This window comes from Alphaproteobacteria bacterium, assembly GCA_033344895.1.
Lineage (GTDB): Bacteria > Pseudomonadota > Alphaproteobacteria > UBA8366 > Aestuariispiraceae > Pacificispira.
In genome coordinates this window covers 1,985,533-2,041,804 of record JAWPMN010000001.1, presented here as the reverse complement: position 1 = coordinate 2,041,804, position 56,272 = coordinate 1,985,533, and the positions used below count along the sequence as shown (strand labels likewise).

The 56,272-nt window shown below is 62.9% G+C and carries 55 protein-coding genes and 4 tRNA genes (2 of these 59 running past the window's edge); 15 read left to right on the top strand and 44 right to left on the bottom strand.

The window, feature by feature from the left end; genetic code table 11:
* The 21 genes from rplF to rpsL all read right to left on the bottom strand — a co-directional run.
* Window positions 1-517: the 5' portion of a 50S ribosomal protein L6 gene (gene rplF, locus R8L07_10000; protein MDW3205865.1), read on the bottom strand. It extends 23 nt beyond the left edge of the window; 517 of the gene's 540 nt are visible here — the first part of the coding sequence; it begins with the start codon at window positions 515-517; its stop codon lies off the left edge, out of view.
* A 16-nt stretch (window positions 518-533) separates the two neighbouring features.
* Window positions 534-932, bottom strand: a complete 399-nt coding sequence (rpsH, locus tag R8L07_09995) for a 30S ribosomal protein S8 (protein ID MDW3205864.1) — start codon at window positions 930-932, stop codon at window positions 534-536.
* A gap of 13 nt (window positions 933-945) precedes the next feature.
* The gene (gene rpsN / locus R8L07_09990) at window positions 946-1,251 is read right to left on the bottom strand and encodes a 30S ribosomal protein S14 (GenBank protein MDW3205863.1); all 306 of its coding nucleotides are present in this window, start codon (window positions 1,249-1,251) and stop codon (window positions 946-948) included.
* Between the two features lie 19 nt (window positions 1,252-1,270).
* Window positions 1,271-1,828, bottom strand: a complete 558-nt coding sequence (rplE, locus tag R8L07_09985) for a 50S ribosomal protein L5 (GenBank protein MDW3205862.1) — start codon at window positions 1,826-1,828, stop codon at window positions 1,271-1,273.
* Window positions 1,829-1,865: 37 nt separating this feature from the next.
* Window positions 1,866-2,186 (bottom strand): 50S ribosomal protein L24, encoded by a 321-nt coding sequence (gene rplX / locus R8L07_09980; GenBank protein MDW3205861.1) that lies wholly within the window; start codon window positions 2,184-2,186, stop codon window positions 1,866-1,868.
* Window positions 2,186-2,554 (bottom strand): 50S ribosomal protein L14, encoded by a 369-nt coding sequence (gene rplN, locus R8L07_09975; GenBank protein ID MDW3205860.1) that lies wholly within the window; start codon window positions 2,552-2,554, stop codon window positions 2,186-2,188. Before rplN ends, rplX begins: the two co-directional genes overlap by 1 nt.
* Before the next feature lie 29 nt (window positions 2,555-2,583).
* Window positions 2,584-2,823 carry a 30S ribosomal protein S17 gene (gene rpsQ / locus R8L07_09970; protein ID MDW3205859.1) on the bottom strand — a complete coding sequence of 80 codons (240 nt, stop codon included), beginning with the start codon at window positions 2,821-2,823 and terminating at the stop codon, window positions 2,584-2,586.
* 28 nt (window positions 2,824-2,851) lie between these two features.
* Window positions 2,852-3,064 carry a 50S ribosomal protein L29 gene (gene rpmC, locus R8L07_09965; protein ID MDW3205858.1) on the bottom strand — a complete coding sequence of 71 codons (213 nt, stop codon included), beginning with the start codon at window positions 3,062-3,064 and terminating at the stop codon, window positions 2,852-2,854.
* Between the two features lie 12 nt (window positions 3,065-3,076).
* Window positions 3,077-3,490 carry a 50S ribosomal protein L16 gene (gene rplP, locus R8L07_09960; protein ID MDW3205857.1) on the bottom strand — a complete coding sequence of 138 codons (414 nt, stop codon included), beginning with the start codon at window positions 3,488-3,490 and terminating at the stop codon, window positions 3,077-3,079.
* Window positions 3,491-3,562: 72 nt separating this feature from the next.
* Entirely contained in the window at window positions 3,563-4,276 is a 714-nt protein-coding gene (gene rpsC / locus R8L07_09955; GenBank protein ID MDW3205856.1) for a 30S ribosomal protein S3, read from the bottom strand.
* The gene (rplV, locus tag R8L07_09950; protein MDW3205855.1) at window positions 4,276-4,656 is read right to left on the bottom strand and encodes a 50S ribosomal protein L22; all 381 of its coding nucleotides are present in this window, start codon (window positions 4,654-4,656) and stop codon (window positions 4,276-4,278) included. The genes rpsC and rplV overlap by 1 nt, the downstream gene beginning before the upstream one ends.
* A 2-nt stretch (window positions 4,657-4,658) precedes the next feature.
* The gene (rpsS, locus tag R8L07_09945; GenBank protein ID MDW3205854.1) at window positions 4,659-4,937 is read right to left on the bottom strand and encodes a 30S ribosomal protein S19; all 279 of its coding nucleotides are present in this window, start codon (window positions 4,935-4,937) and stop codon (window positions 4,659-4,661) included.
* A 12-nt stretch (window positions 4,938-4,949) separates the two neighbouring features.
* Complete coding sequence (gene rplB / locus R8L07_09940) at window positions 4,950-5,780, bottom strand: 50S ribosomal protein L2 (protein ID MDW3205853.1); 831 nt, start codon at window positions 5,778-5,780, stop codon at window positions 4,950-4,952.
* A 42-nt stretch (window positions 5,781-5,822) separates the two neighbouring features.
* Complete coding sequence (locus R8L07_09935) at window positions 5,823-6,131, bottom strand: 50S ribosomal protein L23 (GenBank protein ID MDW3205852.1); 309 nt, start codon at window positions 6,129-6,131, stop codon at window positions 5,823-5,825.
* Window positions 6,132-6,142: 11 nt separating this feature from the next.
* Window positions 6,143-6,763, bottom strand: coding sequence for a 50S ribosomal protein L4 (gene rplD / locus R8L07_09930; GenBank protein ID MDW3205851.1), 621 nt, complete (start codon window positions 6,761-6,763; stop codon window positions 6,143-6,145).
* 13 nt (window positions 6,764-6,776) lie between these two features.
* Complete coding sequence (rplC, locus tag R8L07_09925) at window positions 6,777-7,538, bottom strand: 50S ribosomal protein L3 (GenBank protein MDW3205850.1); 762 nt, start codon at window positions 7,536-7,538, stop codon at window positions 6,777-6,779.
* A gap of 16 nt (window positions 7,539-7,554) precedes the next feature.
* Entirely contained in the window at window positions 7,555-7,863 is a 309-nt protein-coding gene (rpsJ, locus tag R8L07_09920) for a 30S ribosomal protein S10 (protein ID MDW3205849.1), read from the bottom strand.
* A 107-nt stretch (window positions 7,864-7,970) separates the two neighbouring features.
* Window positions 7,971-9,161: an elongation factor Tu gene (tuf, locus tag R8L07_09915; protein MDW3205848.1), complete on the bottom strand. Its 1,191-nt coding sequence runs from the start codon at window positions 9,159-9,161 to the stop codon at window positions 7,971-7,973.
* 63 nt (window positions 9,162-9,224) lie between these two features.
* A complete protein-coding gene (fusA, locus tag R8L07_09910) occupies window positions 9,225-11,303 on the bottom strand; it encodes an elongation factor G (protein ID MDW3205847.1) in 2,079 nt (692 codons plus the stop codon).
* 12 nt (window positions 11,304-11,315) lie between these two features.
* Window positions 11,316-11,786, bottom strand: coding sequence for a 30S ribosomal protein S7 (gene rpsG / locus R8L07_09905; GenBank protein MDW3205846.1), 471 nt, complete (start codon window positions 11,784-11,786; stop codon window positions 11,316-11,318).
* 17 nt (window positions 11,787-11,803) lie between these two features.
* Window positions 11,804-12,175 carry a 30S ribosomal protein S12 gene (gene rpsL / locus R8L07_09900; protein ID MDW3205845.1) on the bottom strand — a complete coding sequence of 124 codons (372 nt, stop codon included), beginning with the start codon at window positions 12,173-12,175 and terminating at the stop codon, window positions 11,804-11,806.
* A 702-nt stretch (window positions 12,176-12,877) separates the two neighbouring features.
* Here rpsL and R8L07_09895 point away from each other — a divergent pair.
* The gene (locus tag R8L07_09895; GenBank protein MDW3205844.1) at window positions 12,878-14,014 is read left to right on the top strand and encodes an ABC transporter substrate-binding protein; all 1,137 of its coding nucleotides are present in this window, start codon (window positions 12,878-12,880) and stop codon (window positions 14,012-14,014) included.
* Between the two features lie 79 nt (window positions 14,015-14,093).
* Window positions 14,094-14,552 (top strand): GNAT family N-acetyltransferase, encoded by a 459-nt coding sequence (locus tag R8L07_09890; GenBank protein ID MDW3205843.1) that lies wholly within the window; start codon window positions 14,094-14,096, stop codon window positions 14,550-14,552.
* Between the two features lie 69 nt (window positions 14,553-14,621).
* Here the strand turns inward: R8L07_09890 and rpoC are convergent, their stop codons facing one another.
* The 12 genes from rpoC to R8L07_09830 form a co-directional block, all read right to left on the bottom strand.
* Window positions 14,622-18,977, bottom strand: coding sequence for a DNA-directed RNA polymerase subunit beta' (gene rpoC, locus R8L07_09885; GenBank protein MDW3205842.1), 4,356 nt, complete (start codon window positions 18,975-18,977; stop codon window positions 14,622-14,624).
* An 81-nt stretch (window positions 18,978-19,058) separates the two neighbouring features.
* A complete protein-coding gene (gene rpoB / locus R8L07_09880) occupies window positions 19,059-23,237 on the bottom strand; it encodes a DNA-directed RNA polymerase subunit beta (GenBank protein ID MDW3205841.1) in 4,179 nt (1,392 codons plus the stop codon).
* Between the two features lie 276 nt (window positions 23,238-23,513).
* Window positions 23,514-23,897 (bottom strand): 50S ribosomal protein L7/L12, encoded by a 384-nt coding sequence (rplL, locus tag R8L07_09875; GenBank protein ID MDW3205840.1) that lies wholly within the window; start codon window positions 23,895-23,897, stop codon window positions 23,514-23,516.
* A 57-nt stretch (window positions 23,898-23,954) separates the two neighbouring features.
* Window positions 23,955-24,464, bottom strand: a complete 510-nt coding sequence (gene rplJ, locus R8L07_09870; GenBank protein ID MDW3205839.1) for a 50S ribosomal protein L10 — start codon at window positions 24,462-24,464, stop codon at window positions 23,955-23,957.
* Window positions 24,465-24,801: 337 nt separating this feature from the next.
* Window positions 24,802-25,500, bottom strand: a complete 699-nt coding sequence (rplA, locus tag R8L07_09865; protein ID MDW3205838.1) for a 50S ribosomal protein L1 — start codon at window positions 25,498-25,500, stop codon at window positions 24,802-24,804.
* 5 nt (window positions 25,501-25,505) lie between these two features.
* Entirely contained in the window at window positions 25,506-25,937 is a 432-nt protein-coding gene (rplK, locus tag R8L07_09860) for a 50S ribosomal protein L11 (protein ID MDW3205837.1), read from the bottom strand.
* Between the two features lie 156 nt (window positions 25,938-26,093).
* On the bottom strand, window positions 26,094-26,624 hold the full coding sequence (nusG, locus tag R8L07_09855) for a transcription termination/antitermination protein NusG (protein ID MDW3205836.1): 531 nt from the start codon (window positions 26,622-26,624) through the stop codon (window positions 26,094-26,096).
* 60 nt (window positions 26,625-26,684) lie between these two features.
* Window positions 26,685-26,876 (bottom strand): preprotein translocase subunit SecE, encoded by a 192-nt coding sequence (gene secE / locus R8L07_09850; GenBank protein ID MDW3205835.1) that lies wholly within the window; start codon window positions 26,874-26,876, stop codon window positions 26,685-26,687.
* Between the two features lie 380 nt (window positions 26,877-27,256).
* A tRNA-Trp gene (locus R8L07_09845) sits at window positions 27,257-27,332 on the bottom strand.
* A gap of 65 nt (window positions 27,333-27,397) precedes the next feature.
* Window positions 27,398-28,588: an elongation factor Tu gene (gene tuf / locus R8L07_09840; GenBank protein ID MDW3205834.1), complete on the bottom strand. Its 1,191-nt coding sequence runs from the start codon at window positions 28,586-28,588 to the stop codon at window positions 27,398-27,400.
* 136 nt (window positions 28,589-28,724) lie between these two features.
* Window positions 28,725-28,798, bottom strand: a tRNA-Gly gene (locus R8L07_09835).
* Window positions 28,799-28,885: 87 nt separating this feature from the next.
* A tRNA-Tyr gene (locus tag R8L07_09830) sits at window positions 28,886-28,970 on the bottom strand.
* Window positions 28,971-29,131: 161 nt separating this feature from the next.
* On the opposite strand from R8L07_09830, the gene rlmB reads away from it, so the two are divergent.
* A complete protein-coding gene (gene rlmB, locus R8L07_09825) occupies window positions 29,132-29,965 on the top strand; it encodes a 23S rRNA (guanosine(2251)-2'-O)-methyltransferase RlmB (protein MDW3205833.1) in 834 nt (277 codons plus the stop codon).
* Window positions 29,966-29,995: 30 nt separating this feature from the next.
* Here the strand turns inward: rlmB and R8L07_09820 are convergent, their stop codons facing one another.
* Both R8L07_09820 and R8L07_09815 read right to left on the bottom strand, forming a co-directional pair.
* Entirely contained in the window at window positions 29,996-31,513 is a 1,518-nt protein-coding gene (locus tag R8L07_09820) for a hypothetical protein (GenBank protein ID MDW3205832.1), read from the bottom strand.
* 122 nt (window positions 31,514-31,635) lie between these two features.
* Window positions 31,636-33,054: a hypothetical protein gene (locus tag R8L07_09815; GenBank protein MDW3205831.1), complete on the bottom strand. Its 1,419-nt coding sequence runs from the start codon at window positions 33,052-33,054 to the stop codon at window positions 31,636-31,638.
* A gap of 266 nt (window positions 33,055-33,320) precedes the next feature.
* Between R8L07_09815 and R8L07_09810 the strand changes: the two genes are divergently transcribed.
* A tRNA-Thr gene (locus R8L07_09810) sits at window positions 33,321-33,396 on the top strand.
* A gap of 39 nt (window positions 33,397-33,435) precedes the next feature.
* Here the strand turns inward: R8L07_09810 and arsJ are convergent.
* From arsJ to R8L07_09795, 3 genes are read right to left on the bottom strand one after another with little or no spacing between them, the layout of a single operon-like run.
* Window positions 33,436-34,644, bottom strand: coding sequence for an organoarsenical effux MFS transporter ArsJ (gene arsJ / locus R8L07_09805; GenBank protein MDW3205830.1), 1,209 nt, complete (start codon window positions 34,642-34,644; stop codon window positions 33,436-33,438).
* 7 nt (window positions 34,645-34,651) lie between these two features.
* Window positions 34,652-35,695: an ArsJ-associated glyceraldehyde-3-phosphate dehydrogenase gene (locus R8L07_09800; GenBank protein MDW3205829.1), complete on the bottom strand. Its 1,044-nt coding sequence runs from the start codon at window positions 35,693-35,695 to the stop codon at window positions 34,652-34,654.
* A 13-nt stretch (window positions 35,696-35,708) separates the two neighbouring features.
* Window positions 35,709-36,557 carry a metalloregulator ArsR/SmtB family transcription factor gene (locus R8L07_09795; GenBank protein ID MDW3205828.1) on the bottom strand — a complete coding sequence of 283 codons (849 nt, stop codon included), beginning with the start codon at window positions 36,555-36,557 and terminating at the stop codon, window positions 35,709-35,711.
* A 337-nt stretch (window positions 36,558-36,894) separates the two neighbouring features.
* On the opposite strand from R8L07_09795, the gene R8L07_09790 reads away from it, so the two are divergent.
* Window positions 36,895-37,980, top strand: coding sequence for an efflux RND transporter periplasmic adaptor subunit (locus tag R8L07_09790; protein MDW3205827.1), 1,086 nt, complete (start codon window positions 36,895-36,897; stop codon window positions 37,978-37,980).
* A complete protein-coding gene (locus tag R8L07_09785) occupies window positions 37,977-41,093 on the top strand; it encodes an efflux RND transporter permease subunit (protein ID MDW3205826.1) in 3,117 nt (1,038 codons plus the stop codon). Before R8L07_09790 ends, R8L07_09785 begins: the two co-directional genes overlap by 4 nt.
* A gap of 7 nt (window positions 41,094-41,100) precedes the next feature.
* On the opposite strand, the gene R8L07_09780 is transcribed toward R8L07_09785, so the two are convergent.
* Together R8L07_09780 and R8L07_09775 are read right to left on the bottom strand one after the other, a co-directional pair.
* Complete coding sequence (locus R8L07_09780; GenBank protein MDW3205825.1) at window positions 41,101-41,853, bottom strand: YdcF family protein; 753 nt, start codon at window positions 41,851-41,853, stop codon at window positions 41,101-41,103.
* Entirely contained in the window at window positions 41,850-42,881 is a 1,032-nt protein-coding gene (locus R8L07_09775; protein MDW3205824.1) for a tetratricopeptide repeat protein, read from the bottom strand. The genes R8L07_09780 and R8L07_09775 overlap by 4 nt, the downstream gene beginning before the upstream one ends.
* A 118-nt stretch (window positions 42,882-42,999) precedes the next feature.
* On the opposite strand from R8L07_09775, the gene fliN reads away from it, so the two are divergent.
* Complete coding sequence (gene fliN, locus R8L07_09770; protein ID MDW3205823.1) at window positions 43,000-43,311, top strand: flagellar motor switch protein FliN; 312 nt, start codon at window positions 43,000-43,002, stop codon at window positions 43,309-43,311.
* Between the two features lie 15 nt (window positions 43,312-43,326).
* Here the strand turns inward: fliN and R8L07_09765 are convergent, their stop codons facing one another.
* Window positions 43,327-43,551, bottom strand: a complete 225-nt coding sequence (locus tag R8L07_09765) for a sulfurtransferase TusA family protein (protein ID MDW3205822.1) — start codon at window positions 43,549-43,551, stop codon at window positions 43,327-43,329.
* 216 nt (window positions 43,552-43,767) lie between these two features.
* On the opposite strand from R8L07_09765, the gene R8L07_09760 reads away from it, so the two are divergent.
* From R8L07_09760 to R8L07_09740, 5 genes are read left to right on the top strand one after another with little or no spacing between them, the layout of a single operon-like run.
* Complete coding sequence (locus R8L07_09760) at window positions 43,768-44,703, top strand: sulfite exporter TauE/SafE family protein (protein ID MDW3205821.1); 936 nt, start codon at window positions 43,768-43,770, stop codon at window positions 44,701-44,703.
* Complete coding sequence (locus R8L07_09755; protein ID MDW3205820.1) at window positions 44,700-45,458, top strand: TIGR02186 family protein; 759 nt, start codon at window positions 44,700-44,702, stop codon at window positions 45,456-45,458. The genes R8L07_09760 and R8L07_09755 overlap by 4 nt, the downstream gene beginning before the upstream one ends.
* A 22-nt stretch (window positions 45,459-45,480) precedes the next feature.
* Window positions 45,481-48,474 (top strand): molybdopterin oxidoreductase family protein, encoded by a 2,994-nt coding sequence (locus R8L07_09750; protein ID MDW3205819.1) that lies wholly within the window; start codon window positions 45,481-45,483, stop codon window positions 48,472-48,474.
* Window positions 48,471-49,217, top strand: a complete 747-nt coding sequence (locus R8L07_09745) for a 4Fe-4S dicluster domain-containing protein (GenBank protein MDW3205818.1) — start codon at window positions 48,471-48,473, stop codon at window positions 49,215-49,217. The genes R8L07_09750 and R8L07_09745 overlap by 4 nt, the downstream gene beginning before the upstream one ends.
* Before the next feature lie 6 nt (window positions 49,218-49,223).
* Window positions 49,224-50,174, top strand: coding sequence for a DmsC/YnfH family molybdoenzyme membrane anchor subunit (locus R8L07_09740; protein MDW3205817.1), 951 nt, complete (start codon window positions 49,224-49,226; stop codon window positions 50,172-50,174).
* Here R8L07_09740 and R8L07_09735 read toward each other — a convergent pair.
* Together R8L07_09735 and R8L07_09730 are read right to left on the bottom strand one after the other, a co-directional pair.
* The gene (locus R8L07_09735; GenBank protein MDW3205816.1) at window positions 50,171-50,800 is read right to left on the bottom strand and encodes a LysE family transporter; all 630 of its coding nucleotides are present in this window, start codon (window positions 50,798-50,800) and stop codon (window positions 50,171-50,173) included. The genes R8L07_09740 and R8L07_09735 overlap by 4 nt on opposite strands.
* A 9-nt stretch (window positions 50,801-50,809) precedes the next feature.
* Window positions 50,810-52,078 carry a glycerate kinase gene (locus R8L07_09730; protein ID MDW3205815.1) on the bottom strand — a complete coding sequence of 423 codons (1,269 nt, stop codon included), beginning with the start codon at window positions 52,076-52,078 and terminating at the stop codon, window positions 50,810-50,812.
* Between the two features lie 107 nt (window positions 52,079-52,185).
* Here R8L07_09730 and R8L07_09725 point away from each other — a divergent pair, with 107 nt between their 5' ends.
* Window positions 52,186-53,103: a pseudouridine-5'-phosphate glycosidase gene (locus R8L07_09725; GenBank protein MDW3205814.1), complete on the top strand. Its 918-nt coding sequence runs from the start codon at window positions 52,186-52,188 to the stop codon at window positions 53,101-53,103.
* A complete protein-coding gene (locus tag R8L07_09720; GenBank protein ID MDW3205813.1) occupies window positions 53,100-53,522 on the top strand; it encodes an HIT family protein in 423 nt (140 codons plus the stop codon). Before R8L07_09725 ends, R8L07_09720 begins: the two co-directional genes overlap by 4 nt.
* A 100-nt stretch (window positions 53,523-53,622) precedes the next feature.
* Here R8L07_09720 and R8L07_09715 read toward each other — a convergent pair whose 3' ends face one another.
* Complete coding sequence (locus tag R8L07_09715) at window positions 53,623-53,889, bottom strand: hypothetical protein (protein MDW3205812.1); 267 nt, start codon at window positions 53,887-53,889, stop codon at window positions 53,623-53,625.
* 219 nt (window positions 53,890-54,108) lie between these two features.
* Between R8L07_09715 and R8L07_09710 the strand changes: the two genes are divergently transcribed.
* Window positions 54,109-56,272, top strand: the 5' portion of a protein-coding gene (locus tag R8L07_09710) for a ligase-associated DNA damage response DEXH box helicase (protein MDW3205811.1). Its footprint extends 284 nt past the window's final position; the window shows 2,164 of its 2,448 coding nt (coding positions 1-2,164); it begins with the start codon at window positions 54,109-54,111; its stop codon lies beyond the right edge, outside the window.

Below are 56,272 nucleotides of genomic sequence, written 5' to 3'. Positions count from 1 at the left end.
GGAGGATGGTCTCCTCCGCGTATTTCACACCCTTGCCCTTGTAGGGCTCCGGCGGACGGAAAGCGCGAATTTCGCTCGCGATCTGGCCGACACGCTGCTTCGAAGCGCCGGAAATCGCGATGATGTTGTTACGGTCGCCTTCGATCGCGATGTTCAGATCCGACGGGATCGGATAGTTCACGTCGTGGCTGAAACCGAGCGACAGCTTCAGGGTCGACCCCTGAACCTGGGCACGATAGCCGACGCCGTTCACTTCCAGCCGGCGGGTGAACCCCTCACCGGCACCGTGGACCGCATTCGCGATCAGGGCGCGGGTCGTACCCCACGCCTGACGGGCGCGCTTGGTCAGTTTGACCGGCGTGACCTTGACCGCGTTGTCCTCGATCGAGACTTCGACGTTCTCCAGGACCTTAACGACCTGTTCGCCGTTCTTGCCCTTGGCCGTCACCACGCCGTCGGCAATCGAGACTTCGACGCCGTTCGGGATCGCGACGGGATAGACACCTACTCGTGACATCGTTCGACCCTCCCGATTAGAAGACGCGGCACAGGATCTCGCCGCCGACATTCGCTTCGCGGGCTTCGGCATCAGACATCACACCCTGCGGGGTGCTGAGAATCTGAATGCCCAGGCCGTTGTAGAAACGGGGCAGATCCTTGATTTTCGAATAGACGCGGCGGCCCGGCTTCGAGACGCGCATCATTTCACGGATGGCAGGTTCGCCATCGTGGTACTTCAGTTCGACGGACAGCTCGCGGACGCCCGGACGGAGTTCCGTCTCGGAGTAGCCGCGGATGAACCCTTCGCGCTGCAGCACATCCAGGACACGCGCACGCATCTTGGACGCCGGCACCGGCACGACCGCCTTGCGGGCGTGTTGGCCGTTGCGAATACGGGTCAGCATATCGCCGAGCGGATCGCTCATCGCCATGATTGGATCCTCCTCACCAGCTCGACTTGACCACGCCCGGGACCAGGCCAAGCGAGGCCATGTCACGGAGCGCGATACGGGAGATACGGAACTTCCGGTAGAACGCACGCGGGCGCCCGGTAATTTCGCAACGGTTGCGCACGCGGATCGGGCTGGCGTTCTTCGGCAGAGCATCCAGCTTCATCACCGCAGAGAAGCGGTCTTCCGGCGGCAGTTCACGGTCGTGAATCAGCGCTTTCAGGGCCGCACGCTTCTTAGCGTAGCGCTTGGCCAGCTTCCGGCGGTGTTCGTTCTTTTCGATGGCGCTTTTCTTAGCCATGTCTCGTCACTCCTCCGCCTTAGGCCTGGAACGGCATGTTGAACTTGGCGAGCAGGCTCTTGGCCTCCTCGTTCGTTCCAGCCGTCGTGCAGATCACGATATCCATGCCGCGCAGTTCATCGATCTGATCGTATTCGATCTCGGGGAAGACGATCTGTTCCTTCAGACCCATGGCATAGTTGCCATTCCCGTCGAAGCTCTTGCCGTTGACGCCGCGGAAGTCGCGAACGCGCGGCAGCGCGATATTGATCAGACGATCCAGGAATTCCCACATGCGCTCACGACGCAGGGTCACCTTGCAGCCGATTGCCATGTTGTCGCGGATCTTGAAGCCGGCAACCGACTTCTTCGCCTTCGTTGCCACCGGCTTTTGCCCGGTGATCTGCGCCAGTTCAGCCATGGCGTTGGTCAGTTTCTTGCGGTCTGCAACCGCTTCGCCGACGCCCATGTTGATGACGATCTTGTCCAGCCGCGGCACCTGCAGCGGGTTGTCATACCCGAATTCCTGCAGCAATTCGCTCTTGACCTTGTCGTCGTAGAGCTTCTTGAGCCGCGGGACGTAACGATCTTCAGCCATCGCTCGTATCCCTTACCTTCTTAAACCGTCGCCCACATCAGGCGTCGATGATTTCGCCGGACCGCTTGGCGACACGCACCTTGCGACCGTCCTCGAGAACCTTGAACCCGACGCGGGTCGGCTGACCGTTCTTCGGATCCTTGATCGCGATGTTCGACAGCGCGATCGATGCTTCCTTGTCGACGATGCCGCCGGTGGAAGCCTGCGTCGGACGCGTATGGCGCTTGACCATGTTCACGCCCTGGACCAGTGCGCGGCCTTCCTTCGGGAGGACCTTCAGCACTTCGCCTTCTTTGCCCTTGTCGCGGCCGGTGAGGACCACAACGGTGTCGCCCTTTTTGATCTTCGCAGCCATGATCAGATCACCTCCGGCGCCAAAGACACGATTTTCATGAACTGCTTCGCACGCAGCTCACGCACGACCGGACCGAAGATACGGGTGCCGATCGGCTCTTTCTGCTTGTTGATCAGCACGGCGGCGTTCGTGTCGAACTTAATCGTCGAACCGTCCGGACGGGCGATCTCCTTCGCGGTCCGCACGATGACGGCACGATGAACGGCCCCCTTCTTCACGCGGCCACGCGGAATGGCTTCCTTGACGGAGACGACGATGATGTCGCCCACCGACGCGAACCGGCGCTTGGAACCGCCGAGAACCTTGATGCACTGGACTTTCCGGGCCCCGGAATTGTCCGCGACATCGAGGGTGGTTTGCATCTGGATCATTGCACCTACTCCCGATCAGGCTGTTTCGGTCAAGCGTCCGCGCCGGAGACCAATTCCCAAGACTTACGCTTGGAAATCGGACGGCACTCGCGAATGCGGACGGTATCGCCGACTTGCGCCGAGTTGTTTTCGTCATGCGCCATGAATTTCTTCGACAGGCGCACGAACTTCCCGAAGACCGGATGTTTTACCCGGCGTTCGACCCTGACCACAATGGTCTTGTCAGTCGTGTTGGAGACAACCGTCCCCTGCAGAATGCGTTTCGGCATTATCCGAACCTCCTAATGCGCGGCCGGATCAGGCCGTGGCCGCCGAGGCAGCGCCCCGACGATCGTTCAACAGCGTCTTGATGCGCGCGATGTCGCGACGCACCGTGCGGACGCGCGCGGTATCTTCCAACTGCCCGGACGCCGCCTGGAAGCGCAGATTGAACTGCTCCTTCTGCAGCTCGGCGAGCTGGTCCTTCAATTCGTCGTCCGTCTTCGGACGCAGATCGGCGATCTTAGTCATTGCTTCGCTTCCTTACGCACCAATGCGGGTGACGATCTTGCACTTGATCGGCATTTTGGCGGCCGCCAGCTCGAAAGCCTCGGTCGCGACGTCGTTCGGCACACCGTCCATTTCAAACATCATCCGGCCCGGCTTCACACGGCAGGCCCAGAATTCCGGAGAACCCTTACCCTTACCCATGCGAACTTCCGCCGGTTTGGCGGAGACCGGAACATCCGGGAAAATCCGGATCCAGACTTTGCCCTGACGCCGGATGCGACGCACCAGCGCACGGCGGGCCGCTTCGATCTGGCGAGCCGTGACCCGGCCCGGTTCCAAGGCCTTGAGGCCGATGGAGCCGAAGTTCAGCGCCGTGCCGCCCTTGGCATTGCCATGGATCCGGCCCTTGTGCTGCTTGCGGAATTTCGTGCGCTTCGGTGACAGCATCGTTCTAACCCGTTTTCTCTTGGTTTGCGGCGATCACCGCCGCGTAAACCCTTCGTTCCTTACAAACCCGCCTTAGCGGTTCCCACCGCCGGAGTTGCCACCCGACGAGGACGCGCTGCCCTGCTGGTCGGCGGTCCGCTTGTCCTGGGCATAGGGGTCGTGGGCCATGATCTCACCTTTGAAGATCCAGACCTTGACGCCACAGATGCCGTAGGTGGTCTCGGCTTCGGCAGTCCCGTAATCGATATCGGCACGCAGCGTATGCAGCGGCACGCGGCCTTCGCGGTACCATTCCGTGCGCGCGATTTCCGCGCCGCCCAGGCGGCCGCCGCAGTTGATCCGGATGCCTTCGGCGCCCATGCGCATGGCGTTCTGGACCGCGCGCTTCATGGCACGGCGGAACGCAACGCGGCGCTCCAGCTGCTGCGCGATGTTTTCGGCAACCAGCTTGGCATCCAGTTCCGGCTTGCGGATCTCGACGATGTTCAGGGCAACATCACCACCGAACTTGGTCGAAAGATCGCGGCGCAGCTTTTCGATGTCCTGACCCTTGCGGCCGATCACCACGCCCGGACGTGCGGTGTGGATCGTGACGCGGGCGCGGCCGGCGGGACGCTCGATGACCACGCGGCTGATGCCGGCGGCTTTCAGGCGATCCTGCAGATATTCGCGCATGGCGACATCTTTGTGCAGCAGATCGGCGTAGTTCTTACCGGCGAACCAGCGGGAATCCCACGTCCGGTTGATGCCGACGCGCAGGCCGATCGGATTGATTTTCTGGCCCATTATTCGGTCTCCTCGCGCTCACGGACGACGATGGTCAGGTTCGAGAACGGCTTCTGGATCTTGCCGACGCGGCCACGGGCACGCGGACGGAAACGCTTCATGACGAAGGCCTTTCCGACATAGGCTTCCTTGACGTAGAGCCGGTCAACGTCGAGCTGATGATTGTTTTCAGCATTGGCCACCGCCGATTCCAGCGCCTTCTTGACCGTGTCGGAAATCCGACGACGGCTGAAGGTCAGGTCGTTCAGCGCAGAACCGACATCCTTGCCGCGGATCAGCGCCGCAACCAGGTTCAGTTTCTGCGGGCTGACCCGGATCGAATTCACGACCGCGCGGGCTTCCGTATCGGCCAGCGTGCGTTCTCTTGCCGCCTTACCCATCGTTACTTCCTCTTCGCCTTCTTATCGGCCGCGTGACCGTAGTAGGTGCGGGTCGGCGCGAACTCGCCGAACTTGTGGCCGATCATCTGTTCGTTGACCATTACCGGCACGAACTTCTGACCGTTGTGGACGCCGAACGTCAGCCCGACGAACTGCGGCAGGATGGTGGACCGGCGGGACCAGGTCTTGATCACCTCCTTGCGGCCGGATTCGCGGGTCTTCTCCGCCTTCTTCAGAAGGCTGAGTTCCACGAAGGGACCTTTCCATACAGAGCGTGCCATGGTCTCTAACCCTTACTTCTTCGCGTGGCGGCGACGGATGATGTACTTGTCCGTCGACTTGTTGGAACGGGTGCGCTTGCCCTTGGTCGGCTTGCCCCACGGCGTCACCGGATGGCGACCACCGGAGGTCCGGCCTTCACCACCGCCATGCGGGTGATCGACCGGGTTCATGACCACGCCGCGCACCGACGGCCGCTTGCCGAGGTAGCGGTTGCGGCCCGCCTTACCCAGGTTGATGTTCTGCTGGTCCGGGTTGGACACCGCACCGACCGTGGCGATGCACTCGGCCCGCACGATGCGCAGTTCACCCGAAGACAGCTTCAGCTGGGCGTAGCCCTGATCGCGACCGACCAGCTGGGCGTAGGTCCCGGCGGAACGGGCGATCTGACCGCCCTTGCCCGGCTTCATCTCAACATTGTGGATGATGGTGCCGATCGGCATGCTGGCCATCGGCATGGCGTTGCCTGGCTTCACATCGACCTTGTGGCCGGCCTCAACCTTGTCGCCCGCCTTCAGACGCTGCGGCGCCAGGATGTAGCTCAGCTCACCGTCTTCGTATTCGATCAGCGCGATGAAGGCCGTCCGGTTCGGATCGTATTCCAGGCGCTGAACCGTTGCGGTCATGTCCCGCTTCAGGCGCTTGAAATCGACGACGCGGTAACGGCGCTTCGCCCCGCCGCCGCGGCGACGCTGGGTGATGCGACCGGTATTGTTACGGCCACCCTTCTTGGTCAGCCCCTCGGTCAGGGACTTGACCGGCTCGCCCTTGTGCAGGTCCGAGCGGTCGACCAGGACCAGGCCGCGCTGGCCCGGGGTGATCGGCTTGTAGCTCTTAAGCGCCATGGCTTAACTCCTCTATCGATCCCGTATCGGTCGCCGTCCGGCTCAGACGCCGGCGCCGACGTCGATCGAATGCCCTTCTTCCAGGCTCACGACGGCCTTTTTCCAATCGCTGCGCACGCCGACACGGCCGCGGAAACGCTTGGTCTTGCCCTTCACCACCGACGTGTTCACGGCTTTCACCTTCACGTCGAAGATCTTCTCGACTGCAGCCTTGATCTCCGGCTTGGACGCGTCTTTCGCGACCTTGAAGACCACCGCATTGTGTTCGCCGGCCAACGTTGCCTTCTCGGTGATCACCGGGGCGACGATGACGTCGTACATGCGCTCCAGGCTGGGCGTCGTCTTATTCAAAAATTTCCAGCTCATTTCAACCGGGCCTCCAGACCTTCGACGGCCGCTTTGGTCAGAACCAGCGTCTCGCGGCGCAGAATGTCGTAAACGTTGGCACCCTGGGTCGGCAGAACATCCACATTCGGAATGTTACGCGCCGCCAGCGCGAAATTGCGGTCTACTTCCGAGCCACCGACGATCAGCGCATTGGCCACGCCCAGCGCGGTCAGCTGCGCCTTGACGGCCTTGGTCTTGGCTTCCGCCGCGGTGGCATCGTCCAGGATGATCAGCTTGCCGTCGGCCAGTTTGGACGACAGGGCATGCTTCAGGGCCAGCGCGCGGACCTTCTTCGGAAGATCGTGCGCATGATCGCGCGGGGTCGGACCGAACGCACGGCCGCCACCACGGAACTGCGGCGCCTTGCCGTTACCCTGACGGGCGCGGCCGGTGCCTTTCTGGCGATAGATCTTCTGACCGTTGCCGTTGATCTCCGCACGGTTCTTGACCTTGTGGGTCCCCGCGCGGCGCTTCGCCAGCTGGTAGTTGACCATACGCGCCAGAATGTCCTTGCGCGGCTCCAGACCGAAGACGTCATCGCTCAGATCGATGTCGCCGGCAGCCTTGTTTTCGAGCGTGAGGATCTTGGTTTTCATGATGCCTTACCTCTTACGCGTCGTTCTTGTCGCCATCGGCGTCGGCGGCAGGGGCCTCCGTCGCTTCGGCGGCTTCGACCGGCGCTGCTTCTTCCGACTTCGCCGGCTTCAGGGAAGCGGGCGTCGGCAGACCTTCCGGAAGCGCCTTCTTGACGGCATCCTTCAGCAGGATCCAGGCGTTCTTGGAGCCCGGGATGGCGCCCTTCACCAGGATCAGGCCGCGGTCGATATCGGTCGACACGACTTCCAGGTTCTGCTTCGTCACCTGGGACGCGCCCATGTGACCGGCCATCTTCTTGCCCTTGAAGACCTTGCCCGGGTCCTGACACTGACCGGTCGAACCATGCGCACGGTGCGAGATCGACACGCCGTGGCTGGCCCGCAGGCCGCCGAAATTGTGCCGCTTCATCGCGCCGGCAAAGCCCTTACCGATGCTGATGCCCGTGGCGTCGACATACTGGCCCGCCACGAAGTGGTCGGCCTGCAGTTCGTCGCCGGCCGCCAGCAGGTTTTCCGGGTCGACCCGGAATTCCGCCAGCTTGCGCTTCGGCTCAACCTTCGCCTTGGCGAAGTGGCCGCGCATGGCCTTGGTCGTATGTTTCACCTTACGCTTGCCCAGGCCCAGCTGCACAGCCGTGTAGCCGTCGGTTTCCTGGGTGCGCACACCCGTAACCTGGAGACCGTCCATCTGCAGAACGGTGACAGGCACATGCACGCCTTCATCGCTCCAGATGCGGGTCATGCCCAGTTTCTTCGCGATAACGCCGGTTCTCATCGGTCCAACCCCCGCGTCAGAGCTTGATCTCGACATCAACGCCGGCGGCGAGGTCGAGCTTCATCAGCGCGTCCACCGTCTGCGGAGTCGGATCCACGATGTCCAGAACACGCTTGTGCGTGCGGACTTCGAACTGTTCACGGCTCTTCTTGTCGATGTGCGGCGAGCGCAGCACCGTGAACTTTTCAATGCGGGTCGGAAGCGGGATCGGTCCCCGGACTTCCGCGCCGGTCCGCTTCGCGGTGTTGCAGATCTCCTTGGTCGACTGATCGAGGACCCGGTGATCGAACGCCTTCAGGCGGATGCGAATGTTCTGGCTTTCCATGCCTTCACCCTCTGTCATCCCCGTCGTTCAGGCCTTGCCGGCCATCCCGCTTGGGGGAAGGATTGCGGCGGTCCCGGATATGAGGACCGCCGCTATGGAGTCTCTACTTACTCGATGATGGACGCGACGACGCCGGCACCGACGGTGCGGCCGCCTTCACGGATGGCGAAGCGCAGACCTTCGTCCATCGCGATCGGCGCGATCAGCTCGACATCCATCGAAATGTTGTCGCCCGGCATCACCATCTCCGTGCCTTCCGGCAGCGTCACCGTGCCCGTCACATCCGTCGTGCGGAAGTAGAACTGCGGACGGTAGTTGGTGAAGAACGGGGTGTGACGACCGCCTTCTTCCTTCGTCAGAATGTAGGCTTCGCCCTTGAACTTCGTGTGCGGCGTGATCGAGCCCGGCTTCGCCAGAACCTGACCGCGCTCAACGTCCTCACGGCCGATACCGCGCAGCAGCGCGCCGATGTTGTCGCCCGCTTCGCCGCTGTCCAGCAGCTTGCGGAACATCTCAACGCCCGTCACCGTCGTCTTCTGCGTGTCGCGGATACCGACAATCTCGATTTCCTCACCGACCTTCACGATGCCCTGCTCGACGCGACCGGTCACAACCGTGCCACGGCCCGAGATCGAGAACACGTCTTCGATCGGCATCAGGAACGGACGGTCCTTCGGACGATCCGGCTGCGGAATGTAACGGTCGACTTCCGCCATCAGCTCGAGGATCTTCGACTTGCCGATGTTGTCGTCACGGCCTTCCAGCGCCGCCAGCGCCGAACCCGCAACGATCGGAATGTCGTCGCCCGGGAAGTCGTACGAGCTCAGCAGCTCGCGCACTTCCATCTCGACCAGTTCCAGCAGCTCTTCGTCGTCGACCTGGTCAACCTTGTTCAGGAAAACCACGATCGCCGGAACGCCAACCTGACGCGCCAGGAGAATGTGTTCACGCGTCTGCGGCATCGGGCCGTCCGCCGCGTTCACGACCAGGATCGCGCCGTCCATCTGCGCCGCACCCGTGATCATGTTCTTCACGTAGTCAGCGTGGCCGGGGCAGTCCACATGCGCGTAGTGGCGCGTCTCCGTCTGATACTCAACATGCGCCGTGTTGATCGTGATCCCACGCGCCTTCTCTTCCGGAGCCTTGTCGATGTTCGCGTAGTCCATGAACGTCGCGCCGCCCGTCTCCGCAAGCGTCTTCGTGATCGCTGCCGTCAGCGTCGTCTTGCCATGGTCAACGTGGCCAATCGTGCCAATGTTGCAGTGCGGTTTCGTACGCTCGAACTTTTCCTTCGCCATCTCTTCTCTCCATTCCGCGTCGGCGCCTGGCCGACGGACATTTATTCCTGATGCGGTAAGGCCTTAGGCCATCTTCGCCTTGACTTCGTCGGCGACGGCCTGCGGCACCGGCTCGTAATGGTCGAACTGCATCGTGTACTGGGCACGGCCCTGGCTCAGCGAGCGCAGCGTGTTGACGTAGCCGAACATGTTGGCCAGCGGGACCATGGCATTCACCACGCGGGCGATGCCGCGCTGATCCATGCTGCTGACCTGGCCACGACGGCTGTTCAGGTCGCCAATGATGTCGCCCATGTAGTCTTCCGGGGTCACGACCTCGACCTTCATCACCGGCTCAAGCAGGCGCGGGCCGGCCTTCTCCATGGCTTCGCGGAACGCGGCGCGGGCCGCGATCTCGAAGGCCAGGACCGACGAGTCGACATCGTGGTAGGCACCGTCGACCAGGCGGACGCCGAAGTCGATGACCGGGAAGCCGGCCATGATGCCGCTGTCCATCTGGGATTCGATCCCCTTCTGGACACCCGGGATGTATTCCTTGGGCACCGAACCACCGACGATCTTGCTCTCGAAGGAGTAGCCTTCACCCGGCTCATGCGGTTCGAATTCCAGCGTGATCTTCGCGAACTGACCCGAACCACCGGTCTGCTTCTTGTGGGTGTAATCCACGGAAACGGACTTGGTGATGGTTTCGCGATACGCGACCTGCGGGGCACCGATATTGGCGTCCACCTTGAACTCGCGCTTCATGCGATCGACGATGATGTCGAGGTGCAGTTCGCCCATGCCGGCAATGATGGTCTGGCCCGATTCCTCGTCGGTCTTCACACGGAAGGACGGGTCTTCGGCGGCCAGACGCTGCAGCGCCTGGGACATCTTTTCCTGGTCCGACTTCGTCTTCGGCTCCACGGCAATCTCGATAACCGGATCCGGGAACTCCATACGCTCCAGGATGATCGGGTTGGCCGGATCGCACAGCGTGTCGCCGGTCGTCGTGTTCTTCAGACCCGCGATCGCGACGATATCGCCCGCCATCGCGTCCTTGATGTCTTCCCGGCTGTTGGCATGCATCAGCAGCATGCGGCCGACACGCTCCTTGTTCTCCTTGACGGAGTTCAGGACGTAGGAGCCGGATTCCAGCGTACCGGAGTAGACGCGGCAGAAGGTCAGCGAACCGACGAACGGGTCGGCCATGATCTTGAATGCCAGCGCGGAGAACGGCGCGTCATCGCGCGTCTTGCGCTCCATCTTGACGTCCGGATCTTTCGTGGAGACGCCCTGGACGTTGTCGACGTCGAACGGGGACGGCATGAAGTCGATCACGGCATCGAGAAGCGGCTGAACGCCCTTGTTCTTAAACGCGGTGCCGTTCAGGACCGGAACGAAAGCCGACGCCAGGGTGCCCTTGCGGATGCACTTGATCAGCGTTTCTTCGGACGGCTCGTTGCCTTCCAGATAGGCTTCCATCGCCTCGTCGTCCTGCTCAACCGCAGTCTCGACCAGCTTCTCGCGATACTCCGCCGCCTTGTCGGCCATCTCGGCCGGGATGTCGACATATTCGAACGCCGCGCCCAGATCCTCGCCCTTCCAGACGATGTGCTTCATGCGGATCAGGTCGATGACGCCGTCATATTCGGCTTCCGCGCCTACCGGCAGATTGACCACCAGCGGCGTCGCACCGAGACGATCGACGATCATGTCGACGCAGCGATAGAAGTCGGCACCCATGCGGTCCATCTTGTTGACGAAACACATGCGCGGCACACCGTACTTGTCGGCCTGACGCCAGACGGTTTCCGACTGCGGCTCGACGCCGGCAACGGCATCGAACACGGCAACGGCGCCATCCAGCACGCGCAGGGAGCGCTCGACCTCAATGGTGAAGTCGACGTGACCGGGGGTGTCGATGATGTTGATGCGGTGCTCACGCCAGAACGCCGTCGTCGCAGCGGACGTAATCGTGATTCCGCGCTCCTGCTCCTGCTCCATCCAGTCCATCGTGGCATTGCCGTCATGGACTTCGCCGATCTTATGGGAACGGCCGGTGTAGTACAGAATGCGTTCGGTCGTGGTCGTCTTGCCGGCATCGATGTGGGCCATGATGCCGATATTGCGATACCGTTCGATCGGGGTAATGCGGGGCATGGTCGACGCTCCTTACCAGCGATAATGGGAGAAGGCGCGGTTGGCCTCCGCCATCTTGTGGGTGTCTTCGCGCTTCTTGATCGCGGCGCCCCGGTTGTTGGCAGCATCCAGCAGTTCGCCGGACAGCCGCTCGACCATGGTGTTTTCAGAACGCTTGCGGGCCATGTCGATGATCCACCGGAAGGCCAGCGCCTGGGCGCGGGTCGGGCGAACCTCGACCGGCACCTGGTAGGTCGCACCACCGACACGGCGGGAGCGCACTTCCAGATGCGGCTTCACGTTTTCCAGCGCTTCGTGGAAAACCTTCATCGGATCGGCGCCGCCGCGACCGGCCATGCGGTCCAGCGCACCGTAGACGATGCGTTCGGCCGTGGACTTCTTGCCGTCCAGCATGACCGAATTGATGAATTTCGACAGCACGACATCACCGAACTTCGCGTCCGGAATGATTTCGCGCTTCTCTGCACTATGGCGTCGAGACATGTCTTAGGGCCTCCCGATCACTTCGGCCGCTTCACGCCGTACTTCGAACGGCGCTGACGACGATCCTTGACGCCCTGCGTATCGAGCGTGCCGCGAATGGTGTGGTAACGGACACCGGGAAGGTCCTTCACACGACCGCCACGGATCAGAACCACCGAGTGTTCCTGCAGGTTATGACCTTCGCCAGGAATGTAGCTGGTCACTTCGTACCCGTTTGTCAGGCGGACGCGCGCGACCTTACGAAGGGCCGAGTTCGGCTTCTTCGGCGTGGTCGTGTAAACGCGCGTGCAAACGCCGCGCTTCTGCGGGCACGCTTCCAGCGCCGGGACTTTTTCCCGGACCGGCTTGTCCTTCCGCGCTTTGCGGATCAGCTGGTTGATCGTCGGCATATGATCTTCCCGTCGCCGTTTCTCTTCTTGGGCCACCCCGGAACATCCGGGTACCCTGGTCCATCCAAATCGCAATGGCCGGACTCTCGACCGGCACGATGCGAACCGTGACGCCGACCGAAGGAAAACCTTCCGGTCCCGCCACGCATGAAAACTCAATATGTGTTCGGCGCCCCCACCCATCGGGCGAAGACGCCAAGTCAGCTCTGGTATGCCTGAGCTGCGTTTAGGCTCATACCGCTTCCGGTGTCGCGCGAAAGAATGCCGAAACATTCCCCGGGTCAGTCGAAGCGTCCGATGCTGTCCGATTGCTCGTTCATCACCGGATCGGGCCTACCGCCAGCCCCTTTCCAAGGCGCGCGGATACTATTCACGCACCCTAGCCGCGTCAAGCGCGATTCTCAGGGATTTTGGGGATTCTTTGGTTCTTTCGAAAAGAACGTGCTTGGGCCGACTCACGCAATTAAATTTCACGAAATTCGACGCCGTCGTCACACAGCCGGTCTCAAGCCGATGTCCGAAATGCGAACGGGAGCCTGCACCATGGTCATTTCCGTATAGATCGGCCGGTTCCGGCTTGGCAAGGAATGGCTTTCGCCGGATCGTGAAATCGTCAGAAAGATTGGGGACGGGGATCGTGACGGGCCCTTTCGGGCATGGCATAACCGTCCGGACGGCGTGCTGGGTAAAGGATCGTTGCGGATGATTCCCAATACAGTTCGGGCGTTCGCGATGCTGATTCTGGTCGGCCTGTTCGCAATGGCGCCGGCCGCCCGTGTGGCGGCGCAGGCCCCGATCCAGGGTCCGGTCCGCATTCTGTTCATCAACCCCGCGCCCCCCGAGGACAAGCATTGGGGCATCGTCACCGATGTCATGAAGGCGGCCGCAAAGGATCTGAATGTCGAACTCGAGGTTCAGCATGCCTTTCATAGTGCCGCCTATACCCTGAAACATGTCAGCCTTGCAGCCCAACGGCCGGTGAAGCCCCACTATATCGTGTTCCGCAATGTGGACGGTGTGGCGATCAAGGTTTTTCAGGCCGCGCACTACGCCGGTATCAACACGATCACCATCGACGCACCGCTACAGAAAAGCGAGATCAGCCAGATCGGCGGCCCGCGGGAGAAGGTGAAGACCTGGCTGGGTCAGGTCGTTCCGGATGCCGCAACGGCCGGGGAAAGCCTGGTTACACTGCTCGTCAAGGCGGTCCAACAGAATGGGGCGAAAGGCGTGATCGAGGTTGTCGCCATGAGCGGCCCGGAACGGGATGTCGGCTCACAAGTTCGCGTCTTTGGGCTCAAGCGCGGCCTTAGCAAGATCGGCAATGCCCGCCTGCTGCACAGCTTTCCGGGAGACTGGGACACACGGGTCGCCGACCGCGAAGCCTACAAGGCCTTCCGACATGCGGCCGAGTCTCAGGTCTGGTGGGTGGCCGATGACAATATGACGCTGGGCGTCCTCAACGTCCTGCGCAACACCCACAGAAGGATCGGCGCGGATACGGTCATCGGGGCCTTTCACTGGACCGAGCCGATGATGACGGCAATTCTTCAGAACAAGGTTCATTATGTCGCCGGCGGGCATTTCATTCAGGGCGCCGCCGCCCTGATCCTGGCACATGACCATGCCCGCGGCCGCGATTTCGCCGATCTGGGCCTGAATTACACGATGGATTTCTCCTTCATGTACCGAAAGAACGTCGCGCAGGTCGGTCGGATCATGATTGCCGGCGCCTGGGACCGGATCGATTTTCGCCGTTTCAGCCGGGCCGCCAATCCGGCGCTGCAGCAGTACGATTTCAATGTGAACAGCTACCTCAAGGCCGTGCTGGGACAGTAGGACGGACCGGTTGTCCTGCGTGGCCGGTGCGGATTACGCTTCCGTCTCGTGCGCGCGATTATGATGAGGAAGGCCTCCATTGGATATCCGAGAAGACGACCTGAGCGGGCCGGAAATTGCCGCTCTGCTGCAATCCCACCTGGATCTGATGCGATCCATTTCCCCGGCGGAAAGCGTCCACGCGCTTGATCTCGAAAAGTTGCGCCGGCCGGACATCACCTTCTGGTGCGTCTGGGATGGCGACATTCTGTTGGGCTGTGGCGCACTCAAGGAACTCGCCCCGGACCATGGCGAGATCAAGTCCATGCATACGAGCGCGGCGAGCCGGGGGCGCGGCATCGGGGACAGGCTCCTGCGCCACATCCTGGAGGTCGCCCGGTCACGGGGATATTCACGCCTCAGTCTGGAAACCGGCTCCACCGAGCATTTTCGGCCGGCCCGCAGTCTCTACGCCAAATACGGTTTCGTCGGCACAGGGCCCTTCGGCAACTACCGTCCGGACCCGCACAGCGCCTTCATGACGCTCGAAATTCACTGACTCCCAGGCCGGGAACGAAGAAGGGCCCCGACATGTCGGGGCCCTTCTTCATTGACTGTCAGGAACGGCTTACTCGGCCGCGTCCGACGATTCCGTTTCCGATTCCGACGCATCCGCACCGGCCTCGGCGGCCTGTTCGGCTTCCAGAGCGGCCTGCGCGGCTGCGCGTTCCGCCTGGATGACCTTGTCGCGGCCCACGGCGACGCCGCGCAGACGCTTCATCACCGAACCGGTACCGGCCGGGATCAGGCGACCCACGATGACGTTCTCTTTCAGGCCTTCCAGCGTATCGATCTTGCCGTTCACAGCGGCTTCGGTCAGCACGCGGGTGGTTTCCTGGAAGGACGCCGCCGAGATGAAGGAATTGGTCTGCAGGCTCGCCTTCGTGATGCCCTGCAGGACCGGCTTGACCGTGATCGGGGTCTTGCCTTCCTTCTCCAGTTTCTCGTTCATCGTCTGGACCTCGTAACGGTCCAGTTGCTCGCCGACCAGCATGTAGCTGTCGCCCGGATGCATGACTTCCACCTTCTGCAGCATCTGGCGGACGATCACTTCGATATGCTTGTCGTTGATCTTCACGCCCTGCAGCCGGTAGACGTCCTGGATCTCCTTGCAGAGATAGTCGGCCAGCGCTTCCACGCCGAGCACTTCCAGAATGTCATGCGGCACCGGATTGCCGTCCATCAGCATCTCACCCTTCTGGATGAAGTCGCCTTCCTGAACGGTGATGTGCTTGCCTTTCGGGATCAGGAACTCCGATGCATCCTTCTCCTCGTCGGCCGGACGGATCACGATACGGCGCTTGGTCTTGTAGTCCTTGCCGAACTCGATGTAGCCGTCCTGATCGGCGATGATGGCGAAGTCCTTGGGCTTGCGCGCCTCGAACAGTTCGGCGACCCGCGGCAGACCACCGGTAATGTCACGCGTCTTCGAGCTTTCCCGCGGAATACGGGCCAGCACGTCACCCGCCTTCACTTCGGTCTGGTTATGGACCGACAGAATGGCGTCGACGGACATGAAGTAACGCGCTTCCATGCCGTTCGGCAGGGTCACGACTTCGCCGTCCTTGTCACGCAGGGTGATCCGCGGACGCAGATCGGTGCCCTGGGCCTGCTGCTTCCAGTCGATGACGACCTTCGACGCGATGCCCGTGGCTTCGTCGACCACGTCGCGGACGGAGACGCCCTCGACGAGGTCCACGTAATGCGCGACACCTTCGGTTTCCGTGATGATCGGGATCGTGTAGGGGTCCCATTCAGCCAGGGTCTGGCCCTTCACCACTTCGGCCTCGTCGTCGAGACGCAGACGGGCGCCGTACGGCACGCGGTGCTTCGCCCGCTCCCGGCCATGCTCGTCGACCAGCACCAGCTCGCAATTCCGGCCCATGACGACCAGACGGCCTTCGGAGTCGGTCACCACGTTGCGGTTGTTGATGCGCAGCTTGCCGTCGACCGAGCTTTCGACCGAGTTCTGCTCCGCGCCACGCTGGGCCGCACCGCCGATGTGGAAGGTCCGCATCGTCAGCTGGGTACCCGGCTCACCGATCGACTGCGCCGCGATGACGCCGATGGCTTCGCCGATATTGACCACGGTCCCGCGGGCCAGATCGCGGCCGTAGCAGGTGCCGCAGACGCCGACCTTGGTTTCGCAGGTCAGGACCGAGCGGATCTTGACCGAGACGATGCCGGCGGTTTCGATCGCGTCGGCTTCCGGTTCGGTGATCAGGTCGCCCTTCTTGACGATGATTTCGCCGTTCAGCGGATCGACCACATCCTCGGCCGTGCACCGGCCCAGGATCCGTTCGGCCAGGCCTTCGATGACGTCGCCGCCTTCGATGACCGCCCGCATGGTCAGACCGTGGGACGTGCCGCAATCCTCTTCCACCACGATGGCGTCCTGGGCGACGTCGACCAGACGGCGCGTCAGGTAACCGGAGTTCGCGGTCTTCAACGCCGTGTCCGCCAGACCCTTACGGGCACCGTGGGTGGAGTTGAAGTATTCAAGGACGGTCAGGCCTTCCTTGAAGTTGGAGATGATCGGCGTTTCGATGATCTCACCCGACGGCTTCGCCATCAGGCCGCGCATACCGGCGAGCTGCTTGATCTGCGCGGGCGACCCACGGGCCCCGGAATGGGCCATCATGTAAACCGAGTTCAGGCCCTTGCCGCTCTGCATGATTTTCATCATCTCGTCGGCGACCTTGTCGGTCGTGCCCGACCACAGGTCGACCACCTTGTTGTACTTCTCAAGCTGGGTGATCAGACCGTCGAGATACTGCTGCTCGTATTCCTTGACCTGCGCCTGGGCTTCCTCGATCAGGGCGGTCTTGGCTTCCGGCACCAGCAGATCGTCCTTGCCGAAGGAAATACCGGCCTTGCACGCCCAGCCGAAGCCGAGGCCCATCAGCTTGTCACAGAAGATGACGGTCTCTTTCTGACCGGTGTGGCGGTAGACCACGTCGATCAGGTTGGAGATGTCCTTCTTCGTCAGCAGACGGTTGATCAGGCTGAACGGCAGGTGCGGGTCGCGCGGCAGGATCTGCGCCAGCATCATGCGACCCGGCGTGGTAACCACGCGCTGGCGCACCGGATTGCCATCCGCATCGACCGTGTCGTAGATCGACTTGATCCGGCTGTGCAGGCTGATCGCCTTGGTTTCCATCGCATGTTCGATCTCTGCGAGGGTCGCATAGACCGGAACGCGATGGGCCTTGGCCTTGCCGTCGGTGATCAGCTTGAAGCCCGCCTTCGGATCCTTTTCGTCCAGCAGGGCGCCAGTCTCGGCATCCCGCAGCACGACATCGTCGCGCTCCAGGGCGGCCGTCAGGGCTTCCACGCTGTCCATATGGACGACGGGGCTCGGCGCATCATTGCGTTCATGCGTGATGTAGTAGAGGCCCAGAATGATATCCTGCGACGGCACGATGATCGGCTTGCCGTTGGCCGGCGAAAGGATGTTGTTCGTGGACATCATCAGCACGCGTGCTTCGAGCTGGGCTTCCAGCGACAGCGGCACGTGGACCGCCATCTGGTCACCGTCGAAGTCGGCGTTGAACGCGGCACAGACCAGCGGATGCAGCTGGATCGCCTTGCCTTCGATCAGCTTCGGCTCGAAGGCCTGGATGCCGAGGCGGTGCAGGGTCGGCGCGCGGTTCAGCAGAACCGGGTGCTCGCGGATCACCTCTTCCAGGATATCCCAGACCTCGGGGCGTTCCTTTTCGACCAGGCGTTTCGCCGCCTTGATCGTCGACGCCATGCCATAGGTCTCGAGCTTCGAATAGATGAAGGGCTTGAACAGCTCCAGCGCCATCTTCTTCGGTAGGCCGCACTGATGCAGCATCAGCTCCGGACCGACAACGATCACCGAACGGCCGGAATAGTCGACGCGCTTACCCAGCAGGTTCTGGCGGAAGCGGCCCTGCTTGCCCTTCAGCATATCGGACAGCGACTTCAGCGGGCGCTTGTTGGCCCCGGTGATGACGCGGCCACGACGGCCATTGTCGAACAGGGCGTCGACCGATTCCTGCAGCATGCGCTTTTCGTTGCGCACGATGATGTCGGGCGCGCGCAGCTCGATCAGGCGACGCAGACGGTTGTTCCGGTTGATGACGCGACGATACAGATCGTTCAGATCGGACGTCGCGAAGCGGCCGCCATCCAGCGGCACCAGCGGACGCAGTTCCGGCGGAATGACTGGAATGACTTCCATGATCATCCATTCCGGCCGCGCACCGGACGCCTGGAAGGCTTCAAGCAACTTCAGCCGCTTCACCAGTTTCTTGCGCTTGGCTTCCGAACCGGTCTCGGCCAGATCTTCGCGGGTCTTCTCGATCGCCTCGTCGACTTCGATCTGCGACAGCATGGACTTCAGCGCTTCGGCACCGATTTCAGCGGTGAAGGCGTCTTCACCATACTTGTCCTGCGCGTCGAGATATTCGTCTTCCGTCATCAGGGACTGGATCTTCAGATCCGTCAGGCCCGGTTCGGTGACGACGTAGTTTTCGAAGTACAGGACGCGTTCCAGATCCTTCAGCGTCATGTCCATCAGCAGGCCGATGCGGGACGGCAGCGACTTCAGGAACCAGATATGCGCGACCGGAGAGGCCAGTTCGATATGGCCCATGCGTTCGCGACGCACCTTGGACAGCGTGACCTCGACACCGCACTTTTCGCAGACGATGCCCTTGTACTTCATCCGCTTGTACTTGCCGCACAGGCACTCGTAGTCCTTGATCGGACCAAAGATGCGGGCACAGAACAGGCCGTCCCGTTCCGGCTTGAAGGTACGATAGTTGATCGTTTCCGGCTTCTTGATTTCCCCGAAAGACCAGGATCGGATCCGCTCGGGCGAGGCCAGCGAGATCTGGATATGATCGAAGCTCTGGAGCCCTTGGGGCTGACCGAAAAGCTGCATCAACTCATTCATGTTGCTCTCCTTTGCGCCCATTCAGTCTAACGGCGCTGTCAAGCTTTGGAGGAAAGGGGACGGGCGAGTCTTAACGCCCGATCACATTTCCTCCTGGATCAACTCCACATTCAGGCCCAGCGACCGCAGTTCCTTGACCAGGACGTTGAAGCTTTCCGGAATGCCGGCTTCGAAATTGTCGTCGCCGCGCACGATGGCTTCGTAGGTCTTGGTACGCCCGGAAACGTCGTCCGACTTCACCGTCAGCATTTCCTGCAGCGTGTAGGATGCGCCATAGGCTTCCAGAGCCCAGACCTCCATCTCACCGAAGCGCTGACCGCCGAACTGCGCCTTGCCGCCCAACGGCTGCTGGGTGACCAGCGAGTACGGACCGATGGAACGGGCGTGGATCTTGTCGTCGACCAGGTGGTGCAGCTTCAGCATGTAGATGATGCCCACCGTCACCGGCCGTTCGAAGACATCCCCGGTACGGCCGTCGGTCAGCCAGACCTGACCGGAGGTCTGCAGACCCGCCTTTTCCAGCATCTGGTTGATGTCGTCCTCTCGGGCGCCGTCGAAGACCGGCGTTGCGATCGGGATACCGCCGGTCAGATTGCCGGCCAGTTCCAGAACCGCGTCGTCGTCCATCTTCTTGATTTCGTCGACGATCTCGGCCTTCTCGTAAACGCCTTCCAGCGTCTTGCGCATGTCGATCGCCTTGCCGCCGGCCTTGTACTGTTCCAGCGCATCGCGAACCTGGTTGCCCAGGCTGGCGCAGGCCCAGCCAAGATGGGTTTCCAGAATCTGACCGACATTCATACGTGACGGAACGCCCAGAGGGTTCAGCACGATGTCGACCGCCGTACCGTCTTCCAGGTAGGGCATGTCCTCGACCGGCATGATCTTGGAAATGACACCCTTGTTCCCGTGACGGCCGGCCATCTTGTCGCCCGGCTGCAGCTTGCGCTTCACCGCGACGAAGACCTTGATCATCTTCATCACGCCCGGGGGCAGTTCGTCGCCGGCCTGGACCTTTTCGACCTTGTCGTCGAAACGGGCCTGAACCCGCGCGACGGCTTCGTCGAACTGCTTCCGCAGCACGTCCAGATCATCGTTGATCGTGGCGTCGTCGACCGCAACCTGGCGCAGCTGACCGGTGGTCAGGTCGTCCAGTTCGCTGCGCTCCACCTTGCCGCCGGTCTTGAAGCCCTTCGGTCCAGCCGTGATCTTCTGACCCTCGACCATGTCCAGGAAGCGGTTGCGGAAGGAGCGTTCCAGGATGCCGCGTTCGTCGTCGCGGTCCTTGGCCAGCTTCTCGATTTCCGCCCGCTCGATGGCCAGGGCACGCTCGTCCTTGTCGACGCCACGGCGCGAGAAGACGCGGACCTCGACAATCGTGCCCTTCGTGCCCGGGGGCATGCGCAGGGACGTATCGCGGACATCGGAAGCCTTCTCACCGAAGATGGCGCGCAGCAGCTTCTCTTCCGGAGTCATCGGAGATTCGCCCTTCGGCGTCACCTTGCCGACCAGGATGTCGCCAGCTTCGACCTCGGCCCCGATATAGACGATACCGGCTTCGTCGAGGTTCTTCAGAGCCTCTTCGCCAACGTTCGGGATATCGCGGGTGATTTCTTCCTGACCCAGCTTGGTGTCGCGGGCCATGACCTCGAATTCCTCGATATGGATCGAGGTGAAGACGTCATCGCGCACGATCCGCTCGGAAATCAGGATCGAGTCTTCGAAGTTGTAGCCGTTCCAGGGCATGAACGCGACCAGCACGTTCCGGCCGAGCGCCAGCTCGCCCAGATCCGTCGACGGGCCGTCGCCGATGATATCGCCGGCCTTGACCTCGTCCCCGACCTTCACCAGCGGGCGCTGCGTGATGCAGGTCGACTGGTTGGAGCGCTGGAACTTCAGCAGGTTGTAGATATCGACCGAGCTTTCGCGGGCGGCCTCGGCATCCGTGCGGCGCACGACGATACGGGTCGCATCGACCTGGTCGATGATGCCGTCATGCTTGGCGACGATGGCAACACCCGAATCCTTCGCGACCCGCGCTTCCATGCCCGTCCCGACCAGCGGGGCCGAGGCCTGGAGAAGCGGAACCGCCTGACGCTGCATGTTCGAGCCCATGAGGGCTCGGTTGGCGTCATCGTTTTCCAGGAACGGGATCAGGGCCGCGGCGACCGACACCAGCTGGCGCGGCGACACGTCCATCAGATCCACGTCCTGCGGGCGGGCGACCATGTAGTCACCGCGCGCACGGCACTGCACCAGATCCTCGATCAGGTTGCCCTTGTCATCGACCGGCGAGTTGGCCTGAGCCACCGTGTAGCGCGTCTCTTCCATCGCCGACATGTAGATCACCTCATCGGTGACCCGGCCTTCGACGACCTTGCGGTACGGCGTTTCGATGAAACCGTACTTGTTGACGCGGGCATAGGTGGCCAGCGAGTTGATCAGACCGATATTCGGGCCTTCCGGCGTCTCGATGGGGCAGATCCGGCCGTAATGGGTCGGGTGCACGTCGCGGACTTCGAAACCGGCACGCTCACGGGTCAGACCGCCCGGGCCGAGGGCCGACAGACGACGCTTGTGGGTGACTTCCGACAGCGGGTTGGTCTGGTCCATGAACTGCGACAGCTGCGAGGAGCCGAAGAATTCCCGGACCGCCGCGGCCGCCGGCTTGGCGTTGATCAGGTCATGCGGCATGACGCTGTCGATGTCGACGGAGCTCATCCGCTCGCGGATCGCGCGCTCCATGCGCAGCAGACCGATGCGGTACTGGTTCTCCATCAGTTCGCCGACCGAGCGTACACGGCGGTTGCCGAGGTGGTCGATGTCGTCGATCTCGCCCTTGCCATCCTTCAGTTCGACCAGAACCTTCAGGATCGACAGGATGTCTTCGCGGCGCAGCGTGCGGGTCGTATCCGGCACCGAGCCCAGATCGAAGCCCAGGCGCGAATTCATCTTCACGCGGCCGACCGCGGACAGATCGTAGCGCTCCGAATCAAAGAACAGGCTGCGGAACAGCGCCTCTGCAGTTTCCAGCGTCGGCGGCTCGCCCGGGCGCATGACACGGTAGATGTCGATCAGCGCATCTTCGCGGCTGGCATTCTTGTCGGCTGCCAGCGTGTTGCGGATCCAGGGACCGACATTGACCCGGTCGATATGCAGGGTCGGCAGATCCACGATGCCGTTGTCGACCAGCTGCTGCAGGTTTTCTTCCGTCAGTTCGTCACCGGCCTCGACGATGACCAGGCCGGTCTTCTCATCGATCAGATCCTCGGCGACGAAACGACCGATCAGATCGTCCTGGCGCGCCAGAACGTCCTTCACACCGGCTTCCGACAGCTTGCGGATCAGGCGCGGAGTGATCTTGGTTTCCGCTTCGACGATGACTTCGCCGGACTTGGCGTCGATCAGATCGTGAGTCAGCTTCTGACCGCGCAGACGCTCTGCGTCGAACGGCGTTTTCCAACCGCTCTTGGTCAGCGTGTAGGTGATCTTCTCATAGAAGGCCGCCAGGATGTCTTCCTTTGACATGCCCTGGGCCAGGCCCGGATCCAGCTGTTCGCCCTCCAGGGCCAGCTCTTCGCGCTTGCGGGCGGTCTCTTCGTTGTCGAGCGCCAGCAGCAGCGTCGTTGCCGGCAGCTTGCGGCGACGGTCGATGCGGACATAGGCAAGATCCTTGGCGTCGAATTCGAAATCGAGCCAGGAGCCGCGATACGGAATCACCCGCGCGGCGAACAGATACTTGCCCGAGGAATGGGTCTTGCCCTTATCGTGATCGAAGAACACACCCGGCGAGCGGTGCATCTGCGAAACGATCACGCGTTCGGTGCCGTTGACGATGAAGGTGCCGTGTTCCGTCATGAGCGGGATATCGCCCATGTAGACTTCCTGCTCCTTGATGTCGCGCAGCGAGCGGGCGCCGGTTTCCTCGTCCACGTCCCAGACCACGAGACGCAGCGACACCTTCAGCTGCGCGGTATAGGTCAGGCCGCGCTGACGGCATTCCTCAACGTCGTATTTCGGACGTTCCAGCTCATAGCGAACAAATTCGAGGCGGCTCCGGTCGGAAAAATCCTTGATCGGGAAGACGCTGCTGAACACTTCCTGAAGGCCGGCCTTTTCCCGTTGATCCATGGGAACGCCGGTCTGCAAAAAGGCATCGTAGGAGGTCTTCTGAACTTCGATCAGGTTGGGCATTTGCGCCACTTCCGCAAGACGCCCGAAGCTTCTGCGGATACGCTTTTGACCGGTGAACGACATCGCCATCTCGTTCCTCATCCTTCATCTGTTTCGCGCCACCCGTATCGTCCATGACCGCCTTGCGCGGCCGCCGAAACGGGTTTCGCCTTCTGCAACCGATCCATATCGGACGCCGGATGCGCCGCGACCGGACCGGGATCGCCTCGCATTACCCGAAGCCGGGTATCCGAGGCGCGTCGAGGGACGATGCCGACAGCCGGCTTCGCCCCTCTTCAAAACGCCGTCGGGACGGAACCGGTCGGGCCATACGGCCGATCGATCCCGTCCACGACGTAAAGCCGATTACTTCAGCTCGACGGTCGCGCCAGCTTCCTCGAGCTTCTTCTTCAGCTCTTCGGCCTCTTCCTTGGCAACGCCTTCCTTGACGGCTTTCGGCGCACCTTCGACGAGGTCCTTGGCTTCCTTCAGGCCGAGGCCCGTGATGGCACGGACTTCCTTGATGACGTTGATCTTCTTGTCGCCGGCGGCGGCAAGAACGACGTCGAAGGAGTCTTTTTCCTCGGCGGCCGGAGCGGCATCGCCACCGCCGGCACCCGGAGCAGCAGCCACAGCGACCGGAGCCGCGGCGGAAACGCCCCATTTTTCTTCCAACATTTTTGAGAGCTCAGCCGCCTCGATGACGGTCAGGTTCGAGAGCTCTTCGGCCAGTTTCTCAAGATCAGCCATTTCTCATCACTCCATTCAGGCAGATTGTTTGGACTCGTGCTTGTCCCGAGCCGCACCTCAATTCGAGCTTCCGTACGCGGAGAACACGCGGGCCAACTGGCCAGCCGGCGCCTGAAGCACGCCAGCAACCTTGGTGGCCGGAGCCTGGATCACGCCTACGAGCTTGGCACGCAGCTCATCGAGCGAAGGCAGTTTCGCCAGCGCATCGACTTGAGCGGCATCAAGCCCGGAGCCGTCCAGCCCCCCCGCGACGACCGAGATCTTCTCGTTGGTTTTCCGGTAATCGGTCACCACTTTGGCAGCCGCAACCGGATCCTTCGAGAAGGCGATCGCCGTCGGACCCGTGAACACCTCGTCCAGGTGCTCGAACTTCGTTCCCTTCAGCGCCAGCTTCACGAGCGTGTTCTTGGTTACCTTGTAACCCGCACCCGCATCGCGCATCTTTTGCCGAAGGTCCGAGACTTCCGAAACCGTCATGCCGGACTGGCTGGTAACAACCACCAGGCTGGACGCTTCAAAGGTCTCGCGCAGCTCGGCGACCAGGGCTTCCTTTTTCGATCGGTCCACTGATCGTCTCCGCTGTTGTGGTTCGTCCCGCCCCATGAATCGTTCGGGGCAATCAGAACCGGTTTCAACAAAGTCCGCCTTTTCAGGGGCGAACCCACTTCCTGCCCGGGAGGATGGAAACGGCGATCGAGCCCGGCCGACAGTCGACCCGTTACGAACTCCGTCTGCATTCCAGTCCTACCTATCTCATGACGGCCGGTGCCCCGCTTAAGGCCGAACCGGAAAACCGGGCCGACCACCGTCAATCTCGGACAGGTACCCGCGTATCCCCGGCGAACCGGAAAACGCGGTTCTCCGGAACGGCCGAAGCCGCACCGGAAACCCTAACCGCGCGCCCTTAGGCCTGCGGCTGCGCCGACGCCAGGTCGAGCTTGATGCCCGGGCCCATGGTCGACGAAATCGAAACACGCTTGATATACGTGCCCTTCGCACCCGACGGCTTGGCCGACTGGATGGCGGTCACGAAGGCGCGGACGTTCTCGGCCAGCTGCTCGGAGGAGAAGCTCGCCTTGCCGATGCCGGCATGAACGATGCCCGCCTTTTCGGCACGGAACTGAACTTCACCGGCCTTGGCGTTCTTCACCGCGTCGGCGACGTTCGGCGTCACGGTGCCGAGCTTCGGGTTCGGCATCAGGCCGCGCGGACCCAGAACCTTACCCAGACGGCCGACGATGGCCATCATGTCCGGCGAGGCGATGACACGGTCGAAATCCATCATGCCGCCCTGAACCTGTTCCATCAGGTCCTCGGCACCGACAAAATCGGCGCCCGCCGCCTTGGCTTCATCGGCCTTGTCGCCCCGCGCGAAAACCGCGACACGAACAGACTTGCCGGTACCGTGCGGCAGCGCGCAGGCGCCACGCACCTGCTGATCGGCGTGACGCGGATCGATACCCAGGTTCATGGCGATTTCGACGGATTCGTCGAATTTCGCGCCAGCGCCCTTCAGCAGATCGATCGCTTCTTCCACCGCGTAGAGTTTCGTGCGGTCGATGCCTTCGTAGGCACCCTTCAGTCGCTTACCCAGTTTCGCCATGACGCTTACTCCGTCACCGTGATGCCCATGGCGCGCGCCGAGCCCTTGATGGACTCCATCGCCGCTTCCACGGTCACCGCGTTCATGTCCTGCAGCTTGGCTTCCGCGATCTCGCGCACCTGCGCGATCGTGACCGAGCCGACCTTTTCCTTGTTCGGCGTGCCGGAGCCCTTCTGCACCTTTGCAGCCTTCTTCAGGAAGTAGGACGCCGGCGGCGTCTTTGTCACGAAGGTGAAGCTGCGGTCTTCATAGGCGGTGATGACGACCGGAGTCGGGGTTCCCGGCTCCATCGACTGCGTCGCCGCGTTGAAGGCCTTGCAGAATTCCATGATGTTGATGCCGCGCTGACCCAGAGCCGGGCCGACGGGCGGGGACGGGTTCGCCTGACCCGCCTTGATTTCGAGCTTGATGTAGCCCGCAATCTTCTTCTTCGCCATTTCAAACCTTCCTTTTCGTCGTTTCCACCGAACCACCCCTGCGGGGCTGCCGGTCGGCGGATAAGGTCGCGCCGCGGTTCAAACGGCTCCCGGTGGACTTGTCCGGGACTGGCCTGCCGCGACGTTTCTCGATCGCTGTAATCGCGAACCCGACCCTCAGAGCTTTTCGACCTGGGAGTATTCGAGTTCGACCGGTGTCGCGCGACCGAAGATCGACACCGTAACCTTGAGCCGGGCCTTTTCCTCGTCCACTTCCTCAACGGTGCCGTTGAAGGAGGTGAAGGGCCCGTCGCTGACGCGCACCTGCTCGCCGATATCGAAGGTGATGGAGGGTTTCGGACGCTCCACACCTTCCTGTACCTGGTCGAGGATGCGCTGCGCTTCCTTTTCGGAGATCGGCGAAGGACGCTTGCCGGTTCCCAGGAAGCCGGTGACCTTGGCGGTGTTGCTCACCAGATGCCAGGTCACATCGTTCATCTCGCAATTCACCAGAACGTAGCCGGGGAAGAACTTGCGCTCGGCATTGACCTTCTTGCCGCGCCGCATCTCGACGACGGTTTCGGTCGGAACCTCAACCGTCTCCAGCATGTCTTCCAGACCTTGAGCCTGCACCTGCTCCATAATGGACTCGGCCACCTTTTTCTCGGAGCCAGAGAACACGTGCACTACGTACCAGCGTTTCGCCACGACCTACCTCATCGTTCATACCTGCGACCCGCCGCAACCGCGGATCGGACTAAAGCGGGATCAGCGCCCCAGAATGAGCTGGACCAGCCAGGCGATGATTCCGTCCACCGCGAGGAAAAAGACCGCCATGATCGTCACCATGATGAAAACCATCAGGGTGGCGATGCCCGTTTCCTTTCGGGTCGGCCAGGTCACCTTGCTGGCTTCCTGTCGCACCTGGCGGACGAACTGCGCGGGATTGGTCTTCGCCATGATCCTTCGTCTCACTCCTTAAAAAGCACCGCGGTCTGGACAAACCCACCGAACCGCTTCACTGTAATTTCACCGGGCGAAACCCGGCGGATTTCCGCCACTTTTCGGTCGCCCAGATGCATCCCTGGCGCCCGGCAAGACGGAAAACGCGGTGTCGCGCCCCGATCTTTACGCTGGAGCGACGCCGCGTGAAACCGGCGTGGTGTAAGCCTTTCAGGCCGTAAGCACAACACCCCAAACGCAAAAAACCGAAATCCGGCATAAAAAACTTGCGCGCGTTTGCCCTTTCGCCTCGCGGCTGTTCGGCAAACGCGTCGCAGATCTATACGCTTTTTCCGGCTCCCCGGCCTGCGCTGCGAAGCGTCTGTCACCGGGAAAACTGGCAGGGGCACAAGGATTCGAACCCTGGACCTACGGTTTTGGAGACCGTCGCTCTACCAACTGAGCTATACCCCTACGCGGTACGCGAACTCTCGGAAGGTGCCGGGGCCGCCCTCAGGGCACCCCGGCATACCGTAACCTTACTCGATGATGGACGCGACGACGCCGGCACCGACGGTGCGGCCGCCTTCACGGATGGCGAAGCGCAGACCTTCGTCCATCGCGATCGGCGCGATCAGCTCGACATCCATCGAAATGTTGTCGCCCGGCATCACCATTTCCGTGCCTTCCGGCAGCGTCACCGTGCCCGTCACATCCGTCGTGCGGAAGTAGAACTGCGGACGGTAGTTGGTGAAGAACGGGGTGTGACGACCGCCTTCTTCCTTCGTCAGAATGTAGGCTTCGCCCTTGAACTTCGTGTGCGGCGTGATCGAGCCCGGCTTCGCCAGAACCTGACCGCGCTCAACGTCCTCACGGCCGATGCCGCGCAGCAGCGCGCCGATGTTGTCGCCCGCTTCGCCGCTGTCCAGCAGCTTGCGGAACATCTCGACGCCCGTCACCGTCGTCTTCTGCGTGTCGCGGATACCGACAATCTCGATTTCCTCACCGACCTTCACGATGCCCTGCTCGACGCGACCGGTCACAACCGTGCCACGGCCCGAGATCGAGAACACGTCTTCGATCGGCATCAGGAACGGACGGTCCTTCGGACGATCCGGCTGCGGAATGTAACGGTCGACTTCCGCCATCAGCTCGAGGATCTTCGACTTGCCGATGTTGTCGTCACGGCCTTCCAGCGCCGCCAGCGCCGAACCCGCAACGATCGGAATGTCGTCGCCCGGGAAGTCGTACGAGCTCAGCAGCTCGCGCACTTCCATCTCGACCAGTTCCAGCAGCTCTTCGTCGTCGACCTGGTCAACCTTGTTCAGGAAAACCACAATCGCCGGAACGCCAACCTGACGCGCCAGAAGAATGTGCTCGCGCGTCTGCGGCATCGGGCCGTCCGCCGCGTTCACGACCAGGATCGCGCCGTCCATCTGCGCCGCACCCGTGATCATGTTCTTCACGTAGTCAGCGTGGCCGGGGCAGTCCACATGCGCGTAGTGGCGCGTCTCCGTCTGATACTCAACATGCGCCGTGTTGATCGTGATCCCACGCGCCTTCTCTTCCGGAGCCTTGTCGATGTTCGCGTAGTCCATGAACGTCGCGCCGCCCGTCTCCGCAAGCGTCTTCGTGATCGCTGCCGTCAGCGTCGTCTTGCCATGGTCAACGTGGCCAATCGTGCCAATGTTGCAGTGCGGTTTCGTACGCTCGAACTTTTCCTTCGCCATCTTTTTCCGCTTCCCTACGTTCGCGTCACTCAGGAACGCTCGTTTCACACAGCGTGCGCCCGGCAACGGACCGCACCATCTCGAACCTCTCTGGCCATTCGATCCCGTGCGCGTGGCCGGATCCTGGCCGACAACCTGGAGCGGGTGATGGGAATCGAACCCACGTAGCCAGCTTGGAAGGCTGGAGCTTTACCATTAAGCTACACCCGCAAAGCACATTCGAAGCGCCCGGTCCGGCCCGCCGGATCGACCGCTTCGCGATGCTCTGGCCGACAACGGAGCCGCTTTGAGCGTCGGTGGTGGAGGGAGTTGGATTCGAACCAACGTAGGCTAAGCCAACGGATTTACAGTCCGCCCCCTTTAACCACTCGGGCATCCCTCCAGATGACACCGACAAGCCGCTCCGCACGGCGGGACGGGGTTTAGAGTCCCGCCCGGCCCTTGTCAACGGGCAAGTTGCGGAATCCCATCGACAAATCGTTCCACCGGCGCAAACCCCTCTGGCCGCTTGCCGCCCAGGCATTCTGGGCGTAAGACGCGGTCATGAACAAACCGAAGAGATCACGGCCGCAAAAGCGGCAGAACCGCCAATCGGGCGCCCGGTCGGGAGGCCCGCAGAGCCGCCCGCGCAAGGATGGCGGATCCTCCGGTGCCGGCGGCAATCGCTACTGGCTGACCGGCGCCCATCCGGTCGCAGCCGCCCTTGCCAATCCTGAACGCCGCTGCGGGCGGCTTGTGGCGACCGAGCAGGCCGCCGAGTCGATCGCCGCCGCCGCCGCGCGCCGCGGAATCGCCATCGAAGTCGGAAACCGCGAAGATATCGACCGTCTCGCCGGGCCGGACAGCGTCCATCAGGGTCTGGCCCTGGAAGTTCTGCCCCTGGAACCGCCTGCCCTGACGGATCTGCCCGATGCCCAGCCCGGCCGGCCCCTGCTGATCCTCGATCAGGTGACCGACCCGCGCAATGTCGGCGCGATCCTGCGATCGGCCGCCGTATTCGGCGCGGTCGCGGTGGTGGTGCAGGATCGCCATGCTCCGCCGGAGACTGCCGCCCTGGCGAAGACGGCCTCCGGCGCATTGGAAACCGTTCCCTTCGTTCGCGTCGGCAATCTCGCCCGCGCGATCGACGAGATGAAACAACTCGGCTACTGGATCGTGGGCCTGGCCGGCGAGGCGGAAGAGACCATGACGGACCTGCCGGTAGACCGGCCGCTGGCGCTGATCCTGGGGGCGGAAGGCGACGGCATGCGCCGCCTGACCCGCGAGGCCTGCGACGGGATCGTCCGCATCGCCATGGCACCCAACGCCGTCGGGTCGCTCAACGTCTCCAACGCCGCGGCCGTGGCACTTTACGCCGCAAGCATCCGGAAGGGGTGACCGCGCCCAAAGCGGAGATGCCACTTCCCGTCAATGGATTTGCGGCAACCCCGCCTTCCGCCTCGCTTCATTGGCGGAAATTTTTGCAAGCGCCAGTTTCTTTTCCTGCTCGTAGTAAGGAACGGGATCTGTTTCCTTCGTCGGCTCCAATTGCGCAAGCCGCGCCGCTTCAATCTTCACAGTGAAATCTTCCTCGGTCACCTTGGTCATCAGCGTCGCCTGCTCGGCGAGCTTGGTTTCCTTCGCGGCTTCTTTCGCTGCCGGCAATTCATCCCCAACAGCCTTGAGGACGTCATCCTTCCCTTCATCCAGCACTTCGGCAAGTGTCGTCAGGAATTTGACCTCGTCCTTGACGGTGGAAACGGTCGCCTTAACCGTGATCGGCACGAGTTCGGTTTCGCTGGGAACAAGTTTCATCTGTTCAGTCTCAAGTTCCTGGACCCTTCGCTTGATCGCACTGGTTTCCTGGTCGATGCCGGCATAGCGCTGCGGCAGTTGTGCGATAAGCTCCGATCTTACGACTTGCCGCAAACGCTTCAGCCTTGCTTCCGCGGTGGCCAGTCGATTGGTCTTTCCCTTCGGCGCATCGTTCAGAATATCGACCTTATCCTGTTGAGCGATAACCCGTGAATCCGAATTGACGGCCGCGGCGACCGCGGCAAGACGGGCCGCCCCTTCCGCCGCGTAGCAGGCTTCCCCGTCACCCGCGAGGTCCGGGTTCACCTCGCAAGTGGTCTTCATTTTGTCGAGTTGGCGGAGGCGCTTTGTCAATGTGTCGATCTGGCTCTGCAGCAAACGATAGCTGGCCTTCCGGCCGTCGGCGAAATCGGTTGGCGCCGGCGGCATCGGCATCCACGCCGACGTGGTCCCCTTCAGAGTCTGGATCGACATGACCGTCCCCTTGGAAACCTTACTGAACAAGAGTAAATCGGAGGCGATAACCTTCGTCGTTCCATCCTCTTGCAGTCGCATCAGGTCAATCTGGAAGGTCACAGCTTGGTCGCGGGAAAACCAGCCGTCGTCATCGAAGAACTCAAAATGTTTGGGTTGAAGGTAAAACTGTTCCTTCCCCTCTTCACTCTCTTGGATGACGGCTTCCAGATAGAAGACCGGGTCACCAACGATTCCCAGTTTTTTGCTCAACGTTCCCAACTGCGCCTCTGTCATGGTTCCGCGGGACGGCGCCGAGGGCGTATCGGGGTTCACGTTGCCTTTGGCGATAACGAGACAATGGAAGGAGCCATTGATATTCAATTCCGGCGGCTTGGGTTCCAGAACGTTGGCGACCGTTTCGACGCGTGTCGGCGTCAACGCATAGGCGTATGTCGCAACATGGCTTGAACCGATCTGTTCCGCCTTCCCGCCTTCACCGGCCTTTCGGACCGCACTGACGGCTGCATCGTACGATTTTTCAAGAATGATCGGCCCGAATGTCGTGACCAAAGACAGCAGAAGGGGGCTCAGCTCAACGCCGGCCTTCCGAGTATTTGTGTAGACAGGGCACGATTCGAGAACCGCAACGCGCGTTTCCAGTCGCGGTTTGCTCATAGCTTTCGTCGGAGCAGTCACACCATTCGATTGGCTGCAGGCCGCTAAAAGAACAGCGCTCCCCAGGATCATACCGCTGAATGCCCGGCACCTTTTCCCCTGCCACATCTCGTCATCCCCCTCTATGGATTCTCAATTCCGAGTGACGCCGCATCGACGGGTGCCGCCGTATTGGAAACCCGGACAAAAGCGTATTCATCGACGCCGCACTCAGTCTCTTCCCGCCCCGCTTTGGAGTGCACACCAAACACGACCGGGCGAAGTGCACCGTTATCCGATGCCTCCATTCCGAAAATCGGAGCGCCGCTGAAGCCGCCTGAAGTGTTGCAGGCATGAACCACGCAGCCATCGGCATCCGGCATCGTCACGAAACAAGTCTTGTCCAATGTGACTTTAACGCGATCCCGCCAATCCGATTTCCTCTCAAAGGAGGACAGGCCGATTATCGACGCAAATCCCAACTGACTTGGCGACCGCACCGCATAGCCCGGGACGGACGTTCCATTCGTCGCCACAGGAACGATCAGGGTATCGTCCTTCGTACCAAAGGCGGACAGAAAGGCGCCCCCCGGATTACCTACGGGATAGGAAGAGTTCAGATCGGCGAGAAGATAGAAACGTATCTTGCCGTCTTCGAAGTGGGCACTTGTGAACCGGGCTTCGCCGTCCCGGCCATCATCGCGATGATAGAAACAATGTTTCGCCGTCAGAATTCGAGTGTCATCCACCCTCATCGCGGTGCAGAACCCGACCTCGGTTTCATCATTAGTTCGCCAGACGAGGAACCCGACCAGCGACAGGATACCCGATGATTTGACCTGATCCGGAAGTTCGTCGATCCCGCTGAAACACGCCTCATTAACTTCCGAGGACGCGGAAGACACAGCCTCTCCCCGATAGTGACTCGATGCCCGCGCGACACAAGTCGACCTGAGATAGGCTTCATAATCGGCATCTGTCAGCAGCGCCCCGGCAATTGCGATCCCGTCCCCGCTAACCGGGCTAGTCTGCGGGACATCAATTCCGCCAGGGATTACGCCGCCGCCATCCACGACATCACCGTAGGGGTTTACGTCATCCAGAGGGAAGTCCCCAAAATCGGGGCCGCTTCTCGGCACGTCGATTTCAACCGGTATCGTATCGGCACCGCTTACGACATCGGGCTGCAGCTGGATACCCGACGGGAGCCCGAGCGTGACCGGGAAGGACGGGTCGATCTGCGGATACCGCTGCGGAGGCTGGTAGCCGGGGATCGTCGTCGTAACCTGAGGATCGCCCCAGGGTTTTAACGTTTCGTCGTAGCCTTGCGACGGGGCCAGCAGGTTGTCCAGGGAGTTGGCAAATCTCTGGCGACGGGCCGATTCAAAGTAATCTTTCAGTTCCGATCGAAGGTACGGGTCATCCTCAATGCGCGCATAGTTTGGATATCCGCCCTGAGGCAGCGCGAGAGCACGATCTTGCAGGGACTGCCACGCGCCGGCACCAACTTCCTGCGCCTGTAACGATGTCATCCCGGCCGGACTCCCCGCGATGGCAAGCAAGAAAATGGCGCCCCCGACAGGGAAAGCCTGTTTCCTGCTATTCCAAGGCCACGCGAACAGTACCGGCCCCCTCATAGCCCCCCCTCCGAGTCAACTATGCTCCGGAGAATCGTATGGTTATTACCCTAGATTGCAAAGTCAAAAAAACGAACCCACACCTTGCCTGTCCCGCCATCCAGAGGCTGCCCAATTGCCCATCCCGGGGCCGCGCGTTGAGGATTGATTTCACGGCGGCTTGGCGGTAGACCCTGCTCTGCCCCTCACGGGCCGGATTAGCTCAGCTGGTAGAGCAGCGGTTTTGTAAACCGAAGGTCGCGGGTTCGATCCCTGCATCCGGCACCACACCTTTCCAGAACAGCGACGCCTGCCCGAACACGCCCTTCAGGGCGTCGCCTTGCGTGGCAGGGCGAAGGTGATCGCGGCGCAAAGGGTCAGCATGACCAGCGATCCGGCAATGCAGCCGGCCAGACCGCCGACCTGATAGAGCAATCCGGACAGCAGCGTTCCCATCAGGCGCCCGGCGGCATTGGCGGCATAGTAGAACCCGACATCCTCGGCCGCCTTCTTCGATCCCGCATAGACCAGGATCAGATAGGAGTGCAGCGAGGAATTCACCGCGAAGGCGACGCCGAAAATCATCAGGGACGCCACGACGACCGTCTGCAAGGCGACCGGCGGCGCGGCGTCGACCAGCAGGGCGGCAACCAGCGCCGCCGGAATCGCTGCCAGGATCACGCCCCAAAGGCGCGCGGCGGGGACTTCGCGGCTGAGCCCGTCCGTGCTGCGCGGCACCAGACCCGGGGCGATCGCCTGAATGGCGCCATAGGCGATGGTCCAGGCTGCGAGAAATCCACCCACTTCCCAGAAATCCCAGCCGGAGGCGTAGAGAAAGACCGGCAACCCGACGACGAACCAGACATCCCGCGCGCCGAACATGAAGATCCGCGCAGCCGCCAGAATGTTGACGCCGGGCGACTTCGCAAAGAGCTCCTTCACCGATTTTGATGCGGCGGAGATACCGAGACCCGACGGCAGGGTCGCGATACAGGCCACCAGAATTCCTGTGAGCATGGCTGCCATGCCCAATAGCGCGGGCACGAATCCGGCGGCATCGAGAAGCAGGCCACCGAAGAAGAAGCCAAGGCCCTTGGTCGCATTCTTCGATCCGGTAAACCAGGCCACCCACCGGAACAACTGATTGTTGCCGTCGACCGATGTGATCTTGATCGCCGATTTCGACGCGGTCTTCGTGATGTCCTTCGCGATACCGGCGACGCCCTGCGCCAGGACGACCCAGACCACGGACAGGGCCGCCCCCCAATCCGGTCGCAGTGCCGACAGGAACAACAGCCCGGCGATCTGCAGCATCAATCCCAGACCGAGCATCCGGCGGATGCCGAAGCGTGATGCCAGCCACCCGCCACCGAGATTGGCGAAGATGCCGGCGGCTTCGTAGAGCAGGAACAGGAAGGCCAGGGTGAAGGGCGAATAGCCGAGCTGATAGAAATGCAGCAGGACGAGCATGCGCAACGCCCCATCGGTCAGGGTGAACCCCCAATAGGTGGCCGTGACGATCAGGTAGTTGCGCATGACGCCGTCACAGGCCTTCTGCGATCAGCTTGTTGGCGAGATCGACCATTCGGCAGGCATAGCCGAGTTCGTTGTCATACCAGGCATAGACCTTCAGCAATGTCCCGTCGGTGACCATGGTGCTGGGTCCGTCGACAATGGCGCTGCGGCTGTCGCGCGCGTAATCCGCGGAGACCAGGGGGCGGTGTTCCAGCCCCAGAATTCCAGCCAGCGGGCCGGACGCCGCCGCTTCGAACAGGGTATTGACCTCCTCCGCCGAGGTGGCGCGGTTCAGTTCGAAGACGCAATCGGTCAGGCTGGCATTCAGGACCGGCGCGCGAACCGCATGCCCGTTCAGCTTTCCGACCAGTTCCGGAAAGATCAGGCCGATGGCGGTCGCGCTGCCGGTGGTGGTCGGCTGCAGCGACAACAGTGCGGAGCGGGCCCGGCGCAGATCCTTGTGCGGCGCGTCGGTGACGACATTGGTATTCGTCGGATCGTGGATCGTCGTGATCTGACCGTGCCGGATTCCCAGCGCCTCGTGCACGACCTTCACCACCGGGGCGAGGCAGTTTGTGGTGCAGGACGCCGCGGTCACGATCCGGTGGCGTTCCCTGTCGTAGCGGTCGTCATTCACGCCCATTACGACGTTCAGGACATCGGGATCCTTCACAGGCGCCGCGACGATTACCCGTTTCACACCGCGGTCCAGATATGCCTTCAGTTGCTCGACCTTCCGAAACTTTCCGGTGCATTCCAGGACGATATCGCATCCCAGATCGCCCCACGGCACGTCTCCCGGCTCGGCGGCATCGGAAAACCCGATCCGATGGCCGTCGATCCGGATTCGATCGTCTTCCCCTGCCTCGAACCCGGCGCGCCAGCGGCCCTGCACGCTGTCGAACTCCAGCAGATGCGCCGTGGTCGAGGCACCGCCGGAGATCTCGTTCACATGAACGATGTCCAGACCGGCCTGCGCATTCGGATCGGCGGGATCGCGGAATACGCCCCCCATGGCGGCGCGCAGAGCCAACCGACCGATCCGACCCATACCGTTGATGCCGATACCCATGTTCCATCGCCCCCTAAGCGTCCTGAGTCGTACCGAATCCCAGCGCGTCCAGCCGGGCTTTGACCGCCATCCGGTCCAGCGTTCCGAACGGCAATCGGATGAAGGTTTCCAGTCGGCGCCTGATCATCCCGTAGAGTGCCTTCAGCAGCACCGCCCGCTCCATGGCGCTGCCCTCGAACCGCGCGGGATCGGGAAGCGGCCAGGCGGCCGAGACAACCTGATCCCCGAAATCGGGGCAGGCCTGGCCCGCCGCCGTGTCGCAAAGCGTGATTACGAAATCCATCTGCGGCGCGTCCGGCGTCGTGAAATCGTCCCACGACTTGCTGCGCGCCGATGCGACATCGAAACCAAGTTGCTTCAGATTGGCGAGAACATCGGCATTCGGCGCCGATACAGGTTCGGCCCCGGCCGAATAGGCGCTGAACCTGCCGCCGCCGATGCGGTTGAGAACCGCCTCCGCCATGATCGAACGTGCGGAATTGTGGGTGCACAGGAACAGAACATTGAAGCGCCCCGTGATCGGGCGCTCTTCCTCCAGATCGGGAAACAGTCGGGCGATATCCCCGCACAGGTCCGTCCGGCCGCCGCAACAGGTTTCCGTCACGAAGGTGACGAGCTGACGCAGCCCCAACAGGCGCACGGCATAGACCGTTGTCCGACCTTGCCGTGTGGACTGGACAAGGCCGGCCTGTTCCAGGGCCGAAAGGTGAAAGGACAGCGTCGAGGACGGCATGCCGATCTGCTGCTGAACCTCCCCGGCCCGCATTCCGGAGGGCCCGGCCGCGATCAGCAGGCGCAGAATCCGGACGCGGGATTCCTGCGCCAGGGCTGAAAAACAGGTTGCTGCCTTCAATTCATCCATTTCTCTAGAATAGTCGAACAATTAAGCCGACAAAAGCGCTTTTGTACGCCTTCACCCAAACTTCATACTGCTTGAACATTCCGGGATGGACGGCGTCGGGACGCCCCGTTCGCCCTGACCCCAAGGCCGCGCCCTTATTTGCGAAATCGAAGGAAAAAGTGTTCGAAACCTGCGACGGATTATCGGCGCAGCCGCGTCTGATCTTGGGCCAGTGCGAATCGCATCAAGGATTTTCCGGAATACGGGACCAGGATAGAAACTTCGCCTGTTCATGATAGTTTCATCCGGAACCGTGGCCGGATGACCGGAATGCACGTCGGATGGAGGGTGGCGGACATTGGGTATTTTCAAACAGTTTCTGGTCATCCTTGTGCTGGTCGGGCTGGGCGCTGCGGCCTGGAAGATCGGCCAGCCACCGGAAACCGAGAAGGACGTCACCGCCACGCGCCCCGACGTCCCGATCGCCGTCATCGTGCAACGCGCCGAATCGGCCGAAATCCGAATCCGACTGGAAGCGGTCGGCACCGCCCGCGCCTTTCGCTCCATAACGCTGCACCCCGACTCGGCCGGAGAAGTCACCGCCGTCCGTTTCACGGCCAACAGCTTTGTCGACCGCGGCGCCGTTCTGGTCGAGTTGCGTCAGGATGCGGAGCGCCTCGATGTCGAACTGGCACAGGTCCAGCTTGAGGACGCGCAGCGCAAGTTCGACCGACTGGAAAAACTGAGCGCCAGCGGCACCTCGACCCAGGCCGCCCTGGATGAGGCCCGCACCGCGTTGCGCAGCGCCCGGATTGCCCTGCGCCAGGCCCAGGTGGCCCTGGACGACCGTTACGTTAAGGCACCCTTCGCGGGATATATCGGCCTGACCGATGTCGAAGTCGGGGACCGCATCGATCCGGCGACGTCGATTGCGACGCTGGACGACCGCGAGTTGTTGCTGATCCGGTTCGATGTGCCGGAAGCGCTTCTGGGGCGTGTGCGCCCCGGCGACGCGGTATCCATCGCCGCATGGGCCGGAAGCGCCACGGCGGACGGGATCGTCGTTGATGTCGACAGCCGGATTGACCCGGATACGCGCACTTTCGCCGTTCGCGCCGAAACACCGAACCCGAACGACGCGTTCCGGCCCGGCATGAGTTTTCGCGTGACCCTGGATCTCTACGGCCAGCGCCGCCCCACGGTTCCGGAGATCGCCATACAATGGGGCGGTGACGGATCGTTCCTGTGGACCGTTCGCGACGGCAAGGCAGCCCAGATCCCCGTGCAGATCGTGCAGCGGCAATCCTCCCGCGTCCTGGTCGACGGGGATCTCGAACCCGGCGATCCGGTTGTCGTGGAGGGCCTGCACCGGATGCGCGCCGGGCGGGAAGTCTCCGTCACCGTGCGCGAAGCGCCGGTCGCCGATAACGGCACCGAATCGTGACCGGCCGTCCGGACAGGGAGGATCTGCCCTCCACCAGCGTGCGGCGACCGCTTCTGGCGCTGGTTCTCAATCTGCTGATAGCACTTGCCGGACTGGCTGCCCTGACGGCGGTGGAAGTCCGTGAACTCCCGAACGTCGACCAGCCGACCGTGACGGTGCGCGGCATTCTACAGGGCGCGTCGCCCGAAACCATGGATGCGGAGGTCACCAGCATCGTCGAGGGCGCCGTGGCGCGCGTCACCGGCGTGAAAGAGATCCGGTCATCCAGCGAAGAGAACAACTTCCGGATTCGCCTCTACTTCTCCGCCGACACCGATCTGGATACGGCCGCCGCCGATGTGCGCGAAGCCGTCAGCCGGGTTGAACGGGATCTGCCCGACGATGTCGAGGAACTGACCGTCATCAAGGCCGATGCGGATGCCAGTCCGGTCCTGCGCCTGGCCGCCGTCGCCGACGGGATCGGTGAGGAGGAACTGACGCGGATCGTTGAAAACGACATCGTGCCGGATCTGATTTCAGTCAACGGAGTCGCCGACGTCACCCTGTACGGGGACCGACGGCGGATGTTGCATGTCGTCCTCGATCCGATGCGGCTCAGCAGTTATGGGCTGACCGTGACTGATGTCGCCAATGTCCTGCAGAACGCCCCGTTCGATATTCCGGCCGGCAGTTTCGCCTCCGTCGACCACGAACTGATCGTGCGTGCCGACGCGACGGCGGAGACCGCCGAGGAAATCGAAGGGATCGTCATTCGCGACCCGGTCAAGATCGGCGACGTCGCCATGGTTTTCTTCGGACCGGAAGAGGCGGAATCCAAGGTCAGGGTTGATGGCCAGACCGTCATCGGCATGGGGATCATCCGGCAGGCCAAGTCCAACACGATTGAAATCTCCGACGGCGTCGAGGCTGCGCTGAAAAGGCTGAATGCGCGTTTCGATACCGTTCAGGTGATCGAGGTCTCCGACGATGCCGAATTCATTCGCGGATCGGTGCGCGAGGTCGTGGTGACCCTGCTGCTGGCCGTGTCGATCGTGGTGCTGACACTGTGGCTATTCCTCGGCACGCCCAGCGCCACGCTGATCCCCTGCATCTCCATTCCGGTTGCCCTGATCGGCTCTGTCGCCGCGATCTGGCTGATGGGATTTTCCATCAACATCATCACGCTGCTGGCGCTGGTTCTTGCCGCCGGGCTGATCGTCGACGATTCCATCGTGGTCCTTGAGAACATTCAGCGCCGGCGTGCGCAGGGGCTGGGCGGGCGCGCCGCAGCGGTCCTGGGCACCCGACAGGTATTCTTCGCCGTCGTCGCGACCACGGCGACCCTGGTTTCGGTCTTTGTACCGATTTCCTTCCTGCCCAGCGACGCCGGTCGTCTGTTCCGGGAATTCGGTTTCGTTCTGGCCGTCGGGGTCATCATATCCTCCTTCGTGGCCCTGACTCTGGTGCCGGCACTGGCGGCCAGGCTGGGCGACGAATCGGACAGCAAGGGGTTGGGCATCCATCGGGCGATTGCCTGGTGCGGCGACCGGCTGGTGCAGCTCTACCGCGCGACCCTGCACGGTGCCCTGGCCATGCCGCTGGTCGTGCTTGTCCTCGCGGGGGCCGGGGCCGGTGGCGCCTGGTTTGCATTCCAGAACATCGACCGCGAGCTGCTGCCGACCGAGGACCGGGGACAGATTTTCGTCTTCGGCACCGGACCGGACGGGGTCGGGCTTTCCTACACCGGGCGGCAGGCCGACAAGATCGAAGCGGTGCTGCAGCCCTATGTCGACAGCGGCGAGATCACCTCGATCTACACGATTGTCGGCCGCTGGGATCTGAACCGGGTCTTCGTCAGTGCGCCGCTGGCCCCCTGGCATGAACGCACGCGGCCGCAATCGGACCTGGTCGCGGAACTGAGACCGCAGATGAACGAAATTCCGGGTATGCGAATAAGCGTCTACAGCCCGAACAGCCTGAACATCCGGTCGAACTCCACCGGTCTGGAAATCGCCCTGATCGGCAATGACTATCTGCGCCTCTATGAAGCTGCCCTGACGCTCAATCGGGCGATTGAGGACCGGCTGCCCGGACTGTCCAACGGACGGATATCCTACCAGCCGACCCAGCCGCAACTGGTCGTTCAGATCGACCGGCGGCGGGCATCCGACCTGAATGTCTCGCTCGACGACCTGGCGGCGACGCTCAGTGTCACCATCGATGGCGACGAACTGGTCGACCTCAGCGTCGGGGACGAAACGATCCCGATCCTGCTGGCGGCCGGGGACGGGGCAATCAACGATCCCAGCGATCTGCTGAATCTTTATGTCCGCAGCGCCGACGGCGCGCTGGTACCGCTGTCGTCGCTGGTCAGTCTGAAGGAGGAAGGCGTTGCCGCTGAACTGGACCGTCATGTCCAGCGCCGCGCCGTGGAGATCGACGCCGATATCCGGCTCGGCTATCCGTTGCAGCAGGCGGTGAGCGACGTCGAGGCACTGGCGGATGAGGTTCTGCCGGGTGATGTGGACCTGATCCTGCTGGGTGAGGCGGCGACCCTTCAGGAAACCGAAAGGGACGTGCTGATCACCTATATCATTGCCATGGCTGTCGTGTTCCTGGTTCTGGTCGCCCAGTTCGAAAGCTGGACCAGCGCGCTCGTCGTGGTCCTGACTGTTCCCTTCGGCGTCGCGGCAGCCCTCTATGCGCTGCTGCTGACCGGCACGACGATCAATATCTATTCCCAGATCGGTCTGGTGATGATGATCGGCCTGATGGCAAAGAACGGGATCCTGCTGGTCGAGTTTGCCGATCAGCTTCGGGACCGCGGCCATTCCGTCGCGGAGGCCGTGCGCCGGGCCGCCCTGGTCCGGCTGCGCCCCATCATGATGACCCTGATGTCCACGGTCGTCGGCGGCCTGCCCCTGATCCTGAGTGCCGGGCCAGGCTCGGAAGCCCGGTCGGCCATCGGCTGGGTGATATTCGGGGGTCTGGGGACCGCCGCGGTCTTCACGCTGTACCTGACACCGGTCGTCTATCTGTGCCTGGCGCGACTTTCCTCGGCCCGCGCCCGGCACGGACAGCAGTTGGACAGGGAACTGAAAGAGGCGGAGTCCATCCCGGACGGAACCGGCTGACGGCCGATTACCAGTAGAGATCGCTCAGGGCGATCCGGCCTTTCAGGACATAAACCAGACTGGCCGAAACCTCGTATCCGACATTGCCCCATAGCGCGAGTCCCTGGACGGACGGGATGAAGTCCAGCGCGGAGAGGCCCGCCTCGATTCTTGGCGCGCGAAACCCCGCGATCGGCACGCCGACAGCCCGCAGACAGGCGAGGGCGCGCCGACCATGGATCACGTCGGTGACGGCGTAAACGGACGTCCACCCATGGCGATCCATGGCGTCCCGCGCGGCAAGGGCATTGTCCCAGGTATTCCGTGCCGTGTCGTCGCGAATGGCCCGAATCCCGTCCGCCGCCAGCATCTCCGCAATCACCTGCGCCTCGGTCGGCCATCCATCCCGTGAAGGGCCGCCGCTGACCATCACGGGGACGCCCGATCCGGCGGCAGCGTACCGACCGACGGATGCCCTGCGCATGGAGGCATCGGACGGCCAGAACCGCCCGTACCCATCCGATGCGATGCCGCCACCGAAAACGAAAATCGCCGTACCGGCGGCGGGGGTCGGCCACGGAACATCTGGCACCGGCAGGCGCCATGCCTCGGCGGCAAGCCTCGGGCCGGCCGGGAAGGACAGAGCGAACAGAACAATGGCGGCAGCGAACAAGGCCCTGTGGCGTACCGGACGGCCATATCGGATCCAGCCGAACGCGGCGGCCGCAAAAACCAGCCAGAGCCCGATATTCGGAATGATCAGGGCGGCAACCGCTTTCATTCTATGACGGTGCTCTCGATTTGCCCGGTGGCCGTGGGCGGCGTGCCGCGCCGTGTGTCATAGTCACGCCGTGCCAGCAGTTCCTGGCGTTTCAACCGGATCAGTTGCCGCAATTCGTCATAGGCCCCTTCGGACCCCTGCACGGCGGCGCGATAGGGATCACGAATTCCCGCACGGGCAGCGAATTCCCGTGATACGGCGGCATAGTCGGCCGGGTCGGCCGGGGCGCTGCCCAGCGCAGCCAGATCAAGCCATCGCGCTACGCTGCCATAATCGGGCGCCCGGGCCGATCCAGGCTGCGCGTCCTCAAGCATGGCAGCCGCCAGATTGTACTGAGCCGCCGGGAGGCCTTCTCTTGCCGCCGCGAACAGCCATTGAAGCCCCGCCGTCCGGTCCGCCGGATCCGTTGAGCGCCGCAGCGCGAGCCCGACCAGATTGCGCGCCTTCACATCGCCATCCTGGGCAAGCAGGCGCAGTTTGGCGAGCACGTCCAGCCCGCCCCCGGCATTGAGTTTATGCTTCAACGTTTCGAAGTCATCACCGGCCTCCAGCACCGGATCGGAGTCGACGGCCAGTGCCGGCGGCAGGTCGGGAACCGCAATCCCCGCCGGAAGGCCCTGTCCCGCCTCTTCGACGATCCGACCAAGGACGGCGGCATCAAACTGACGCGCCAGCGCATCCCGCTGGGCCGCGGCCCCTTCCGCCCCCAGTGCCGCCGCACGCGTGAACCAGTAGAGCGCGCGCTCTTCATCCTTGGCCACACCGTACCCGTTGGCGAGCATCCACCCCAGATCAAGCGCTGCGGCAGGATGATCCTGCTGGGCCGCCGCCCGGAACCAGCGTACCGCTTCAAAGTCATTCTGCGGCGCACCGACTCCGCTCTCATAGGCGCGGCCCAATCGGAACTGCGCATCGGCATCCCCTGCCTCGGCTGCCGGAATCAGCCCGGATTGGGCGGAAAGGGCGCCGGGATATGCCAATCCCAGGAACAGTGAAACGGCGAAAAACAGTCTTTTGAACAGAACCATGGGGGGCGATCCGGCCTTTGACTCGCGGCGTTGGGAAGCCGATATACCATGGACGCAGGGGCGAATCGACGCGTAGACTTGCCCGGTTGGAAACATTGGGTGCGAACGGACGTTTTTCATGGCCGACGAAGGCGACAAGGGAGCATTGGCAGCCGCCGCGGCAGACGCGGTCAACCGCGCCGGACGGGTCAGCGCGGTCAACAAGATCGGCGTCGACATCACCGCCGTTCTCGGCACCGCGGAAATGAAGGTTTCCAATCTGTTGAAGATCGGCCGCGGGGCCGTGATCGAACTGGACCGCCGTGTCGGCGACACAGTGGAAATCCGATGCAACGGCATGCCCATCGGCCGGGGTGAAATCGTCGTCGTGGAAGACCATCTGGCCGTTTCGATCACCGAGATATACAGCAAGTCCCAGATCAACGACTGACTGCCATCCTGCGTATCACCCTTTTCGGATTTCGAAGGTAAAGACCCCGTCCGTTTCATCGGATACCGTCATCTCGTGCCCCTGAGATTCACAGAAGGCCCGCATATCGGCGGGTGAACCGGGATCGGTTGCGCGCACCACCAGCACACCCCCGGACGCCAGGGACTTCATGGCCTTGCGCGCCTTCAGGACCGGTAGCGGGCATTTCAGGCCCGTCGCGTCCAGTTCTGCCTTTTCCATCCGTCTCAATCTCCGGCTTGAGAAGCTAACATTATCATTATCGTGACCAATTTTAACCTTGGGCCGCATTGACGACTCAGGGCATACGGGTTCATCTTGCGCCTTGGGAATCCGCCAGATCACAATTGCTTATGCGGCGCTCTGGCGCAACCGGACGGCCGCTGAAGCGCGCATCCTTTGGGCAGGGCCAACGCCGCAACGGGGGTCGGCGCGTCAATGCATATCTATCTGCCGATCGCCGAGATGTCGGTAAACATCTTCCTCATCCTCGGGATGGGGGCGGGTGTCGGCATGCTGTCGGGGATCTTCGGGGTCGGCGGCGGTTTCCTGATGACCCCCTTGCTGATGTTTCTGGGCGTGCCCGCCCCGGTGGCCGTTGGAACCGGGGCCAATCAGATCATCGCGTCTTCGGTCTCCGGGGTGCTGGCCCACTGGCGTCGCGGCAATGTCGACATGGCGATGGGGCTGGTGCTGCTTCTGGGGGGATTCTTCGGGTCCACCCTCGGTGTCTTCATCTTCAAATGGCTGCAGTTCCAGGGACAGATCGATCTGGTCATCCGGCTGTCCTATGTCATCTTCCTGGGCATCATCGGCGGGCTGATGATGGTCGAAAGCGTCCGGTCCTTCGTCCGGACCTGGCGGCCGAGCGGCGCCTCGCGGCGCAAACTGCACCAGCATAACTGGATGCACGGCCTGCCGCTGAAGATGCGCTTTCGCAAGTCGAAGCTCTATATCAGTGTCCTGATGCCAATCTCCATCGGCTTCTTCGTCGGCATCCTGACCGCCATTCTGGGCGTGGGGGGCGGGTTCGTCATGGTTCCGGCCATGATCTACCTACTGGGCATGCCAACCAATGTCGTTGTCGGCACCTCGCTGTTCCAGATCATCTTCGTCAGCGCCAATGCCACCCTGTTCCAGGCGACCCTGAACCAGACCGTGGATGTCATCCTGGCCCTGCTGCTGCTGCTGGGCGGTGTCGTCGGGGCGCAGTTCGGCACGAAACTGGGCGCCAAATTGCGCGGCGAGCAGGTCCGCATACTGCTGGCCGTGCTGGTACTGGCAGTGTGTTTCAAGATCGTGTTCGACCTCGTGGTCCCACCGGACGACGTCTATTCGATCTACCCGCTCGACACGTCGGGGGGGCTCGAATGATGCATCGGTGCAAGACATCGCTGATCGCCGCCATCGGCCTTCTTGTCGGCCTGACGGCTTCCGGTCCGGTCCGCGCTTCCGAACCGCTGGTCGCCGATGTCGACAACCATCTGGTCGCCGTGACGGCCGGATTCACCGGCACCGAACTGCTGGTCTTCGGGTCTGTCCAGGGTGCCGGGGAAGTCGTGATCGTCGTGCACGGCCCCAAGCAGGAGGTCGCCGTCCGGCGCAAGGACCGCGTGGCGGGGATCTGGATCAATCAGGAATCCATCGGATTCGAGGGCGTTCCCGCCTTCTACCATGTCGCCACCACTGCGTCGGGGCCGATCGATCTTCCCGGTAGCGCACTGCGGCGGCACCAGATCGGCGTCGACAATCTGCGCTTCCGCACTGCCGAGGCAGAGGACGGGCCCGGCTCCGTCCTCTTCGCCCAGGCCTTGATACGCAACAAGATCAATGTCGGTCATTACAGCGCCCGGTTCGGCCGGGTCGAACGCCGGGGCGGCCGGCTGTTCCGGTCGGCGATCCTGATCCCGGCCAATGTCCCGGTCGGCACCTACACGATCGAGACCCTGCTGGTGCAGAACGGTCAGGTCGTCGGTGCGCAGACGACGCCCCTTTTCGTCAACAAGGAAGGGTTCGGCGCCCAGGTTTTCCGCATGGCGCATCTACACGCGCTGCTTTACGGAATTGCCGCAATTCTGATAGCGGCCTTGGCCGGATTTGTGGCGAACTGGGTCTTCAGAAAACTATAGAAGTGTTGAGGTAACGTTCAGTATGGCAGGACCCTTTACCACCGTGCGGGAGCAGGTCGAGACGACACCGAAGTCGATCGACCGGACCGAATACACCACCTGCTATATGTGCGCCTGCCGATGCGGCATCCGGGTTCACTTCAAGAACGATGAGCTGCGCTATATCGATGGCAATCCCGACCACCCCGTGAACAAGGGCGTCCTTTGCGGCAAAGGGTCGGCCGGGATCATGAACGTCAAGTCCCCGGCGCGCCTCAGGAAGCCGCTGAAGAGGGTCGGACCGCGCGGATCGGGCGAGTTCGAGGAGATCGAATGGGACGAGGCGCTGGCCCTGGCCGAGCAGTGGCTGGGCGCTGTGCGCAAATCCGACCCGCGCCGCCTCGCCTTCTTCACCGGGCGGGATCAAAGCCAGTCCCTGACCGGCTGGTGGGCCGGCCGCTTCGGGACGCCAAACTTCGCGGCCCATGGCGGCTTCTGCTCTGTCAACATGGCGGCGGCGGGCCTCTATTCCATCGGCAGTTCCTTCTGGGAATTCGGCGAGCCGGATTGGGAGCGCACGAAATATTTCATGCTGTTCGGCGTTGCCGAGGACCATGACAGCAACCCGATCAAGATGGGCATAGGCCACCTGAAAAGCCGGGAGGCCGCGAAGTTCGTCTCCGTCAATCCGGTCAAGACCGGCTATTCCGCCGTCGCGGACGAATGGATCGGCATCCGCCCGGGAACGGACGGCCTGTTCGCCGGCGCCCTGATCCACGAGTTGCTGAAGGCGGAGAAGGTCGACTGGGATTACCTGGCGCGCTACACCAACGCGCCCTGGCTGGTGATCCAGGCCCCGGGGCATCCCGATGACGGTCTGTTCGCCCGTGACCGCGACGGCAACCCCCTGCTGCTGGACGGCAAGCAGAAGAAGATCGTCAGTGCCCTGGAACCGGACTCCAGCCCCGTCGTGATCGGATCGGTCGAAATCGACGGCCAGCGCACCGTGCCCGCCTTCCACCTGCTGGCGGACCGGTTCCTGGATGATGCCTATGCCCCGGACACCGTGGCGGAGACCTGCGGCGTGCCGCCCGACACGATTCGACGCATCGCGGCCGAACTTGCCCATGCCGCTTTCGAACAGACGATCGAACTGGATGTCGAATGGACCGACTGGGCCGGGCGCAAGCAGGACAAGGTGATCGGCCGACCGGTGTCGATGCACGCCATGCGCGGCATCTCTGCCCATTCGAACGGGTTCCATACCTGCCGCATCATCCATGTGCTGCAGATGATTCTCGGTTCCATCGACGTGCCGGGCGGCTTCCGGTCGAAACCGCCCTTCCCGCGTCCGGTACCGCCGGGGCCGAAACCGGCCGGGCACAATGTCCGACCGGAAAAGCCGCTGGAAGGCATGCCGTTGGGCTTCCCGACCGGACCGGAGGACCTGCTGATCGAGCCGGACGGCACGCCCAAGCGCATCGACAAGGCCTATAGCTGGGAACATCCGCTGGCCGCGCATGGTCTGATGCAGATGGTGATCCACAACGCCTGGAAGGGCGATCCCTATCCGATCGACGTCCTGTTCCTCTACATGGCCAATATGGGCTGGAACAGTTCGATGAACGTGCCGGGGGTGCTGCATTATCTGACCGACACGAATGAGGATGGCAGCTACAAGATCCCGAAGATCATCTATTCGGACGCTTTCTACTCCGAAACCGTGCCCTACGCCGACCTGGTCCTGCCGGACACGACCTATCTGGAGCGCTGGGACTGCATTTCCCTGCTGGACCGGCCGATCTGCAGTGCCGAAGGGCCGGCGGACGCGATCCGGCACCCGGTACTGGAACCCGACCGCGACGTCCGCCCCTTTCAGGAAGTGCTGATCGATCTCGGCGCGCGGTTGGGCCTGCCGGGTTTTGTGACGGAGGACGGTTCCCCCGCCTATCCCGGCGGCTATCCCGATTACATCGTCAACCACGAGCGGGCGCCCGGCATCGGCCCACTGGCCGGGTGGCGCGGCGAATTGGGTGTCGACCAGGGGCGCGGCGGCCCGAATCCGGACCAGTTGTCCCGCTATGTGGAAAATGGCGGCTTCTGGGAGATGCCCTTCACTGAGGCCCAATCCTGGCTGAAGCACGCCAACCGCGACTATCTGACCCTGGCGCACCGAATGGGGTGGATCCCCGCGCCCGACCGGATCGTCATGCAGATCTATTCCGAGCCGGTGCAGCGGTTCCGTCTGGCCGCCCAGGGATACGGCCCCGCCCTGCCGCCTGAGGAACACCGGGATCGGGTTGAGCGGTATTTCGACCCCATCCCCTTCTGGTATCCGCCATTCGAGGGGGAAAGTTCAGGCGACGACTACCCCTTGCACGCCCTGACCCAGCGCCCGATGCACATGTATCACAGCTGGGGCTCCCAGAATGCGTGGTTGCGCCAGATCACCAACCAGAACCGGTTGTTCGTTCACCCGGATGCAGCGGCGGATATCGACGCAGCGGATCAGGACTGGGTCTGGGTCGTCAGCCCCTTCGGTCGCGTGAAAACCCAGATCAAGACCATGCATGGTGTCGAGGCCGGCACAGTCTGGACCTGGAACGCCATCGGCAAGCGGCGCGGCGCCTGGGGTCTGAAGGATGGCGCCCCGGAGACCGAGAAGGGGTTCCTGCTGAACCATGTCATAACCGAACTGCTGCCGCCCCGCGACGGCGGGTTCCGCTATGCCAATGCCGACCCGGTGACCGGTCAGGCCGCCTGGTATGACCTGAAGGTCCGACTGGAGAAATGCACACCCGCGGAAGCAGGCGCGACGGAGCCGATGTTCGAGAGGTTCGAGCGCCCTGACCTTGCCGATCCGGCTACGGATGCCGACGGCCTTCTGCGCTATGGCGCTACCCAGCGCGCGGAGGCTTCCGGCCAAGCGGACGCGGCACCGAAGGATTGGGTCGGCAACCGTGAGGCCCATGCCCATCGCGGCAGCGGCGTCCGGCCCGGCCATGGCAACCGCGTTTCGAAGGAGGGCGATGCATGACCAGCCTACCCTCGAAGACCGAAAGGAAGCTCGGCCTCGTCATCGATCTGGACATCTGTGTCGGCTGTCATGCCTGTGCGGTGAACTGCAAGGAATGGAATACCGGCGGGCATTCCGCGCCGCTGACCGATTCCGACCCCTATGGTGCCGACCCGTCCGGCGTCTGGTTCAACCGCATTCATACATTCGAGGTGGTGTCCGATGACGGCGACAGCCGGACCGTCCACTTCCCGAAATCCTGCCTGCATTGCGAGGACGCGCCCTGTGTCACCGTCTGTCCGACCGGCGCGTCCTACAAACGCGAGGAGGACGGCATCGTCCTGGTCAATGGCGACACCTGCATCGGCTGTAAGCTGTGCAGCTGGGCCTGCCCTTACGGGGCGCGGGAATATGACGAAGACGCCGGTGTGATGAAGAAATGCACCCTATGTGTGGACCGCATCTACAACGAGACCCTGCCGGAAGACATGCGGGGCCCGGCCTGCGTCTCGACCTGTCCTGCGGGCGCGCGATCCTTCGGCGATCTGGGCGACCCGGACAGCGATGTTTCCCGGCTGTCGGCCGACCGGGGCGGTTATGCCCTGATGCCGGAACAGGGCGCCAAGCCGGTGAACCGCTACCTCCCGCCGCGTCCGCGCAAGACCGTCGCGGAAGAAGCGATGGGCGGTGCCGGTCTGACACCGGTCGCCGACGACAAGGCGGGGCTGATGGCCCGCTGGCTCGATAAAATTCTGTCCATGTGAGGCGCGATGCATCCCGCCAAATCCGTCATCTTCTTCACCACAGCCTCGGGCGCCGGTTACGGCCTGTTCGCGCTGTTCGTTCTACTCGATCTCGCGGGCCATGTGCCGCCGGGCACCGCGGTGACCTGGTCCGCCTGCGGCCTGTCCTTTGCCCTGATCATCGCCGGGCTGCTGTCCTCCACATTTCATCTGGGCCATCCCGAGCGCGCCTGGCGGGCGCTGAGCCAGTGGCGCTCCTCCTGGCTCAGCCGGGAAGGCGTGATGGCGATCGTCACCTTCGGTCCGATGGGGGCCTATGCCCTGGGACGGCTGGCCTTTCCCGACCTAGCGGCGCCATGGCAACCGGCCCTGGGTGGGGTTGCCGTCGCCTGCGCTGTCCTGACTGTCTATTGCACGGCCATGATCTATGGATCGTTGAAGACGATTCCGGCCTGGTCCGACCCGGTCACGCCGCTGGGATACATTGCCATGGCAGCTGCCAGCGGCGCGGTTCTGCTGAATGCCATCGCCTTCCTGATGGGGTTCATCTCGCCGGAAATCGTCAATGTGACCGCCGTTCTGCTGGTGCTCGCGATGGCGGTGAAGATGATCTATTGGCGCCGCATCCGGGCCGCCGCGCCGCGATCCACGGCCGAAAGCGCAACCGGTCTGGGCGGGATGGGGAAGGTCCATCTGTTCGAGGCCCCGCATGACGGCGACAATTACCTGATGACCGAAATGGGGTTCCGCATCGCGCGGAAGCATGCCTTTCGGTTGCGCCGGATCGCGCTGATGTGGGGATTTCTGTTCCCGCTGCTGGCGGTGACGGCGACAGGCTTCGCCACCGGCATGATGGCCAACCTGCTGATCGCAATTTCGGTCGTGACCGGGGCTGTCGGTCTGCTGGCCGAACGCTACCTGTTCTTCGCCGAGGCGAAGCATACGGTCATGCTGTATTACGGCGACCGGTCGGTTTAGCGGTCCATTGCCAGTTTGGCGCCGAACAGGACGAAGCACGCGCCGGCAACCCGGGTGATCCAGAGGTGAAGGCGCCTGTAGGCAGCGGCGATCCGGGCCTGTCCCATTGCCAGCGCTGCGGCGGCATACCAGCTCCCAGCGATCAGGACGACGGCGCAAACCAAGCCGGCATCGAACCAGAGAGGCGCGTCCGGCGGCACCGCGACCGCGAACAGCGATGCAAAGAAGGCAGCCGCCTTCGGGTTGGCCAGGTCAGTCAGCAGTCCGTGGCGGAAGGCACCCCAAAGGCTGCGCATGGCGATGACCGGTTCGCCTTCATCATTCCGTGTCCGGGTCATCATCATCCGTATACCGACATAGATCAGATACAGCGCCCCGGCGATCTTAACGGCCAGATAAAGCCCGCCGAAGGTCTGGAACAGAAGCCCCAGCCCGGCCAGGCTGCCCATCGCCCAGATCGCGGTGCCGACGGCGATGCCCAGCGCCACCATGACGCCGTGGCGCGGGGTGCTTTCGGCCGCCGTATGAACCGTCGCCACGAAATTGGGACCGGGCGTCATCACCGTGACGGCCCAGATCCCTGTGACGGTCAGGGCACTGGCGAATAACGGGGCGAGATCTGTCATCGGGGTCTCCTACAGGATCAGTACGGCGCGGAAATCGTTGACATTGGTCAGTGTCGGACCCGGCGCGATACTGTCGCCGAGCGCCTGAAAAAAGCCATGGGCATCGTTCCGCTCCAGCGCCGCGCGGGGCATGATCCCCTGTGCGACAGCACGCTGCAGCGTGTCGGGCCCGATCTGCGCACCGGCCAGCTCCGCCGCACCGTCTACCCCATCGGTATCGCAGGCAAGACCGTAGATGCCTTCCGCGCCGTCCAGCGCAATGGCCAGCGCCAGGGTGAATTCCGCATTCGGGCCGCCAGTACCGTCGCCCTTGATGGTCACCGTCGTCTCCCCGCCCGACAACAGGACGACGGGCGGCCTGGCGGGCAGTCCATGCTGGCGGACGGAACGCGCGATGCCCGCCAGGACCGTCGCAACCTCCCGGCTTTCCCCTTCCAGCGCATCCCCCAGAATCAGCGGTGTCACGCCGGCCTTGCGGGCGACCTCCGCCGCGGCTTCCAGCGATGCCAGCGGGCGGGCCGCCATGACGACCCGGGCCTTCTCGAAGGCCGGCGCACCCGGTTTCGGCGTCTCGGCCGCCGGATCGGCCAACCTGTCCCGGACGGCCTGCGGCAGATCGATCCCGCGCCGGTCGAGGATTTCCAGCGCGTCGGCCAGGCTGGTTCCGTCCGGCACGGTCGGCCCGGATGCGATGACGGCCGGATCGTCGCCGGGCACATCGGAAATCAGGATCGTGTGGACACGGGCCGGGTAGGCGGCTTCCGCCAGCCGTCCGCCCTTGATCGCGGACAGGTGCTTGCGCACACAATTCATCTCGCCGATCGTCGCCCCGGAGCGCAGCAGCGCCTTGTTCACGGCCTGCTTGTCGGCCAGGCTCAAGCCCTCACCCGGCAGGCTGAGCAGCGCCGAGCCGCCACCCGATATGGCGCAGATCATCAGATCTTCCTCGCCCAGGCCCTCGGCAATTTCCAGAATGCGGCGCGCCGCCGCTTCGCCGGCCTCGTCCGGCACGGGATGGGCCGCCTCGACGATCTCCACCCGCTCACAGGGCACGGCATGTCCGTATCGGGTGACCACCAGCCCCTCAAGGTCGTGCGGCCAGGCTTTCTCGATCGCCTGCGCCATCAGGGCTGAGGCCTTGCCGGCGCCGATCAGCACGGTTCGGCGGCCAGGTTTTTCCGGCAGGCAGGGCGGCACGCATTGTAACGGATCGGCTGCAGCCAGCGCCGCGTCGAAGAGGGAACGAAGGAAGGCGGACGGATCGGATATCTGTGTCATGCCTGCCGATGTATCCCGGCAACGCGCGAAAGTCGATCCAATCGCCGCCCCCGTTTGTCGATTTCGGGCCGCTTGCCGCCTGCCCCGGCACCTGACAGCATGCTGCCATGCAAGACTTCATCAGCCTGTCCGGCGCCGTCCGGTCCGCCCTGCACGGCGGCGCCCCCGTCGTGGCGCTGGAATCCACCGTGATCGCGCATGGCCTGCCTTACCCCGACAATCTGGAGGCGGCGGCGGCAATGGAAGCCGCAGTCCTGCAAGCCGGCGCGGTACCGGCGACCATTGCGGTCCTGGACGGCCGTATTCGCGTCGGGCTGTCCGAAGAAGACCGTGCCAGACTGGCCGACCCGGACGCCGTGGTCGCCAAGTTGAGCCGCCGTGATCTGGCCGCCTGCCTGACGCTGAACGGCACGGGCGCGACGACGGTTTCCGCCACGATGATCTGCGCCAATGTCGCCGGAATCCGTGTCTTCGCAACCGGCGGGATCGGCGGTGTCCATCGTGGGGCGGAGCACAGCATGGACATCTCCGCGGACCTGCTGGAACTGGCGCGCACGCCGGTGCTGACCGTGTCGTCCGGCGCAAAGAGCATCCTGGACCTGCCGCGCACGATGGAGGTGCTGGAAACCCAGGGCGTTCCGGTCCTGGGGTATCGAACCGATCGGCTACCCGCTTTTCACTGCCGTGACAGCGGCCTTCCCGTCGACGCCGCGCTGGCGGGCGCGAATGCCGCTGCCCGGGTCGCGAAGGCTCATTGGGCGCTGGGACTGGGCGGATTGCTGGTCTGCAATCCGGTACCCGAAGACGCGGCCATCCCGTCGGACGAGGTTGCGACATGGGTCGACGCCGCGCTGGCGGCTGCGGAAAGGGAAGGCATTGCAGGGAAAGAGGTTACGCCCTATCTGCTGCGGCATATCGCAAACGCTTCCGGCGGGCGCAGTCTCGCCGCGAACAAAGCCCTGCTGATCGATAATGCCCGGGTCGGCGGCGAAATTGCCGTCGCCCTGGCGGAAGGAGCAAGATGACAGACGACGGAAATGATGTCTTCACCCTTCACCCGCAGCTGGCCGCCGATTGCGAAACAGTCGGTGACACGCCGCTGTGCCGGGTGCTGCTGTCGAAGGATTCCCGGTTTCCCTGGGTCATACTGGTCCCACGCCACGCGGACCTGACAGAATGGCACGACCTGGACGCGACGGACCGCGTCGTCCTGAGTGACGAGATCGCGCATCTGTCCCGACGCATGAAAGAGGAATTCGGCGCGGACAAGACGAATGTCGCGGCCCTGGGCAACATGGTGCCGCAGTTGCACGTCCACATCGTCATGCGCTATCGCGACGACCCGGCATGGCCCGGACCGATCTGGGGTGTGGGCGATCCGGTTCCGTATACGGAAGACAGGCTGACGGACACGGTGAAGCGGATACGCGCCTGCCTGCCCTGACCGAAGTCAGGCGCCGCCACACGCATCCCATCCCCGCAACCGCTGTCCTGCCGCCCGCACCGGTGCCAGCCGGTTCGTGCCCCCAGGTCGGTGTATCAGGTCAGTGCCGTTCTTCCTCCATCGTGAACTCGCCGGTCCGAATGCGGTAGGGCAGGGTCTCGATGATGTCCGCGACATCATCTTCGCCATGGTCCTCCACAAGGTCCGTCAGTGCCAGGTACAGACAGACCTCGGACAGAAGTTCGCTCGGCAAGCCCTGGGCGCAGGCTTCATCCCACGCATCCAGGAACAAGGTCATCACCTTGCGCTTCTGCTCTTCGGCAAAGTTCACACGGGGGGTCCCGGTGGTTTCTAGATCACAAATCATGGTTCCTCCACCCGGGCAGGTTCGCCAGAAGACCCGGGCTGTGAAATGGAGGTACAGCGATTCGGATCGGCTTGTCATCAACTCGATTTTCATTTGTTGAATAGGCTCTTAAGCGCCCTTCCTAAACTCTCGCAAGAACTTCGTTTCACAGCCGAAACAACGTCCGGACCCATGTCCGGTCTCGCCGGATCCGGTGGCGGCGCTATACTCTGACGCGCCATGAACGACCTTCCCGCAACCTTGCCCCCCCGCTTCACCGACTGGTTCGCCGGTCGCGGCTGGGCCCCCCATCCGCACCAGATCGAGATGCTGGCGGCGGACCGTCGCGGTGCGCATGCCCTGCTGATCGCCCCGACCGGCGGCGGCAAGACGCTGGCGGGCTTTCTACCCTCCCTGATCGACCTGGCGGAACGTCCGACCGACGGCATCCACACGATCTACATTTCGCCGTTGAAGGCTCTGGCGGTGGACATTCAGCGCAACCTGACCGTCCCGGTCGAGGAGATGGGACTGGACATCCGCATCGAGACCCGTACCGGCGACACGCCCGCCAATCGGCGTAAGCGCCAGCGCGAAACCCCGCCGCAGATTCTGCTGACGACACCGGAATCTCTGGCCCTTCTGATTGCATCGCCGGACAGTTTCGACTTCTTCGCCTCCCTGAAGCGCATTGTCGTCGACGAGACCCACGCGCTGGTCGGCACGAAGCGCGGTGATCACCTGGCCCTGTGCCTGGCGCGCCTTTCGACCATCGCACCGGACGTGAAGCGGGTCGGCCTTTCGGCGACGGTTGCCTGGCCGGAGGCCCTTCGCGCCTATATCGCCCCGAACGCCGACCCCGACAGCGTGCCGGTGATAAAGGGCGGTGGCGCAAAGCGAGCCGATATCCGCATCCTGGACACGAAGGAACGCCTGCCCTGGTCCGGTCATTACGGCCTGCACGCCGTCCCGGAGATCTACGAAGAGATCAGGAAGACCGGCACTGCGATCGTCTTCGTGAATACACGGGCCCAGGCGGAACTGCTGTTCCAGGCATTGTGGCACGCCAATGAGGATGCGCTTCCCATCGCCCTGCATCACGGGTCGCTGGCCAGGGAACAGCGGCGCAAGGTCGAGGCGGCGATGGCGGCCGGAAGCCTGCGCGCCGTGGTCGCGACCTCGTCTCTGGATCTGGGCATCGACTGGGCGGCGGTCGATCTGGTGGTCCAGGTCGGCCCGCCCAAGGGCGTATCACGTCTGATTCAGCGCATCGGTCGCGCCGGACACCGGCTGGACGTGCCCAGCCGTGCGCTTCTGGTGCCCTGCAACCGGTTCGAAGTGCTGGAATGCCGCTGTGCCATCGACGGGGTGGATCAGGGCACGCTGGACGGCGATCCGCCGCGCGACGGCGGGCTGGATGTCCTGGCCCAGCATATCATGTCCCTGGCCTGTGCCGCGCCGCTGCATCCGGACGAAACCTATGCGGAGGTCATCCGTGCGGAACCCTATCGCAACCTGGACCGCGACACGTTCGACGACGTGCTGCGTTTCGTGGAGGATGGCGGTTATGCGCTGCAGAGTTACGACCGCTGGAAGAAGCTGTTCCATACGGCAGCCGGCACTTATGAAGTCGCCAATCCCAAGCTGGCCCATCGGCACAGGATGAATATCGGCACCATTGTCGAGGCGGTGACCCTCAAGGTTCGCATGCGCGGCGGCGGCGGAACGCTGGGCGAGATCGAGGAATATTTCGTCACCATGATGGAGCCCGGAGATACATTCGTCTTTGCCGGGAGGCTGCTGCGCTACGAGGGGATCAAGCAGACCGCCGTCGAGGTCACGCCGGCACGCGGCGGCGACCCGAAAGTGCCATCCTATATGGGCGGGCGCATGCCGTTCACGACGCATCTGTCGGAGCGGGTGCGCGAAGCCCTGTCCGATCCGAAATCGTGGCAGGGCCTTCCGGATCAGGTGCAGGAATGGCTGCGCCTGCAGCAATGGCGCTCGGTGCTGCCGGGCCCGGACGGCCTGTTGGTCGAAACCTTCCCGCGCGGAGGAAAGGAATATCTGGTCGCCTACAGCTTTGCCGGTCGGAACGCCCACCAGACCCTGGGAATGCTACTGACCCGGCGGATGGAGCGCATGGGTCTGGCGCCACTGGGATTCGTCGCCAGCGATTATGTCATCGCCGTCTGGAGCCTGCATCCGGCAAAGGACATGGAGACCCTGTTCGACGAGGACATGCTGGGCGACGATTTGGAAGCGTGGATGGAGGAAAGTTCCCTGATGCGCCGGACCTTCCGCAATGTCGCCGTGATCGCCGGATTGATCGAGCGCCGTCAGCCGGGCCAGGAGAAGACCGGCCGCCAGGTAACCTTCAACTCCGATCTGATCTATGACGTGC

Excerpts from the sequence above, each read along its gene's own strand:
- rpsS (MDW3205854.1), bottom strand. The coding sequence starts at position 4,937 with ATGGCACGCTCTGTATGGAAAGGTCCCTTCGTGGAACTCAGCCTTCTG.
- R8L07_09720 (MDW3205813.1), top strand. The coding sequence starts at position 53,100 with ATGACAGACGACGGAAATGATGTCTTCACCCTTCACCCGCAGCTGGCC.
- rplD (MDW3205851.1), bottom strand. The coding sequence starts at position 6,763 with ATGAAAACCAAGATCCTCACGCTCGAAAACAAGGCTGCCGGCGACATC.
- R8L07_09895 (MDW3205844.1), top strand. The coding sequence starts at position 12,878 with ATGATTCCCAATACAGTTCGGGCGTTCGCGATGCTGATTCTGGTCGGC.
- rpsN (MDW3205863.1), bottom strand. The coding sequence starts at position 1,251 with ATGGCTAAGAAAAGCGCCATCGAAAAGAACGAACACCGCCGGAAGCTG.
- rpsJ (MDW3205849.1), bottom strand. The coding sequence starts at position 7,863 with ATGGAAAGCCAGAACATTCGCATCCGCCTGAAGGCGTTCGATCACCGG.
- R8L07_09725 (MDW3205814.1), top strand. The coding sequence starts at position 52,186 with ATGCAAGACTTCATCAGCCTGTCCGGCGCCGTCCGGTCCGCCCTGCAC.
- rpsQ (MDW3205859.1), bottom strand. The coding sequence starts at position 2,823 with ATGCCGAAACGCATTCTGCAGGGGACGGTTGTCTCCAACACGACTGAC.
- R8L07_09800 (MDW3205829.1), bottom strand. The coding sequence starts at position 35,695 with ATGGGTATCGGCATCAACGGTATGGGTCGGATCGGTCGGTTGGCTCTG.
- fusA (MDW3205847.1), bottom strand. The coding sequence starts at position 11,303 with ATGCCCCGCATTACCCCGATCGAACGGTATCGCAATATCGGCATCATG.
- rpoC (MDW3205842.1), bottom strand. The coding sequence starts at position 18,977 with ATGAATGAGTTGATGCAGCTTTTCGGTCAGCCCCAAGGGCTCCAGAGC.
- rpsL (MDW3205845.1), bottom strand. The coding sequence starts at position 12,175 with ATGCCGACGATCAACCAGCTGATCCGCAAAGCGCGGAAGGACAAGCCG.
- R8L07_09780 (MDW3205825.1), bottom strand. The coding sequence starts at position 41,853 with ATGAAAGCGGTTGCCGCCCTGATCATTCCGAATATCGGGCTCTGGCTG.
- rlmB (MDW3205833.1), top strand. The coding sequence starts at position 29,132 with ATGAACAAACCGAAGAGATCACGGCCGCAAAAGCGGCAGAACCGCCAA.
- rplB (MDW3205853.1), bottom strand. The coding sequence starts at position 5,780 with ATGGCGCTTAAGAGCTACAAGCCGATCACCCCGGGCCAGCGCGGCCTG.
- R8L07_09820 (MDW3205832.1), bottom strand. The coding sequence starts at position 31,513 with ATGAGCAAACCGCGACTGGAAACGCGCGTTGCGGTTCTCGAATCGTGC.
- rplE (MDW3205862.1), bottom strand. The coding sequence starts at position 1,828 with ATGGCTGAAGATCGTTACGTCCCGCGGCTCAAGAAGCTCTACGACGAC.
- rplP (MDW3205857.1), bottom strand. The coding sequence starts at position 3,490 with ATGCTGTCACCGAAGCGCACGAAATTCCGCAAGCAGCACAAGGGCCGG.
- R8L07_09735 (MDW3205816.1), bottom strand. The coding sequence starts at position 50,800 with ATGACAGATCTCGCCCCGTTATTCGCCAGTGCCCTGACCGTCACAGGG.
- rpsH (MDW3205864.1), bottom strand. The coding sequence starts at position 932 with ATGGCGATGAGCGATCCGCTCGGCGATATGCTGACCCGTATTCGCAAC.
- rpoB (MDW3205841.1), bottom strand. The coding sequence starts at position 23,237 with ATGGCGATGTCGTTCACCGGTCAAAAGCGTATCCGCAGAAGCTTCGGG.
- R8L07_09775 (MDW3205824.1), bottom strand. The coding sequence starts at position 42,881 with ATGGTTCTGTTCAAAAGACTGTTTTTCGCCGTTTCACTGTTCCTGGGA.
- R8L07_09730 (MDW3205815.1), bottom strand. The coding sequence starts at position 52,078 with ATGACACAGATATCCGATCCGTCCGCCTTCCTTCGTTCCCTCTTCGAC.
- arsJ (MDW3205830.1), bottom strand. The coding sequence starts at position 34,644 with ATGCGCAACTACCTGATCGTCACGGCCACCTATTGGGGGTTCACCCTG.
- R8L07_09765 (MDW3205822.1), bottom strand. The coding sequence starts at position 43,551 with ATGGAAAAGGCAGAACTGGACGCGACGGGCCTGAAATGCCCGCTACCG.
- R8L07_09750 (MDW3205819.1), top strand. The coding sequence starts at position 45,481 with ATGGCAGGACCCTTTACCACCGTGCGGGAGCAGGTCGAGACGACACCG.
- R8L07_09745 (MDW3205818.1), top strand. The coding sequence starts at position 48,471 with ATGACCAGCCTACCCTCGAAGACCGAAAGGAAGCTCGGCCTCGTCATC.
- tuf (MDW3205848.1), bottom strand. The coding sequence starts at position 9,161 with ATGGCGAAGGAAAAGTTCGAGCGTACGAAACCGCACTGCAACATTGGC.
- rplV (MDW3205855.1), bottom strand. The coding sequence starts at position 4,656 with ATGGGTAAGGCGGCAAGAGAACGCACGCTGGCCGATACGGAAGCCCGC.
- rpsC (MDW3205856.1), bottom strand. The coding sequence starts at position 4,276 with ATGGGCCAGAAAATCAATCCGATCGGCCTGCGCGTCGGCATCAACCGG.
- rpmC (MDW3205858.1), bottom strand. The coding sequence starts at position 3,064 with ATGACTAAGATCGCCGATCTGCGTCCGAAGACGGACGACGAATTGAAG.
- R8L07_09755 (MDW3205820.1), top strand. The coding sequence starts at position 44,700 with ATGATGCATCGGTGCAAGACATCGCTGATCGCCGCCATCGGCCTTCTT.
- secE (MDW3205835.1), bottom strand. The coding sequence starts at position 26,876 with ATGGCGAAGACCAATCCCGCGCAGTTCGTCCGCCAGGTGCGACAGGAA.
- rplC (MDW3205850.1), bottom strand. The coding sequence starts at position 7,538 with ATGAGAACCGGCGTTATCGCGAAGAAACTGGGCATGACCCGCATCTGG.
- rpsG (MDW3205846.1), bottom strand. The coding sequence starts at position 11,786 with ATGTCTCGACGCCATAGTGCAGAGAAGCGCGAAATCATTCCGGACGCG.
- rplN (MDW3205860.1), bottom strand. The coding sequence starts at position 2,554 with ATGATCCAGATGCAAACCACCCTCGATGTCGCGGACAATTCCGGGGCC.
- tuf (MDW3205834.1), bottom strand. The coding sequence starts at position 28,588 with ATGGCGAAGGAAAAGTTCGAGCGTACGAAACCGCACTGCAACATTGGC.
- rplA (MDW3205838.1), bottom strand. The coding sequence starts at position 25,500 with ATGGCGAAACTGGGTAAGCGACTGAAGGGTGCCTACGAAGGCATCGAC.
- R8L07_09715 (MDW3205812.1), bottom strand. The coding sequence starts at position 53,889 with ATGATTTGTGATCTAGAAACCACCGGGACCCCCCGTGTGAACTTTGCC.
- R8L07_09740 (MDW3205817.1), top strand. The coding sequence starts at position 49,224 with ATGCATCCCGCCAAATCCGTCATCTTCTTCACCACAGCCTCGGGCGCC.
- fliN (MDW3205823.1), top strand. The coding sequence starts at position 43,000 with ATGGCCGACGAAGGCGACAAGGGAGCATTGGCAGCCGCCGCGGCAGAC.
- rplK (MDW3205837.1), bottom strand. The coding sequence starts at position 25,937 with ATGGCGAAGAAGAAGATTGCGGGCTACATCAAGCTCGAAATCAAGGCG.
- rplL (MDW3205840.1), bottom strand. The coding sequence starts at position 23,897 with ATGGCTGATCTTGAGAAACTGGCCGAAGAGCTCTCGAACCTGACCGTC.
- R8L07_09760 (MDW3205821.1), top strand. The coding sequence starts at position 43,768 with ATGCATATCTATCTGCCGATCGCCGAGATGTCGGTAAACATCTTCCTC.
- R8L07_09795 (MDW3205828.1), bottom strand. The coding sequence starts at position 36,557 with ATGGATGAATTGAAGGCAGCAACCTGTTTTTCAGCCCTGGCGCAGGAA.